Raw genomic sequence first — 57,671 nt, forward strand, 5'->3', positions numbered from 1 at the left:
CTTTCGGGTTAGAGATGCCCGCCGTTTTCTCGATTTTCTCTAGTTCAGCATTTAGAGAAGCACGGTCGAACAGTTGGCCTGTTTCTGGGTCGCGATATTCTTGGTCTTGGATCCAGAAGTCTGCATAGGTGACATAACGGTCGAAGATATTCTGGCCGTACTCAGAGTAAGACTCTAGGTACGCAGTTTGAACTTCTTTACCAATGAACTCGACATAACGAGGCACTAGATAGCCTTTCAAGAATTCAAGATACTTCTCTGCCATCTCGGAAGGAAACTGTTCGCGTTCTACTTGCTGTTCAATCACGTAGAACAAGTGCACTGGGTTTGCAGCCACTTCTGTTTGGTCGAAGTTGAATACGCGAGACAAGATCTTGAATGCGAAACGGGTTGATAGGCCATTCATGCCTTCATCAACGCCAGCGTAATCTCGGTACTCTTGGTAGCTCTTCGCTTTAGGATCGGTGTCTTTCAGTGTTTCACCGTCATACACGCGCATCTTCGAGAAAATAGACGAGTTTTCAGGCTCTTTAAGTCGCGAAAGAATACTGAATTGAGCCAGCGTTTCGAGTGTGCTTGGTGAGCAAGGTGCTTTAGATAGCTCACTGTTTTCAAGCAGTTTCTGGTAGATCTTCACTTCTTCCGACACTCGTAGACAGTAAGGTACTTTCACGATGTATACACGGTCCAAGAATGCCTCGTTGTTCTTGTTATTACGGAAGGTTTGCCACTCGGATTCGTTCGAGTGAGCCAGAATCATACCGTCGAATGGAATCGCAGATAGACCTTCAGTACCGTTAAAGTTACCTTCTTGAGTTGCCGTTAAGAGTGGGTGTAGCACCTTGATTGGCGCTTTAAACATCTCTACGAATTCCATCAGACCTTGGTTCGCTTTACACAATGCACCAGAGTAGCTGTAGGCATCTGGGTCGTCTTGTGAGAAATGTTCGAGTTGGCGGATATCGACTTTACCAACCAGCGATGAAATATCTTGGTTGTTTTCATCACCTGGTTCAGTTTTCGCGATACCGACTTGGTCGAGGATCGATGGGCGAACTTTCAGCACTTTAAATTTGGTAATATCACCACCAAACTCGTGCAGACGCTTCGCTGCCCAAGGTGACATGATTGAGCGTAGGTAACGATGCTCAATACCATACTCTTTCTTCAAGATCTCGCCATCTTCTGTCGGATTGAACAGACAGAATGGATGGTCATTTACTGGGCTTCGTTCGCCGTTTGCGCTCAATACATAAACGGGCATTTTTTCCATCAATGCTTTTAGCTTCTCGGCAAGCGATGATTTACCACCACCCACAGGACCGAGTAAGTACAGAATTTGTTTGCGCTCTTCCAAACCTTGCGCAGCATGCTTGAGATAAGAAACAATCTGTTCGATTGCATCTTCCATGCCATAGAAGTCTTTGAAGGTTTCATATCGTGAGATAACTCGGTTTGAGAAGATGCGGCTCAATCTTGGGTCTTGAGCAGTATCAATGACTTCCGGCTCTCCGATAGCCATCAGTAGTCGTTCTGCCGCGTTGGCATAAGCGCTTTTGTCATCCTTACACAGGGCCAAAAACTCCTGTAACGACATCTCTTCATCTTTTGCAGCTTCATATCTTGATTGATAGTGGTCGAAAATACTCATGTCGCTTTCCCCTTTAACTAGTCAGTCTACCGACGAACGTTGACGCAGGCTTATCCATCCTTGATATGCCCTTCGTTGTATGAACTTATACGTCCTGTTATCTCGTTTGGTTTGTACTGAATGCAAGCTAGACAACACCAAAGACTTTGCTTTATGGACACTTTTTCACTGCAACGGAGAACGATGGATAGGTACCTTTCAATCACTCCCTTTCTCATTCTAAGCCTAGTCGGGGATTTCCAATTTTGCTTAACAATTATGAATTTATTGCAAAAGTGACATTTGAATCACTGTTTGAAGAGAGAAAAATTTGTGCTGTGAATAGGAGGTTGAGAAATCAGATATTTGGCTTTGAATCACGGGAGTGATTGATTCGTACGTAAGCAAGGGGAAAGACAGGCAAAAGTGCGTTGGTAGGAATGAGGTAAATTGTGACAGGGCAAAAGAAAAAAGGAGAGCCTTTGCCCTCCTTTTCAAATACTTGCTGTGTTATGCACTAAAGATTTGCGCTAACTCGTTCGCACATAGATGGTACTGACGAGGGCAGTTGCGCCATGTTTTTAGCATGCGACGGTATTTCTCTAGTGTTGGCATTTGGCTGTTGAAGTGGTGGTCTGCTTTATCAAATTGAGGGTAAAGACCTTCTGAATCCACTAGGAAGCGCACGTAATGCACTTGCTGTGCTTCTGTTGCGATATCGAAGCCAAGGAACTGAAGACGACGCTGATCCACTTTGCTACGCTCTTCATCATCCAGCATTTTGTTGGATTCTTGCATAGCATGGTACATCTCCATGATGTCGATGATTTCACGACACTCTGTTTCAGTGATGCAGCCAAAATCTTTGTTCAACTCGCGCATTTGCAGCTCGTAACCACGTTCTACAATGGTTTGTAGACGCTTGTATTTTGCCGAGTTGCTAGGGTCAAGTTGAGACATTAGGTTGTACTGGTTTGATAGAATCAAACGTTGAGCGTTTGACATTTCCATGATGACCTCACTAAATAATCTAATACATTTTTAATGTGCTTAGGTTAACGTTTCGGACGAAGGTGAAACATGATCTCAACACATATTTAATATGAAAAATGGCAAGAATTGTCGAATTTAGCCAGTTTACAAACACCGTGTTAATGGGTGATGACGGCTTATTTATGGTAGTGATTGTATATATAGTCTCGGTCTGAAAATACACGCAGCCATTCTGGTTTGAATACGGTCAATACGGCCAGAGACATCCCATTGAGTAGGCCTTCAGGGAAGGCGAGTAGCGGAACGAAAACAAAGTAATTGTGTTGGATAGTTTGCCAGTCGTAATGACCCACAGAGAGATGATAAAACGAGTTGATGAGTAAATGCAGGCTACCGGTGAGTGCTCCATTGAAGAACCCAGCAACAAAAATGAAAACAAAAATGTTACGTGGAAGGTAACGGTAGCTGAGCAAAAAAATTAGATAGCTGATGAGTATTGGCACTAGTGCAGAAAGCACCCATGCAGAAGGCAACATAGACAGCGGAATACCATGCAGCAAATGGTTAACGAGCATGGCTGGGATACTAAGTAGAAACGCGATTCGCCAGCCATACATCATGGTCAATGTTGTTAGCGCAAGAAAGTGAATCTGAAGGCCATCTTTTACACCAGCCTGTGCAGACCATAAAATACAGAGCAGGAAGAGTGTGGCGAAGACCAAGTGTTGGAAAGGTTTCTCTTGTGTCATCTTAGGCCAAACGACTTTGCGCCAATCTGGCAAGCAATAAGCGATAAATACCCAACAAACAATGATGACCGAGACAAAATTAAACCAATCCATGTGTACTATCCCAACTCTGATTCCTGCGAGTTTACTTCTTGTTTACTACCTTGATATACGTTCGATGCGGCTTTTACAGGGCATCGAAAGCGATAGTTTGTTTGGTGTATTAGGCAACGTGTAGACAAAAAAATACCAGCGAGCTGCTGGTATCTTCAGAATATTCAATAGCCTAGCGAGGCTTAGTATTTCACATTTGAGTGGTATTGAGAAAGGATCGATTGGATTTCGTCCATGGTCTCTTTTGACGGAGGGTTAACGCCATCAAGCGGGTACTCAAGACCCAGAGCTTCCCACTTGTGTGCACCAAGTTTGTGGTAAGGAAGAAGCTCCACCTTCTCAATGTTGTCCATATCTTTGATGAACTCACCAAGCATGTGTGCAGCCTCTGGTTCATCAGTGTAACCAGGCACTACCACGTAACGAATCCAAGTCTTTTGACCGATCTTATGTAGGTAACGAGCAAAGTCTAAAACACGACGGTTAGACACACCAATGAAGTCTTGGTGAATTTCGTCTTTCATGTGTTTTAAGTCAAGCATGACTAGGTCAGTCGCATCCAACACTTCATCGATCACGTCAGTGTGTTTACGGATGTAGCCGTTGGTGTCTAGGCAAGTGTGAATGCCTTCCGCTTGAGCAGCGCGGAAGAAGTCACGAACGAACTCAGGTTGAAGCATTGCTTCGCCGCCAGAACACGTTACACCACCGCCAGATGCATTCATAAAGTGACGGTAAGTTTTTGCTTCTGCAATAATCTCTTCAACCGTAACTTCTTTGCCATCATGCGTGTCCCACGTATCACGGTTATGGCAATACTTACAACGCATTAGGCAACCTTGCAAGAAGACGATAAAACGGATACCAGGTCCGTCTACGGTACCACATGACTCAAATGAGTGAATACGACCAGTTGTTGACATCTTTTGCTCTCATTTTTTAATAAATTCTGACCGTTATTTTATTACAAATTGCAGGGTTAAAACAGTCTAAGAGGGCTTTCGTTGGTGAGATAGTGAGCAAAGAAAGCGGCGAATGAAAACTCACACGCCGCATAGGGGCATTTAATTAGAAGAAGGCGAAGAAAGAAAGAGAGCCAGTGCCGTAAACATCGGTTTGAGCCTCTTTATAGTCCGGTGTTTTTACCGTGAAGGTTAAGCTTGCGCCATAATTTTGGTTGTACCAAGTCGCACCAGCAACCGCACTTGCTTGCCAGTTTTGTAGCGTCACATCGTATTGGTCTGATGGCTCAGGAAGACCAGAACGATCGCCTTCGATCGTGATGTCGTTAAAGCGGTAACGGCCCTCGAATCCGGTAAACAAGAACCAACTCGAAGTGCTCTTAGCCAGCATACTCGCGTGGAATGGACTCTCGACGCTGATGTTTGCCGCGCCAATACTGTTTGCTAAGTTGGTACCCCAACGGAACATCACGCCTTGTGAAACGTCACTACGGAAGTTACCTGCGTTGATGTCGTTTACGTTGGTGATTTCCCACTGTGTACTTTCGCCTTCGCTGCGCATCAGTTTGTTGAATGCACGGTAGCCTACGCTGAATGCGATCTCATCATCAATTTGGTAGTCCCAGCCTTGAGGGTCGGTTGAACCCGTAATGCTATGAACCAATTCCTGTGCTTTTTCTGACAGCGAGCTCTCACCAGTCGCGCCGATGGTGAAGTTGTAGCGTACTGCTTGGTCAGGCGTCAGTGAGATGTAGTTGATTTCAGTATGAAGGTAGCCGGCATAAGGGCGGTCGTTAACAAGAGGGTAGTCGGCTTCAATGTCACTAGGTGTGTACATCTTATGGCCCAGTACCAACTCAATTTTATCTACGTTGCTTTGGCCGTTGCCGTTTAAGGTAAACCATTTCCACTCGGAGTCTTCGCGCAATTTGTCGGTTGCGTAAGAAAGGAAAATACCGTTGGTGTAATCTTGGTCTACGCCGAAGATGCCATCGTTATCTAAAGTGAAAGAGACTGTGGATTTTGTGGTTGCAAGTGCCGCTGGAGACACCAAGGCAAGGACGATTAATTTACTAAGTTTCATATATGATGTTTGCAAGCTTTTTGCGCATCATACGGAAGATCGAGAACAAAATCTTAGGCAATGTCACAACTTTAGTTCAAGACACAAAAAAAGGCCGACGCTTTACAGCATCGGCCTCTGTTCTATCACTCAAAGTGCTAATTCAATCAGTCTTATAGAGACTCAGTGAATGTACGTGCGATTACGTCAGCTTGTTGCTCTGCAGTTAGAGAGTTGAAGCGTACAGCGTAACCAGATACACGGATTGTTAGCTGAGGGTATTTCTCTGGGTGCTTAACAGCGTCTTCTAGAGTTTCGCGGTTAAGAACGTTCACGTTTAGGTGTTGACCACCCTCAACGCCAGCTTCGTGGTGGAAGTAACCATCCATTAGGCCAGCAAGGTTAGCACGTTGTGAACCTTCATCTTTACCTAGAGCGTTAGGTACGATAGAGAACGTGTAAGAGATACCATCTTTAGCGTGAGCAAACGGTAGTTTACCTACAGACGTTAGAGACGCTACAGCACCTTTTTCGTCACGGCCGTGCATTGGGTTAGCACCAGGTGCGAAAGGAGCACCTGCGCGACGACCGTCAGGCGTGTTACCAGTCTTCTTACCGTATACCACGTTTGAAGTGATAGTTAGGATAGACTGAGTAGGGATTGCGTCACGGTAAGTCTTAAGCTGACGAATCTTGTTCATGAATACTTCAACAAGTTCACAAGCGATGTCATCTACGCGAGCATCGTTGTTACCGAATTTAGGGTAGTCGCCTTCGATTTCGAAGTCGATTGCTACGCCATCTTCGTCACGAACTGGTTTAACTTTCGCGAATTTGATTGCAGATAGTGAGTCAGCTGCAACAGATAGACCAGCGATACCACAAGCCATAGTACGACGAACGTCACGGTCATGTAGAGCCATTAGTGCAGCTTCGTAGCTGTACTTGTCGTGCATGAAGTGGATGCTGTTTAGTGCAGTCACGTACTGCTTAGCTAGCCAATCCATGAAGTGGTCTAGTTTGCCCCATACATCGTCGAAGTCTAGAACTTCGTCAGTGATCTTAGGCATTTGAGGACCAACTTGGATCTTCAGTTTCTCATCCACACCGCCGTTGATAACGTATAGAAGAGTCTTAGCTAGGTTAGCGCGAGCGCCGAAGAACTGCATGTGTTTACCAATGATCATTGGAGATACACAACATGCGATTGCGTAGTCATCAGACTCGAAGTCTGGACGCATTAGGTCATCGTTCTCGTACTGGATTGATGAAGTATCGATAGATACTTTCGCACAGAACTTCTTGAAGCCTTCAGGTAGTTGCTCAGACCAAAGAACAGTGATGTTTGGCTCTGGAGAAGGACCCATTGTGTATAGAGAGTTTAGGAAACGGAAGTTTGAACGCGTAACTAGCGTACGACCGTCAAGACCCATACCACCCATAGATTCTGTTGCCCAGATTGGGTCGCCAGAGAATAGATCATCGTACTCAGGAGTACGTAGGAAACGAACCATACGTAGTTTCATTACGAAGTGGTCGATCATTTCCTGTGCGTCAACTTCAGTGATCTTACCTTCAGCGATATCACGCTCGATGTAGATATCTAGGAAAGTAGAAGTACGACCTAGAGACATAGCTGCGCCGTTTTGAGATTTAACAGCTGCTAGGTAACCGAAGTAAGTCCATTGGATTGCTTCTTGTGCAGTTTCAGCTGGACGAGAGATGTCACAGCCGTATTTCTCAGCCATAACTTTCATTTGGCCAAGTGCACGGTGCTGCTCAGCGATCTCTTCGCGAAGCTGCATAGTCATTTGTAGATCTTCACCGTTCTCAAAACGCTCTTGTAGAGACTTGAATTGAGCTAGCTTGTCTTTCATTAGACGGTCGATACCGTATAGAGCAACACGACGGTAGTCACCGATGATACGACCACGGCCGTAAGCATCTGGAAGACCAGTTAGAACGCCTGATTTACGACATGCTAGGATATCTGGAGTGTAGATATCGAATACGCCAGCGTTGTGCGTTTTACGGTATTCTGTGAAGATTTTCTTAACTTGTGGATCAAGCTCGCGATCGTAAGCTTTGCAAGAACCTTCAACCATACGGATACCACCGTTAGGGATGATTGCACGCTTAAGAGGAGCTTCAGTTTGTAGACCTACGATAGTTTCTAGGTCTTTTTCGATGTAGCCTGCATCGTGAGCAGTGATGGTAGAGATAACTGAAGTATCGAAATCAACAGGAGCGTGAGTCGCGTTCTCTTGTTTGATACCTTCCATTACCTTAGCCCAAAGCTTGTTAGTCGCTTCAGTACCTTCAGAAACTAGGAAAGATTCGTCGCCTTCGTACGGAGTGTAGTTCTTCTGAATGAAATCACGAACGTTTACTTCGTTTTGCCAGTCGCCTGCAGCAAAACCTTCCCAAGCTTTAGCAAATTGCTCTGCCATGACATACCTACCTTTGTAGTAGAAAAAAATACGTACTGATTCGCCGTTGAGCCAGCTATCTCCACTTTCAAATGGAGAACAGTACACTCTTAATGAATAACAATATTTATAGTCTTAAATAAGAAAGTTTGGTTCATAAAACTATAAATATTGTCACTGCTAACAATGTGGGTTCTTCCCAACCACAATTCAAGGCTACACTAAAAAAATTTTGCAAACCTTAAACTAAATCAATAAATACTAAAAAAACTCAATAAAAATTGGGTAGCGACAAGCGCTACCCACACAATTTTTGAACGAATGTCATTATAGCCAAGCTTTAATGCCATATTGTCCTTCTAGCATACCTACTGCAAGCATAGCGACTAAACAGATAACAAGTACACCTACAGGGATCACAATCTTGTCTACAAATGATAGGCGAGATGCACGCTCTTTATCACCAATTAGACCGTTGTTGTCTAGAAGCATCGTTAGTGCCCAAGCTAGAACTGGGTTAACAACTGCTGAACCAAAGATACAGATACCTGCTGCTTGAGAATCTTTCGAGTCTTTCACCATTTGCATACCCGCTTCAAGTAGAGGTAGAGATACACCTACAAGAAGAGCAACACGCATTACTGGTGGCCATACCGCGATATCCATTGGGAAACCAAGGATTGCGATGATCATTACTAGAAGACCTAGAAGGATAGCACCACCAGGGATAGGGCGTTTCGCGATCGCTGCTGGGATCATGTAAGTACCCCAAGATGAAGTGATGTTACCACCACCCACTGCCGTACCTACCATCTGACGGATAGAACACATAGTCATTGTGTCATCAACGTCCATTAGTACTTTTTCAGTCTTTCTAGGGTAGTTCAGTTCTTGGAAGATACGGTGGCCAAGGAAGTCAGGAGACCACATTGCTACTGCTAGGATTGCAAACGGTAGTGATGCGATGAAGTGTTCCATATTAGGAAGACCTAGCATCCAACCTTCTTCTGTGCTACCCCACCAGTAAACTGGGTTTAGGTTAGGAAGACCTGTTTCAGTTACGAATTTAATATCGAAACCTGCACCTAGTACAAGCGCGATTGCAAGGCCTGTGAAAGCACATACTGGAATTGCTAGCCAACGCTTGTTCACTTTTGCAAGGAACGCGTACAGCGCGATAGTCACCGCAAGTACGATAAGACCAACGTAACCCATGCTGCCCGCTTCAACAGTAGAAGATTGTAGACCAACCGCCCATTCTTGAATCGAAGTAATTTGGCTCATGGTACCTGTTAAGCCCAAGAAGATAAGCAAGCCGCCGGCTGTACCTTCTGAGGTGAGGTTCACCAGTTTGGAGCCGCCTTTCAAGGCACTTAGTAGAAGGCCGAATACACCGATTAGAATTGCCAATGCAAGAGGGTGGGCACCAGCTAGAGCGATGGTACCAATAAGAGGGATCATTGGACCGTGGTTACCTGCAAGGTTGGCTTTAGGGTTAACAAAACCAGAAGCAAGTACACAGAAAAGGAGTGCAGGGATAAGCATTTCTACACGAGCAACTTCGATAGCAAAATCTTTGCCTAAGTTAACGTGGTCCCATGCAGCAGTAAGACCTTCAGCCCAAGACATCATTACCGCAGAGTACATTGCGATAATACCGATAGTACCAGCAAGTGCTGGAACAAGGTCTTCAAGCTCAAATCGGAAGTCACGACCTGGTAAGTTCAAACCATAGCGACGTGGCTTCATGATCTGTAGTTCGTGGTCTAGGTAGTCTGAACGGCTTGCGAACTCAGATGATGGACGGTGAAGCTCGCGGTAGCTTTTAGTCTCGATATCCGAATCAGAGTGCGCTTTATTCACTGCGTCTGACATAGATTCCTCATATATTTAAAAGTTATGAATTCTAAATTGAATTGTGTTTTTCCGCTTCCTGCGGCACTTCCTATGCTAGCTATTATTAGATTTTGTTGCACGAACAACTCGTGCCTAAGCATAGCTAATAACTTGTTGTGTTGAGGCACAAAAAATTCCTCATCATTGGGGCGGAGTCTAGCAAGATAGCCCTTTGGGGTGATTGATTTAGATCACTTTAAGAATAGATGTGAAAGAAAACTACAGAAAGTGTCTGGCATGCGAACAACATGGTTATTTCGTGTGTAATTCGATTACACAAGTTGCATAAAATTAGACTTTGTTTTGCAGAAATAGTGCTCAATAATATTTATTGATGTCATTCATAGGTTGTATAAAAAGCTGGCTTCATTCTTGCTTAGTACCGAGCAGAGACGATTTTTTGGCTAATCATTGCCGCTCAGTTTAGGAAGAAGACATGAAACAGCTTAAAGTACTGCCGCTAGTGGCAATTATTTCGGGATTAATGGTCGGTTGTGGCGGCGGTGGCGGCGGCGGTGGCGGTGCATCGAAAACAACCTTCACTATTGATTTTGCGATTCCGGCGACCTTATCTGAGAGTGATGCTAAAGCGCAAAACTGTACAGTTTATGATCGAGATACAGATTCGAATGGTGACGCTACCGTTCTAACATACAGCCAAGCATCGAAAGCTCAGGTTACTAATAACGTTATTGGTTACTACTCTGATGCTGACGGCAAAATGGTTGGTGACATAATTAAACCAACCAGTGATAACTTTAAGTTTGTTTTAGAGGACATTCCTGAAGACGGTTACATCACCATCCAAGCACTGGAATTCAATGGTAGAGAAGTGCGTGTAAACTCATTCTCTCGTGAGTTTTTGGAAGATAAACAATTACGTAATGCGACCTTTGCTCTAAACCGTGAATCATTGAATAAGTGTTTTACTGGCGGCAACTTGTCGGATAAAACGTTCAAAAACCTTTCATATCGTAACGCAGTGTCAGGTGGCGGCGATTATCATTTCGTATCGCAAAAGGACGTTCTAGAGTCTCCTAACAGTGACATGACTTCAGATGAAGAGCTATTGGGTTTCAATGGCGAGCCAACCGTTTTATTCCAATATGAAATCGGCTTAGATAACAAATCACTGTACCAATATGGAATCGGTTCTTGGGGTACTGGCGATATTGATCTAGTCACGACTGATGTTGTCTCAAACATTTACTCATCATCAAACTACAAGTTTGACTCTCTAAATGTTGGTTTTGTAGCGAATGACTATTTATATGATGCCGTCGAGTTGAGTAATTCCGTTGATGAATATCGTCGACCAAGTGAAGCCAACAAAGAAGAGTGGGTTTACTTAGCGGTTGATGAGAATGCGACTAACGGATGGGATTCATTGCTAACTGGCACTATTGACTCTAGTTGGGATATTGATGTTGATCCAAGTGCTTACTTAAATATCAACAACTTGCAAAACTCAAAACCTAGCGTTATATCTCAGAGCGGGCGTGAGTCTGTGATTGATATTAATATGGGTTTCACTAGCACTACAGAAGGTTTTGTTCGCACTGCGTACTTTGCCGCTTCTGGTGATTACAAAGTAACGCACCGTATCTTCACTAAAAGCAATAGTGATTATGTAGTGGTACCTGAACTTGACTACTACAACTTCCCATCTTCAGCAGCAAATGGCTTGAAAGTATCTGAAACGGATAATTTTAACCGCTCTGCGATCATTCTTAATGACGAGAGCGACATTGACTCAGAAGTGTTTATGAGTTTCTTCTCTAACGGCGAAGCTTCTGAACCTGAATTGGAAGCCGATCTTGATGGTATTCTAACTTCTGAAAAAGATGGAATGGAAAGTGAAGTGACGCTACGCACTTCGAACTCTCTTGTTGTAACGCGTTTTAATTAACAGTCGACAAAGCAAGAGTTAATTAACAGTTTTGTATCTTATTTAGCCCCTCTCTTGAGGGGCTTTTTTATGTCAATTATTCAACAATAAAAGAATATAACGCTAAATATTGCATATTCATTTGATTGTTGTATCTATCTATTCGAATTATTTAGGTTAATAATTTGTTGCAACTTCTCTAGGGTGGTGATAGTTTGTTCCAATTCAAAGAGGGCGGAGTCCCTTATTGCAGTGATTAAAACACAGGGAGTAAGGCGCAATGAATGACGTACCAGCGCTAGATATCAAAGACCTGCACAAAACATTTGGACAGAATGAAGTTCTTAAAGGCATTTCACTTGCCGCTCATAAAGGAGATGTTATCTCCATCATTGGCTCTTCCGGTTCTGGTAAGAGTACCTTCCTAAGATGTATTAACCTTCTTGAAACCCCAACTGCCGGCGAAATTTGGGTAAACGGTGAGCTTATCCAAATGAAAAATAACCGAGCTGGGGAGTCCGTTCCTGCCAACGAAAAGCAAGTACAGCGTATTCGCTCTCGTTTAGCCATGGTATTTCAAGGCTTTAACCTTTGGTCACATCTAACCGTTCTAGAAAACGTGATTGAAGCACCGGTTCATGTTCTTGGCGTGCCGAAAGCACAAGCGATTGAAAACGCAGAGCTGCTTTTGAAAAAAGTTGGGCTATATGAACGCAAAGATTACTACCCAGGGCATCTTTCTGGTGGTCAGCAGCAACGTGCCGCTATCGCACGTGCACTTGCAGTAGATCCTGAAGTGATGTTGTTCGATGAGCCAACCTCCGCACTCGATCCTGAGCTAGTTGGTGAAGTTTTGGGAGTAATGCGAGACTTGGCAGATGAGGGCCGAACCATGTTGGTTGTGACTCATGAAATGGCTTTTGCGCGTGACGTATCTAACCATGTGATGTTTTTGCATCAAGGCTTAGTGGAAGAACAGGGAGATCCAGCTAAGCTATTTACAAACCCAGATTCGGAACGATTACAGCAATTTATCTCATCAATCTACTAATATTTCTTGGGTGGCAGTCTTTTGCCACCTATTAAGCACAACAATCAAAACCAAATAAAAGCAATCACAGGAGTATGGAAATGAAAAAGTGGTTATTAGCAGCAACGCTTGCTGCGACGGCAGTGTCTGGTATGGCTCAAGCGAAAGAATGGAAAACCGTTCGCTTTGGTATTGAGGGCGCTTACCCTCCGTTTAGCTGGACAGAAACCGATGGCTCAATCAAAGGCTTTGACGTAGACATGGCAAATGCACTTTGTGAAGAGATGCAAGTGAAGTGTCAGATCGTTGCTCAGGATTGGGATGGCATCATTCCTTCTCTACTTGCCCGTAAATACGATGCGATCATTGCGGCAATGTCGATCACCGAAGAACGTAAAAAGAAAGTCGACTTCACTGGTAAGTACGCTCAAATTCCAAACAAATTCATCGCTAAGAAAGGTGCAGGTTTAGATTTTGATAATCTTAAAGATGTGAAAGTTGGTGTTCAACGTGCGACGACACACGACAAGTACTTGACGGATAACTACGGTGACGATGTCGAAATCGTTCGCTACGGTTCATTCGACGAAGCGTACCTAGATCTTGCTAACGGTCGTATCGCTGCGGTATTGGGTGATGCGTCGGCACTAGAAGAAGGCGTACTCAACAAAGCCGGCGGTGAAGCGTATGAGTTTGTTGGTCCTTCTTTAACTGACCCTAAATGGTTTGGTGAAGGTATGGGGATTGCCGTTCGCAAACAAGATAAAGATTTGACGAAGAAACTAGATGCAGCGATTAACGCGCTACGTGAAAAAGGTGTTTACCAAGAAATCGCGGGTAAATACTTCAACTACGATGTTTACGGCGATTAAGCCGTAGCTAAGCGACCGTTAGCTTGTTCCTAGAAGTCGCTAACGGTCGATTTTTGAGTTTTAGGGATTAGGAACTCACCTATGCTGGATCTACAAGGATATGAAGCCTCGATTTTAAAAGGGGCGCTAGTAACCATCGAAGTCGCCGTACTATCTCTGATTTTAGCCGTTGTTCTTGGCATGCTTGGCGCCTTAGCAAAGCTTGCACCTTACAAGTGGGCGAGAGCAATCGCGACGTTATACACCACCATCATTCGCGGTATCCCAGATTTGGTTCTGATGATGTTGATCTTCTTTGGTGGTCAAATTCTATTAAACAACAGCCTTTACTCTATCAACGAGACGCTCAATGAATGGTTTACCTCTAGTAACCCTGATCACGAGTGGACGTCTTACTTGCCAGATTACATTGATGTCAGCCCGTTTATTGCCGGTGTATTGACCATTGGCTTTATCTTTGGCGCTTATATGGCGGAGACATTCCGTGGAGCGATCATGGCGGTAGACAAAGGCGAGTTGGAAGCGGCAAAAGCTTATGGCATGAGCCCCGTAATGTCTTTTCGAAGAATCCTCTTACCACAAATGATTCGTCATGCCTTACCCGGCTTTGGTAATAACTGGTTAGTGTTGCTCAAGACGACGGCTTTGGTTTCTATCATCGGTTTAGAAGACATGGTCCGTATGAGCTCATTGGCAGCAGGTACAACCAAAATGCCGTTCACCTTCTATATGGCAGTCGCGATCATCTTTTTGTTCTTTACCAGCGTTTCGACCGGTTTGCTTAAGCTGGTGGAACGTAAATTTAGTATTCACGCGAGGTAAGCCATGGATTTTTCATTGATAATTGAAAGTTTCCCGGTCTACCTAGATGGATTGTGGACGACAGTATGGTTAGTTGCGTTAGCGCTTGTGATTGGTCTATGTGTATCAATTCCCTTAGCTATCGCGCGTAATAGCACGAATTACGCATTAAGTTTGCCGTCATGGGCGTTTATTTACTTTTTCCGTGGGACGCCGCTGTTGGCGCAGCTTTATCTCATTTACTACGGGATGGACCAATTCTTCCCAGTGAAAGACACCCTTTGGGAGCATGCTTGGTTCTGTGCCTTGGTGGCTTTCGTTCTTAATACTTCGGCTTACACGGCGGAAATCATTCGTGGTGCGATCAATGGTTTGCCAAAGGGCGAAGTTGAAGCCGCAAAAGCATACGGCATGAGCAAGTTTATGACTTACCGTCGTATCATCTTGCCAAGTGCGCTTCGCAGAGCGTTACCAGCTTATTCGAACGAAGTCATCTTTATGCTTCACGGCAGTGCGGTTGCAGGTATCATCACCATCATGGACCTAACCGGTGCCGCGCGATTGGTGAACTCAAGATACTATGCTCCGTTTGAGTCCTTCTTGACGGCAGGCCTGTTCTATATGGCGTTGACGTTTATTATTCTTTGGTGCTTTAAAATTGCCGAGAAACGTTTCTTGGCGTATTTAAGACCATTGAGCTAGTACATGCCAATTGATCGAATACGTAAAAGAAAGAGCGCCAATTGGCGCTCTTTTTAGGTAGATGAAGGGCGAGTGAGTTTACCTATACAAATTGGAAATCACCGTCAAAGGCTGCGTCGGTATAAATGACGACTTCTTTACCACCTTTGGTAAAGGTGTAGGCTGTTAATACATCTGAGCCTGATAGGCCTAAGGAATCAATCATGCCTTGGTCTAGCTTGTAATCTGATGACGCCATAAGGTCCGCCACCGTCATAGTAACACCATCATCGGGATCGCCTTGAGTATCGCTTTCTAGGCTCCAACCATTGCTTTCATCGAGCTTGATATCTTCTACACCAAGTGCAAAGAATTCCGATTGGCCATCGTCTTTACTCTTGGTGTTATCGCTTGCTCCACCTTGGTGGTACGCCTTGCCAAGGGTCAAGGTAACAGAGTCTTGGTCACTACTTGTACCTATTACCGCTTCAATACCTTTGATGTTGTCTGCATCTTGACCTTTCGACATATCGATATCGATAGGGCCATCTTTATCGTTGGCGACAAGAACGTCGAATCCTTTACCACCTCGGATTAACGTATCGTCCGCGTCGTAAGCAATAGTATCGTTGCCTTTGCCACCACGAACTTCGTCAGCACCACTACCGCCAATGATCACGTCATCGCCTTTGCCGCCTTTAAGTACATCGACACCGGCACCGCCATCTAGCCAGTCGTCACCTCGGCCACCTTTCAGTAGTTCCGGTTCCGCAACTGTCGTGACATTATGCTCAACATCATTAAAGTCGTTATCATTACCTGATAAGTCAGTATTGTCGTTCCATCGGAACAAGGATGTTCCTTCACCGTTCGGAGATATTTGCGCATGAATCGGTAGACCCAATTCGAACGCTACTTCATTAAGAGTCTGTAGATTTAGATCGAAGTCAGTTAGTTCGACAACGCCATCAACAATACCCTTATCTGCACCGTCTGGAACAATGAAGAAGCCCAGCTTACAGGCTTCGCCGCCCATCATTTCTTTTGAAATAGAAGTCGATGAGCTTTCGACGTTCTTAACGTCAGACCACAAGATGCCTACATTTACTACATCCCCATTGGAATCTGCGGTATAGAACCCAAGAGAATTGTTGAATCCAGCATCTGAGCCTAAAAGTTCTACATCAAAAGTGCCATTAAACTCGCTGATGTCATACATGCCGTTTTCTGGCGTAGGCAAGGTTTCTTGGTTATCACCACCAAGTAGAACATCATCACCGCGTCCACCGTGTAGCTTATCTGTACCATCACCAGTGAGACCAACCGCTTCTACCGATGTGACGAAGAAATCACTCGCGTCCTGCCCATTACCTTTGTCAAATTCAGGCCCAACAGCAGAAAACTGAATTTCATCAAAAGCTTTGAAGCCCGTGTCTTCAGGTGTTATTTCTAAGTAGCCGCTGTGGTTGTTGCCATCTTTCAAATCAGCAGCCGTGAAGTCTCCTTCAGCGACAAGGATACCTTCTCGGTAAGCCGCCCAATGACCAGTTTCATCAACGCCATCATTACCTTCATCGAGGTAGAGATTTGAAATGCCCACTTTGGCTGCCATCGTATGTTCTTCTAGACATACAGACAGAATCTCTGACCCTATTGTGTCTGGTCCAGCACCGTCACTGTCGATGTACGAGTAGCCGATCTGTGAGTTAACACCGCTTTCCGAGTTGCCTTTTACACCGTATCCGGTTTCACCGTTCGCTGCTCCTTTGGTGACAAGCATGCCCTCTGACCCATCAGGATTGTAAGCTGTCGCGTTATCAAGACCTAAACCGTCACCCTCTGGTGCCTCAGCGGAGTCTAAATCTAACTCAAACTTACCAGACTGCTCATTGAAAGAAAGGGCATCAAAATTGTCACCAATGAGCACGTCTGCGCCTTTGTTACCTCGGATTAAGTCATCACCGGGTTTCGAGCTTTCATCGATATTGTCTCCGTCTCTAGGAGTGCCATCACCAATCAATACATCGTTAGCTTGGTATTGGTGAAGAGCGACATTATCGAGTAGGGAACCAAGAGAATCTTCGTTACCATCGGCCATAAATGAAATGGTATGTTCGCCAGCGCCTAGATCTAGATCTAGATTGACCGTTTCCCAGCCATAATTGTTGTATGTTCCGACAACTTCGCCATCAATGAGAACCTTCAGACCGTTTGTGTCTGCATTAGAGGTGCGGTTGGTGTGATCAAATGAGAGTTTGAATGTGCCTGCAGTATCAACCGTGAAGGTTTGACTGACCGTAGAATTGGTTACGGTATTATCGCCATCTTTATGAGAATCAAGCTCTAATACGTTTTCTCTTGCTGGATCTTTGTTAGACCCATAGCCGCCATTGTTTTGGATTTCGATTAAACCTTCGGTTGCTTCCCAACCACCATAGTTAGAGTAGGTTTGCCAGCCACCATGATCGACGACAAGGGTATCGGTTTCATCTACTTCATCATCAAAATCACCATTGGCTAGTAAGTTATTGTCATCCGTTTTAGCTCGACGATCACCATAAATAATGTCGTTGTTACCACCGCCTTCGACATAGTCGTTACCAGAGCCAGCAACAATGATGTCATCGACACACCCCACATGCTCTACATCCTTATCACGAGCTAAGTCGATGTTGGGATTTACACCAGCTTCGTCTTTTGCATCAATACTGTGGTTCCATGATTCGATAACATCGTTACCGTCTCCGGATTTAATCGCTTCAGATCCTCGGCCTCCGGCAATAAAATCATCACCGTCGCCTGTCTTGACGATATCGTCACCTTTACCAGCGCGAACTTCTAGATCCGCGCCTGAATTGTCTTCAAGGTGATTATCTACATCCCTTGACACTCCATCTTGAGTTGGCCCGTCTACTAGATTGCCAACTTTTGCATTGGTGTCTGTTACAGAAACTTCTTCCGCCATTGCTTTGTCCTCATATATCGCAAGATACATAGAGGCAGCTCAGCCATCTCAATGCCATTTGAGATCTGTAGCTTTCCGTCCCCACCTCGCAGTGGGTTTGGCTTTATCATCCTTTGTTTATCAGTTAATTAGCCAGTAACGTCGAGGGATTATGATTTTTTGAATAAGCCTTACATCTCTCGCATCGCTTTATATGAAGCGACGGCGAGAGGGTTGAGCAAATAGTCCAACGGGGTTTGATCTTCTATCAGGATCATGACCTCTGCGGGCATTCCGGGGTATAAAGAGACCGACTCTCCGAGTTGATTTAACATGTTGGCATCGAGTGACACTCGCGCTAGATAAGCGGAGGATCCTGTTGCTTGATCGCTAATGCGGTCGGCAGAAACGTGAATCAACTTCCCCTCAATTGGCGGTGTTTTCCTAAAACTAAAGGCCGTAAGGCGTACTTGTGTTGCCTGACCAATATGAAGGACTTCGATATCTTCTGGTTTTACGAGTGCTTCCACGATGAGCTCATCTTCTTGTGGCACGATTTCCATTAATGTGTCGCCAGGGGCGATAATCGCATCCTCACCCACAACATTCAGCCCAACAACGACACCACCTTGGGGCGCTCTGATCTCGACACGTTCTAAGACATCACTTGCATTCACCATCGCTTCTCGAGTCTCGTTTAGTTTACGTTCAAGTTCTTGAACCTCTTCACCGAGTGTTTTCGCGTAGTTAAAATCTGCGTTTGCGAGCTCCATTTTTGCCTCGGCAACAAAGCCTTTAGCTCGACCTATCTGAGCGCTAAGGTCAGCAATTTGTCCTTCCAATTGCGAATGCTCACGTTGCAAATCTAAGTACCGAGACTTAGATGTGTTGCCCGATGTCAGCAGCTTTTTGTGCATGGCAACTTGCTCAGAAAGATAACGAATACTCTCTTTTCCTGCTTGGTAGCGTTTTTGTAAACCCACCATATCGAGGCGAGCTTGCTCTATCTTCTCAATTAAAATATTGCTCTCACCAACGCGCAGTGAGCGTCGTTTTTCATATAAAGCTTGTTGTGTGCGAATGATAGATTGAATATCGGCAGAATCACTTCGAGAAAGCAAACGGCTATCGAATTGAATTTCAGGATGATCGGCAAGTTCCGATTGCAAGCGATTCAGACGTGCCAAATCGCTTTGCCATTGTGCTCTCAGTCGGTTGAGGTTCGCCTGAGCCTGAGTGGCACTTAACGTTATGAGCAAATCATCTTTGGTTACCCAATCCCCATCTTTGACGTGCACTTGCTCAATAATCCCGCCTTCTAAGTGTTGGACTGGTTTTCGCTTGGATTCCACAATCACCACACCGGGGGCAATAGCGGCCGAGCTAAGCGGCGAGAGACTGGCCCAGGTTATAAATCCACCCACCATGATAAAGAGAACCAACATCGAGAAGAGAACCACAGGTTTGGTAGTGAAAGAGAGCTTACGTCCATCTTCGAATTCAATGCCGGAGCGTTGTAATGTCGTTTTACTCATTCGAAGCCTCCGACTTTGGTTGTGTTCGAGAGCGTTCATCCATCATGGATCGTAAAACTTTGCTTGCTTCACCCGCTTTGGTGATTTGGCCTTGGTTGAGTTCTACTACCCAATCGACATGGCGTAGTAGGTGAGGTTGGTGTGTAATCATGACGACGGATGTGCCTTCTTCGCGGCAAGAAGCCAATAAGGAGGTGAGGTATTCTTCGCCCTCTTTGTCCATGTGCGAGTTGGGCTCGTCTAAGACCAGCAATTTGGGTTTGAAACAAATAGCTCTTGCCAGAGCGAGTTTTTGTGCTTGCCCGCCAGATAGCTGGTGGCCGCCATCTCCGATGATGGTCTCGTAACTATTTGGTAATTGAAGAATGGTTTCATGAACACCAGCGCGCATGGCTGCTCTGATGATTTGCGAGTCGGTTACTTCAATATCGAAGTGAGCGATATTCTCTTTAACGGAGCCTTGTAAGAACTGGATGTTTTGCGGCAGGTAACCGACCGTGTGTTTGAACTGGTCTCGATCCCAGTGGGTGACGTCTAAACCATCAATGCACACTTTGCCCGAGGTTGGTTTATGTATGCCAGTAACGAGTTTACATAAGCTGGTTTTTCCTGAACCACTGGCCCCAATGATTGCAACACGATTTCCTGCCTCTAACCTGAGTTTGAGCTGTTTAAGAACAGGTTCACCTTTATGGTGCTCTGGCGACCAAACCACTTGATCAAAACGAAGCTCTCCTGAAACTTCTGGCAAAATAATTCGTTCAGGCTCTGTTTGACTTTTGTTGACGACTTGCTTGATGCGATCGGCTGCAGCTAGTCCTGTTTTCCAGCCTTGAAATCCGGCGGTCAGTTGTTCAATCGGCTGGAGCGCGCGAGCCATCAGAATCGAGCCTGCGATCATGCCACCTGCACTCATTGCGTTCTCGATAACCAGAAAAGCCCCCGTGCCCATAATGCCAATTTGCAGGGTCATGCGAACGAGTTTCGCCAGCGAAGTTAGGTTGATAGATGCTAGGTCAATTTTGTTTCTGAACCAAAGTTTCTCAGCTAGTACCGATTGAAACTTATCAAACGTTCCTTTGTAAGATTGTTGAGAAAGCAGGGTTTCTTGTTTGTTGAACAACTCATCGACTTTTCTGTTTGTGGCTATTTGAGTCGCATAAGTCGCTTCAAAAGATTTCTTCTTGGCATAGAAGGAGACTAGCGCAACAAACAGCACGCAAATCACAGCAATCAAACCGACTAACCCAATGATAGGGTGGAGCATGAACATGACGAGTAAAAAGAGTGGAGTCCAAGGAAGGTCGAAGGCCACAAAAAAGCTCGGAGAGGTGAGGAGCGAGCGGATCTCGTTAATATCATTAAAAACATATCTCGCTTTTGCTTCTGACCTCGTCCCACAAATCTGATAGAGCCACTGTGAACTTTCCGACTCGAATTGAAGTGCTTTTCGTTGGGTGTACTTTTGTCTCAGAGTGTCGAGTAAGGCCTGTGAGATGAGTAAGAAAAGCGCGATTGCTGTGAGGAGGAACAGCGTGTCTGTACTTCTGCTCGATAACACGCGGTCGAAAAGTTGGAGGCTGTATATTGGAACCACTAACATTAGCGCATTAATCGCCGCGCTGACTAATGTCATGGGGCCTAATGCTTTAAATGTAAAAGGTGACAAGCTGTTCCAACTATTTTGAACCATACTTCCCTCTCTCCATGAACTAAAGAAGTAGTAATCAGTATAGAAAGTGAAAGCTTAAGAAGTGCCTCAAAAGTGAGACGTGGAGGGAAAGCGAGGTTTCGTTTTTGAGAGAGGAAAAGTAGAGCTAATCGCTGCGTAAATGTGTTGCGATTAGCTCTTGTCATTATCTATTTGAAAGTAGACCAAATAGGGGCGTGATCTGACGGTTTTTCGATCCCACGTAGTTCGTAATCAATATCTGATTCAATACATTTCTTTGCTAACGGTGGCGTTGCTAAAATCACATCAATACGAAGGCCACGGTTGTCGTCGAAGCCGCGAGAGCGGTAATCAAACCACGAGAAACGATCGTCGACTTCTGGGTGCAAGTTCCGGAAAGTATCTTCGAAGCCCCAATCTAGAAGGGTTTGCAACCATTCGCGCTCTTCTGGTTGGAATGAACATTTGCCTGTTTTCAACCAGCGTTTACGATTTGGTTCGCCAATGCCGATATCTGCATCAATTGGACTGATGTTAATGTCGCCCATGACAATCAATTGTTCATCGTTAGAGTGGTGATCGTTTAGATAAGTCATCAAATCTTTGTAGAACTGACGTTTGTATGGGTACTTGGTTTCGTGAGCAATGTTGTCGCCTTGAGGGAAGTAACCATTTAGAACCGTTACCTTCTCTCCGTTCTCACCTTCAAACGTCGCCATGATCATGCGTTTTTGATGTTCTTCATTGTCGGTTGGGAAACCTTTTTGAACGCTGATTGGCTCTTGTTTACATAGCATAGCCACGCCGTAGTGCGCTTTTTGGCCGTGAAAGTAAACTTTGTAACCCATCGCTTCGACATCTTCGATTGGAAAAGCTTCGTCGTGTACTTTGATTTCTTGAAGGCCAATAACGTCTGGCTGGTGCTTGTCGATAAGCGCTTGTAGTTGATGCAGACGCGCACGAAGTCCATTGATGTTAAAGCTAATTACTTTCATTTTTTATCCTTCTGAGAGGGCGTGTTTGAGCATGATGTTACCATCGCAAAGGCGAGCTGAAAACGGTTCTCATGTAATCAAATTAAGTTTAAAGAATTGTTAAATATGTAATTGCTATTGTGCCTGCGTATGGTTTAATGAGTCTCAAAAATGAGTTTGCTTGAATAAGGATGTTGTATGCGAACCCTATCTGTGCAGTGGAAAATCACGTTACTTTCCGGGCTTTGCCTGCTTGTTACTTCTTTATCTTTAATTGGCTTTTCAGTTTACAACGCGCTCAGCAACCAAAAATTGTTGCAACAAGAGAGCAGTGCGTCTGTTGTTGAAAAGTCGGAACAACTTTTACAAACCCGTGCGCTCTTAAATGCGACGGAAGTGTCTGAGTACCTCAATGAAGCGACATATAGAGCCGAAATGTTGGCTGCGAACGCGTTATTCTTCAAATCTAACTCAGAGGAGAATTTTGGTGCGAGTGAAGATCTTCGGTCTGCTTTGAATGAAATGATTCGACAAGCAGTTTTGCGTTTTGATGCGATACAAGCTGCGTACTTGGTGTTTAATCCGGACATGCTAGATAGTGAAGACTCAAACTACAAAAGTGCCGACTATGTGGGTTCTAATGAAGCGGGTCGATTCGCAACTTATTGGTCAAAGGCAAACAACGGCGAAAATGTACTCGCCAAAACTCTCAGTGAGAAAGTGCTGAATCAGAATGAGAACGCTGAACGTTTTTATTGTCCTATCTCTTCTGGTCAAACGTGTATTGCTTCACCTCGATTGAACAGCAATGACTCTGGCAGTTTCCTCACGACTTCCATTTCTATTCCTTTAATTGTGGAAGGCGTTCCTATCGGCTTCTTAGGGATCGAACTTCGTTTGGATCAGTTGGCGAAGATTGCGCTCAATTCTGACCAAAGTTTGTTTGCAGGAGCCGGAAGCGTATCAATGATCAGCCTTGATGGCACGTTACTCGCGTCGGATGATTCAGCGAATACCATTGGTCAACCTTTTGTCAGTTCAAACCTGTCCAACGATAAGCTAACCGATTTCTTGTTTGGAGGAGAGGCGGCAGTAGAGTGGAACGCTTCAGGTGAGTGGATGACGGTTTTCTCTCCTATTCAGGTTGCCAACCAGACTTGGGGGGTAATCTTTGAAATGCCGCGTTCGGCCGTATTGGCTGATGCAGACACGCTAGATGCCTTGATCACGACGAACATGGAAGAGGGCATCATCATCGAGGTTAGTGTCGGTGTTGTTCTAGTGCTAATTGGGTTAGCCACGACAGCGTTATTGGCAAAAACCATTGTAAGGCCAATTCGAGAGGTCGTACTTCGCTTGGAAGACATTGCAACGGGAGAAGGGGATCTAACCCAACGTTTGGATGTGAAATCACAGGATGAAATTGGCCAGTTATCAAACGCATTTAACCAATTTTTAGCGCGATTACAGAGCACCATAAAAGAAGTGGTGGACACGTCACGACAAATGGCGGACAAAACCGAACATGCGAAGCTGGTGGTTGCGGCGACAAGAAGCAGTAGTGATGCACAATTCAAAGAAGTTGATCTCGTTGCCACTGCCGCTGAAGAGATGACGCAAACCGCAGCGCTGGTGGTGCAAAATGCGGAGGTCGCGGTGAATGCAGCTTCAGCAGCGAGCAAATCAGCCGAGAAAGGCCAGCAAGTGATTCAAGCTTCTGAGCAACAAATGCAAGCGCTTCTTTCTACTATGATGAAAGCCGTTCCTGTGGTTGAAGAGTTGGCAAATAACAATGCAAGCATTACAGAAATTCTGACAGTCATTGAGGGCATCTCTGAGCAAACTAATTTATTAGCGCTTAATGCTGCTATCGAAGCCGCAAGAGCAGGTGAGCAAGGTCGTGGTTTTGCTGTGGTTGCGGATGAGGTTCGAAATTTAGCAAGTCGAACTCAAAGCTCTGTAGGGGAAATACGGGATGTGATCGCTAGTGTTCAAACTGGCACACAAGCGGTAGTGGGAGCTATTACAGAAGGTAACCAAAAAGCACAATCTTCAGCTGAACAAGTCAATATGGCCGTAGAAGAGTTGCAAAGTATTTTTGAGTCTATTGCTGCGATCAATGACATGAACAGTCAGATCGTCAGAGCGGCCGAAGAGCAGCAATCGGTATCAAATGAAGTGAATCAAAGTGTGGCGAATATCCGAGACCTTAGCAGCGAGATCCTCAATCAAGCTCAATCATCAGAGAGTGCTGGTTCAGAGATGGAATCGTTATCTGACCAACAACAGGCGCTGATGGCGCAGTTCAAAGTCTAATAGCTTTTGAGCCACTCTTGTCCACGCAATACAAAGGGGAGCATTGATGCTCCCCTTTATGGTGTTTTAGTTTTTGTTTCCAGATAACGCTTTATTCAGCTTTAAGCTTATTTTCCAGATCGCTTTGCACAATCTTAATCGCTTTCAACGCGGTTTCTGGATCGATCTCATTGGTTTCTAATAAGTAAATCAAATCCACAGCAAGTTTGATCTCTGCTGGCGCGTCATCTAGAGGAGAGTTTTGCTGTTCTGACATTACTGGTTCTTTTCCCTATGAGTAATTTGGTTTTCTAACTTCAGCAAAGCGGCTTCACAACGTTCTAGTCGTTGCTCTGTTGCCAACAGTACTTTTTGCGCTTCTGCGCGTGCAAAGCTCGGAGCCATTTCGACCGCTCTTTGCTTCTCTAACACCATTTCGCGTAGGCGGCGCGCCCATTCTTGGTGCTGCGCCAACTCTTGATACATTACGTTGATCGGCTTTCTAAAGTGGCTGCTGTGCTTGATTTCACCCTTGCGAATCTTCGTAGTGGATATCTCACGTTGAATTGCTGTGATTTGTGCCACTAGCCTTTCAGTTAAATACTCTGCACGTAAAGCGGTAAGTTTGCCTTCGTTTTGTTCACGTATGATTGCATCAAGTGTGGCTTTGGCTTCTTTTACACATGGCGTCAGTAAACGTGAGCGACAGTGAAATAAACGTTCATCAAATAGGTGGACATGGTGTTCACCACGTTGACGATCAAGCATCGCGGCTTGTTTCGACATCTGCTCTAAGTTTTCAGAAAGTTGCTTAATGTTCATGTTAATCCCACAAACCACGCATCATAAGCAAGCTTAATTGCTAGCACGCTCACGACCGTTACAAACACTGGGCGAATAAATTTAGAGCCAAATCGAATCGCAGAATGGGCACCGACAAAGGCTCCTGCCATTAAACAAACCCCCATGGTTAAGCCTAGCACCCAGTTGATATGACCTAAAACAGCAAAAGTGATAAGAGAAGTGAAGTTGCTGGTGAAGTTCATGGCTTTGGCTAAGCCCGACGCCAATAAGATGTTGAGTCGATAAAGAGCCATCGAGCTTACTGTCCAAAACGCCCCTGTCCCAGGGCCAGCCAGTCCATCATAGAAGCCGATGGTGAAACCTTGCATGTATTGCTTTTTGTTTAGCATTGGGCAGGGTTCAGGAGTAGGGCTCTGATGCGTTGACTGAGGCGTTTTGTGGAACACTGTGTACATTGCAGCAGCAAGAATAATCAGAGGTAATACTTTTTCTAACCACTGTGTGCTGATGGCATCGACAAACAATGTTCCTAGTGTTGCGCCAATAAGGGTTGCAACAAATGCTCTCCCCCAACATTGGGGCTTAAACAGGCGCTTTTTGTAGTAGGTAAATGCCGCAGTAGAAGACGCAAAAGAGGCTGCAAGTTTGTTTGTGCCCAATGCAATATGCGGTGGAAGCCCTAACGACAACAGTGCAGGCACGGTTAGCATACCGCCGCCGCCGGCTACGGCATCAATAAATCCAGCAACAAAAGCGACTAGCGCCAACACCAACAACATGGTTGGCTCAATCATTTCCATAAATAGTTATTCTTCTAATATTCGATCTTGCGTTTAAACGGAGGAAGCGAATCAATTAATGATTGCCCGTAGCGTTTTGTTACCAAACGTCTATCAAGGATGGTCACTCTACCAGAATCCCGCTCTTTGCGCAGTAAACGACCGACACTTTGGATGAGCTTTTTACTCGCATCTGGCACGGTAATCTGCATAAACGGATTGCCACCTTTTTTCTCAATGTATTCTGAATGCGCTTGCTCTACTGGAGAGGTTGGCACACCAAATGGAATCTTGGTGATGACAAGGTTTTCGAGCAGTTCTCCCGGCAAATCAAGGCCTTCAGAGAAACTTCCTGTACCAAAAAGAACGCTGGTTTTTTGTTGATCTACGAGCTTTTTATGTTTTTTTAGAATTTCTGCGCGTGAACTTTCGCCTTGTACCTGCAGTGCCCAGCCTCGTTTGATGAAATCTGAGCTTAATGCATCCGCCACTTGGTTCATTTGCCAATAAGAGGAGAATAATACCAAGTTCGCTTTGTTGTCTTCTAAATACTTAGGCAAAATTTCAATAAGATATTCAGTAAACTGCGGCGCTTGGGGTTCATACTTCATCGCAGGGATTAAAAGCTCTGCTTGATTCTGATAGTCAAACGGAGAAGCCAAAGCCAAAAATTGAGTGCCAGACTCCGGTTTTGCATCAACCCCAACTTGGTGGCAGAAGTAGGTGAACGAGTTTAGCGCGCGCATCGTCGCAGAAACTAACACCGCTCCAATGCATCGGCTCCAGATCTGTTGGTCGAGTTGCCATCCAATTTCTAGCGGTGAAACACTAACAATGTAATCGCCTTCTCGATCTGGGTGTTTCTCTAACCATCGAGCTAAAGGTGCACCTTTGTCACGAGTAGGCTCTGCCATTAGGTTCCATACTTGCGCTAGGTTTTCCAAGCGCTGAATGTAAAAGCCTAATTCAGCTAAAGCAGGCTCCGCTAATCTTGACGATAATTCACCATCTTTAACGCGTTCAGCAATCAAATCGGCGATCTTAGCCACACTTTGATTCGCTTTCTTACTCAGTTGTTTTAGATCTTTAGACTGGTTTTCTAACCAAGTTGGCAGCTCGCCATGTTCAAAACGATAAACGTTCTCTTCAAACTGCGCAGGGTCAAACTGTTTAGTTAATTGGTTTAACGCAGGTATCAGTTCCTGTACCGACTCTTGTAGATCATTACGGAATCGACCAACACGTTTTTCATCGGTTAATGAAGAAAACTTCGTGATGGATTGGTTGAGCTTTTCAAGCCATGCCGCAGCCCCTTTCAAGCTTGCTGAAGCAGAAGCATGGTCTCGCGCAACATGAGGCAGGTGATGAGCTTCATCAAATACGTAAATCGTGTTTTCAGGTTCTGGGAGAATGACTCCGCCACCTAAATCGGCATCCGCCATAACCAATGAGTGATTCGCAATGATGACATCATTTTTATCTAGCTCTGCACGGGCTTTTTGGAAAGGGCAGTTGCGGTGAGCGGGCAAGCTATTGTTACAGCTGTGCTTATCGCTGACTATCAATTGCCAAATGTGGTCATCGATCGGTTTTGGCCATGAATCTCTGTCTCCATCCCATTTACCTTGAGCAAGAGAGCGGTACATGGTTTCCAGAAGCTCGATGTCTTTCTTCTTTGGTTTAGTCTCGAACATGGCGAGTTGGCCACCATCAACGCCGCTCGCTGTTGCAAGTTTCTCTGCGCAGCAGTAGCGCTGACGACCTTTCGCCAGAATAAAAGAGAACTCTCGATCCGTAATTCGGCGGAAAAGAGGGAGGTCTTTATTCACTAACTGTTCTTGCAATGCCACGGTGGCTGTTGAAATCACCACTTTGCGATTGTTGTAAACCGCCACAGGAATCGCGGCCATCAGATAAGAAAGTGATTTACCGATGCCAGTACCTGCTTCGGCAACCAGCATACGATTTGATTTGTGGTATTGCCCGCATAGCGTTTTAGCGATCTCGGCGACGAGGTAGTTTTGTGCTCGTCTCGGAACAAAGTTATCCAGTTGAGCTTGCAAGTTTTGATAACTGGTTCGAATCGATTTTTGGATGTTACTGGTTAGCATACGGGCCTCAAATGCGTTGGTGGCGCATAGTAGCACACATCACTGGTTCTACAGTAGTTCACAAAACGGAATGCTTTTGTGCGGAATGTAGATCTTGTTCACAAAAAAATATTGAACCTAAACTAAATGAAAATAATTTCATTAGGTGAAAAATATAAAACTTCAAAAATACTACCTGAGTAGTTTTTTGTTCTAATTAACTTCTGTTTTAATCAATTGAATGGTGTTTTCTATTTGTTATTAATGAATTACTAAATTACGAAAAATCAAGTTGCTAGTTTAGAACTTCATCGAATAATTTAAATATAAAATCTCAAGTGCATGTATTTTAAGGTTATTTTTATTTTTTGATGTTGTGGTTTAGAAAATTTGACAGGCAGAATAATCTTTTGCACTCTAGTGCCCAGATTTTGCAGACCAATCATTGTTACGTTTCGATAACAAGCGGTTTCAAAAATATAAAAAAAGGGAATCGGACAAGGATATCCCGAACTAAGAAAAGGCAGTGGATTAATTATGAAAAAGACTCTATTAGCACTAGCAGTTGCTGCAACAGCAACTACTGTGAATGCAGCTGAAGTATTCAAATCTGACGAAGGTTCTGTAGATTTCTACGGTCAGCTACGTCCAACTCTTCTATTCCTAGACAGCACAGACCACACTGCAGAGCTAAACACTAGCTCTTCTCGTATGGGTGTAAACGGTGTTTACGTTGTAAACGATAGCCTAAAAGTTCTAGGCGAAGTTGAAATCGGTGTAGCTCTAGGTGATAACTACGGCGCTGGTGCTGATTCAAGTGAGCGTACTGACGATACTGTATTCGTTCGTCGCCACATCTTCGGTTTCGACATGGGCGAAATGGGTACTATCCGCTTCGGTAAAGAAGGTACTTTCGCTGATGACGTTTACGGTGCGGATTACTCTTACTTCTTCGGTGGTACTGCTCTTCTTTACGGACACGAGTGGAACAACGACTCTCAAATTAAATACGCATTCGAAAACGACGCATTCTGGCTAAAAGCGGGTTACGCTCTAGGTGAGAAAGACAAGAACGAAGAAGTTCGTGAAGTATTCGTAGGTAAGTCTTTCGGTGACCTATCTATGCACGCTGGTATCCTTTCTTCTGTAAACAAGATTGCAGTAAACAACGTTGCTCACGATACTGAAAACCTATCTTTTGAAGTAACTGGTGAATACGCACTAGGTGAACACACTCTAGGTGCAACTTACTACTACAACGAAGATGAAAACAAAGTTTCAAACGAAACTGTTGACTCTCACGGTATCTCTCTAGCAGGTATGTTTGCAGTAGCTCCTAAGACAACTCTTTACTCTGGTTACGAGCTAGTAATGTCTTCTTCTGACCAAGCTGGTACTGTAGACGGTGATGATTCACGTTTCTACGCTGGTGTTGAGTACAAGTTCTCTAAATGGGCTCGCGTATTCGTTGAAGGCGCATACGTATTTGAAGAAACTTCAACTGACAACGTGAAGACAGACAGCAAAACTGACTTCGGTGTTGGTGCACGTTTCTACTGGTAATCAAAACCCAGTTTGATATTGTAAGACCCAGCTATATGCTGGGTCTTTTACTATTGGAGATAAGGATTTAATTTCTATGCAGTTATCATTAAAAGTGGCAATCACACTTTCTGTTCTAGCCAGTACAAACTTATATGCTGCAACGACCTTGGTGGTTCCTGAAGACGTAAAACTACTTGCGGTAAATATGGAGAAGCCAAAGTTGGAGGGTGGTTTGTTTTCGGATGAGAAAACAATAGAGATTCCTGACGGTACAAACCAAATTGTCTTCAAATACCAACCAGAATTTGAAATTGGCGATGATATCAAAGGGGTTTATGGCGACGCTATTATTGCTAAGTTCGATGTGAAGAATGAAGAACTAAAATTCGAACTGCCAGAATTCAAAACTTACCGCCAAGCGCAAACAAACATTTCCCCTCTAGAGTGGCAATTGCTTGATTCTAAAGGTCAGCCTATCGATCTTGTTGAAGACGTTCTTGAGTCCGATGGCGTTCAAATTGGTCGTAACTATGCTCAGGAAGCTCGCAACTATAATATTGCTGGTGGTGTAGCTGGAGTTGCTGTGACAGTTGTGACAGTAAACCAACACAGCCAAGCGGTTACTGGCGTCGAGCCTAAAGTAGTTGCTACAACTGACGCACAGTCATCAACAGCACAAGACAGCCAAATGGTAGATCTACTTAAGACGATGTACCAAAAAGCGACACCACAAGAAAAAGAAGCCTTTAAGAAGTGGGTTGCTCAACAATAATCGTTATTAGTGACGACAAAAACTAAAAAAGCAGGCCTAGACCTGCTTTTTATATTTTTTGAGGTGAGCATCTTTTGATGTTTAAAACGCGAGTTTGATTTCTTGCCACTCTCCCGGCTTTAAATCGTCAAGCACAATACCGCCCATCGAGTAGCGAACCAAACGCAGTGTTGGGAAGCCAATGTGTGCGGTCATGCGTCTTACCTGACGGTTTCTTCCCTCTATAATAGTGATTGCCAACCAAGTTGTTGGAATGTTAGCTCGAAAGCGAACTGGTGGGGTTCTATCCCAGATCTCTGGCTCTGGCATTACTTCGACTTTTGCAGGTAATGTCATGCCATCTTTCAACTCAACGCCTTTACGTAGCTTCTCTAAGTCTTCTTCAGTCGGAGCACCGTCAACCTGTACCCAATAAGTCTTCGGTGACTTTGATTGGGGCTGCGTTAACTTTGCCTGCAAGATGCCATCATTTGTTAGCACCATTAGACCTTCGCTGTCTCTATCTAATCGACCTGCTGCGTATACGTCTTTTACTGGGATGTAGTCAGCAAGCGTTTTACGGCCTTCGCCATCGGTAAATTGGCTTAACGTGTCATAAGGCTTATTAAAAATGATCACTTTACGATCTTCTGGTGCAATGCGAGGCTTAGTTGGCTTTGAAGAGCGAGTAGGGCGACTAGGTCGATTTTTCGCCTGGCCATTTGAATGATTTGGCTTACCGGAGCGTTTAAAATGGCTTGGTTTTGATTGGTTACTACGGCGACCTTTTTCATGACCCGTGCGAGATGACATGTTAACTACCTTGCAAAAATGTAAATGAACTGTGTTTGAAAGTTTTATGTTTTCTTCTAATCGGCTATCATTTGCGCGCCTAAAACTAACAAAAGCGCACAGAATAATAGACTATTTCGTGTTATTTGTTTAATGATATAGCCAAGTTGCTTTTAGTGCGGTGTTTTTGCAAAAGAACCACATGAAAGCAAACTTGGCACAAAGTGCACTCATGGATAGAGAGCCTAAGAGCTCCAAACTATAAAAAAGAGTGCAAACCGCATGTCGCGTTGGTGAGGAGGAATGCACTACTAACGTTAAGCAATGCGTAAATTCAACGAACTCAGTTGCTGAGTTGTTCAGCTTAGTTGAGTAAAAAATAGGGAAATTTCATGCCTACAGAAAAACCTACAATTATCTACACCATCACTGATGAAGCCCCGGCGTTAGCAACCTATTCATTACTACCAATCATTCAATCGTTTACTGCATCGTCTGGCATTAATGTAGATACACGTGATATTTCGTTAGCGGGTCGAATCATCGCTAACTTCCCAGAGCATTTAAAAGAAGAGCAGCGTATCGGTGACGCGCTAACAGAGTTAGGTGAATTGGCTAAGACGCCTGAAGCAAACATCATCAAGCTTCCTAATATTTCAGCGTCAATCCCGCAGCTAAAAGCAGCGATCAAAGAGCTACAAGCAAAAGGTTACGAGCTACCAAACTACCCTGAAGAGCCAAGCACTTACGAAGAAGAAGCGATCAAAGCGACTTACGACAAAATCAAAGGTAGTGCGGTTAACCCAGTTCTGCGTGAAGGTAACTCAGACCGTCGTGCACCACTTTCAGTGAAGAACTACGCGAAGAAAAACCCACACTCAATGGGCGCGTGGTCGGCAGATTCTCAATCTCATGTTTCAAGCATGGCCGACAATGATTTCTTCGGTAGTGAAAAATCGACAACCTTATCTGGTGCAACCGACGTTAAAATCGAATTTGCTGCTGCAGATGGTTCAGTGAAAGAGCTTAAAGCGGCATTCCCTCTACAAGATAAAGAAGTGATCGATTGTTCAGTAATGAACAAGAAGGCGCTAGTTGAGTTCTTCGAGCAAGAAATTGCAGAAGCAAAACAACAAGACGTACTGCTTTCTCTACATATGAAAGCGACTATGATGAAGGTATCGGACCCAGTTATCTTCGGTCACGCCGTTAAGGTTTACTACAAAGACGTATTTGCGAAATACGGTAAGCTGTTTGAAGAGCTAGGCGTTGACGTAAACAACGGTATCGGTGATGTATATGCGAAGATTGAAGCGCTACCTGCAGAACAAAAAGCAGAAATCGAAGCAGCTATTCTTGCGGTATACGAAACACAGCCAGCACTAGCTATGGTTGATTCAGATCGCGGTATTACTAACCTACATGTACCAAGTGACATCATCGTTGATGCTTCGATGCCGGCAATGCTACGTGCTTCTGGCCAAATGTGGGGACCTGATGGCAAGCAGAAAGATACCAAAGCAATGATCCCAGATCGCAGCTATGCAGGTATTTACCAAGCGGTTATCGACTTCTGTAAAGTACACGGTGCATTTGATCCAACAACAATGGGTAGTGTGCCAAACGTGGGTCTAATGGCTCAAAAAGCGGAAGAGTACGGTTCACACGACAAGACGTTCATCCTAGATAAAGCGGGTACTGTACGTGTTGTAGATGCTTCTGGTGCGGTGCTTCTAGAGCAAGCAGTAGAAGAAGGCGATATCTTCCGTATGTGTCAGGTGAAAGACGCGCCAATCCAAGATTGGGTGAAACTTGCGGTTACTCGTGCTCGTGCGACAGGCGCTCCAGCGGTGTTCTGGCTAGACGAAGCGCGTGCTCATGACGCAGAACTGATCAAGAAAGTTAACGCATACTTACCAGAGCATGATACTTCAGGCTTAGAGATTAAGATTCTTGCACCAATCGATGCATGTAAGTTCTCTCTAGAGCGTATTAAAGAAGGTCTAGATACCATTTCAGTAACTGGTAACGTACTTCGTGACTACCTAACTGACTTGTTCCCAATCCTAGAACTTGGTACTTCTGCGAAGATGCTATCTATTGTTCCACTCATGAACGGTGGCGGTCTATTTGAGACAGGTGCAGGTGGTTCAGCACCTAAACACGTTCAACAGGTAGAAAAAGAAAACCACCTACGTTGGGATTCTTTGGGTGAGTTCCTAGCACTAGCGGCATCGCTTGAGCACCTAAGCACTGTTGCTGGCAATGCAAAAGCACAAGTGCTTGCTGATGCACTTGACAAAGCAACGGGTGAGTTCTTAGACAACAACAAGTCGCCATCACGTAAAGTTGGTGAATTGGATAACCGCGGCAGTCACTACTACCTCGCATCTTACTGGGCAAAAGCGCTAGCAGAGCAAACGGTAGATGCTGACCTAGCGGCTGAGTTTGCACCAGTGGCAAAAGCATTGGCAGAGCAAGAAGAGGCGATCGTTTCTGAACTGAACTCTGCGCAAGGTGTGAAAGGGGAGCTAGGTGGTTACTACTCACTGGATGATGCGCTAGCGTCTACATTGATGCGCCCAAGTGCGACGTTGAACACCATTATTAACAAGTAATATATAGATGGTTCTCGCGCTACTTTAGTGGCGCGAATATAAAACCGATAAAAACAATAAACCCGCTCTTTGGCGGGTTTATTTTTCTCTTTATAAAAGCAGAACTGTGTAGTGCTTCTACAAGAGCAAATGTTTTGTCTTTCCGACAGCGCTCTAGTTATTTGGCTTGGCCTTCTACTGGCACGACGCTACTTGCGTGTGAACCTTTTGGACCTTTTTCAACCTCGTATGAGACTTGTTGGCCTGCTTTCAGTGTACGATAACCGTCCATTTGGATAGTTGAGTAGTGGGCGAAAATATCTCCTTCTTCTTCATCTGAACAGATAAACCCAAATCCTTTGGCATTGTTAAACCACTTTACTGTACCTGTAGCCATGCTTTTACATCCCTCATGCATTTTTTACTGATGTTGTTACTTCACCCAAGCTATACCTTTAACTTGGTCTCATTGTTAGCCGTTACTATTTTCGCTATTGCTAACACACGTCGAGTGAGCATATCCATATTCACCAGAATGTTAGAAAACCAACAAACCCAGAATGAGGATTTATGCATCAACACTTTCCACTGTAGTCAATGAATCTCGACAGTCAATAGTGAAAGTCAACAATCAGAAACATATTTGAAAACAAATCACTTTTGAGATTAACATTTTTGCAAACTGTTTCTGGCGCATGCGATGGCTTTTAGTCAAAAGGACTGCAAGGGTTTGATATCAAGGGAAGGGATACTAACCAAATTGCCTACATTAGAAGATTCTACTAAATGAATAAAAAGTGATGTTTTCGTGATATTTAGCTCTTTTTCCTCTGTAAGTGTGATCTTGGTGGGTTTGATGATTGTAATAACAAGGGGGAAACAGAGCGCATTTAAATTGATAGTTCTAACAGCAAAAAATCGGTTCTAAGTGATAAAAATCTTTTATTTGCGCGCCTGACAGAGGTGCATTAGTCTCTATGTAAGGAAGCAAAATTTATCTATCAAATTCGAATTAGGTGCCACATCTCACTACACCGCATGGCATGCTTATGGTAGATTGTTTTTATAGGTCGAAAACATCAACCCTTTGATACGATATCTTTGAATTGCCATGAGTAAAAATTTTGAATGGGTGACTCCAGACTCTGATCTTCTGGAGCGCGAAAGTACAAAAGTTCAGCCACCAAAGCTATACAACGTTGTACTCAACAATGATGACTATACACCTATGGATTTCGTCATAGAGGTGCTTGAGCGATTTTTTTCACATGATATTGATAAAGCAACGCAAATCATGCTCAAGATCCACTATGAAGGAAAGGCAATTTGTGGCACTTACAGTGCAGAAATTGCTGAAACAAAAGTAGCGCAAGTGACGATGTACTCAAGGGAAAATGAGCATCCGCTACTATGTACTATGGAGCAAGCGTAATAAGAAGACTTGCTCGAGCAACCAAAGTTGTTCTTTCGGGAGGTACTTATGCTAAATAAAGAACTAGAGTCAAGCCTTAACGGTGCATTCGCTCGTGCACGTGACAAACGCCACGAGTTCATGACTGTCGAACACCTCCTACTTGCATTGTTGGAAAATGATGCAGCTAAGGAAGCCCTTCTAGCCTGCAAAGCGGACCTTGATGCTTTGCGTAACGAACTCGATATATTTATCGACCAAACAACGCCGCTCATTCCTGAAAGCGATGAGACGCGCGAAACCCAGCCGACATTGAGTTTCCAGCGTGTATTACAACGCGCCGTCTTCCATGTTCAGTCGTCTGGTCGCAGTGAAGTGACTGGGGCAAATGTCCTTGTTGCGATTTTCAGCGAACAAGAATCTCACGCTGCTTACCTACTCAAGAAGAACGATATCTCTCGTTTGGACATCGTTAACTTTATCTCTCACGGCATTACTAAAGCCTCTGGCTCGAATGAAGACTCTTCTTCATCAGACTCTTTCGGCTCAGAAGCGCCAGAAGAAACCAATCCAGAAGAACGTTTGGAAAGCTTTGCAACCAATCTAAACCAAGTTGCGAAAGCGGGTAACATCGACCCACTTATCGGCCGAGACAAAGAACTAGAGCGTACAATTCAAGTACTTTGCCGTCGCCGTAAAAACAACCCATTGCTTGTGGGTGAAGCGGGCGTTGGTAAAACCGCCATCGCTGAGGGTCTAGCGTGGAGAATCGTTGAAGGTCAAGTACCAGAAGTGATTCAAAACAGCGTGATTTACTCACTGGATATTGGCTCACTACTCGCCGGTACCAAATATCGTGGTGACTTCGAGAAGCGTTTCAAATCGGTTCTTAAGCAGCTAGAGAAAGAAGAAGACGCAATCCTATTTATCGATGAGATCCACACTATCATCGGTGCGGGTGCGGCTTCTGGTGGTCAAGTCGATGCGGCAAACCTGATCAAGCCTCTACTAAGTAGCGGTAAGTTGCGCTGTATTGGTTCGACAACGTACCAAGAGTACAGCAACATCTTTGAGAAAGAGCGCGCTCTATCTCGCCGTTTCCAAAAAATTGATGTAGTAGAACCGTCTCTCGACGATACGACTAAGATTTTGATTGGTCTGAAACCTAAGTACGAAGCTCACCACGAAGTGCGTTACACCAATAAAGCGTTGCGTGCGGCAGTAGAGCTATCGGCGAAATACATCAATGAGCGTCACTTGCCAGATAAAGCAATCGACGTTATTGATGAAGCGGGTGCGCGTAGCCGCTTAGCACCAGCAAGTCGCCGTAAGAAAACCGTCGGTGTTGCAGACATCGAAGCGATGGTCGCTAAGATGGCACGTATTCCAGAGAAATCAGTGTCGTCTTCAGACAAAGACATTCTGAAGAACCTTGATGACAAGATGAAGATGCTGGTCTTCGGTCAAGACAATGCGATTGACGCGCTGTCAGAGGCAATCAAACTGTCTCGTGCTGGTCTAGGTGTAGATAACAAGCCTGTCGGTTCATTCTTGTTTGCTGGCCCTACAGGGGTAGGTAAAACAGAGGTGACTGTTCAGCTTTCGAAACTACTTGGCATTGAGCTTCTTCGTTTCGATATGTCTGAGTATGGTGAGCGTCACTCGGTGAGCCGTTTGATTGGTGCGCCTCCAGGTTATGTTGGTTACGATCAAGGTGGCTTACTAACCGACGCCGTGCTGAAACACCCGCACTCAGTGGTTCTGCTTGATGAAATTGAGAAAGCACACCCAGATATCTTTAACTTGCTACTACAGGTGATGGATAACGGTACGCTGACGGACAACAATGGACGCAAAGCCGACTTCCGTAACGTGATCCTTGTGATGACAACCAACGCAGGTGTTGCAGAGACTGAGAAGAAATCGATCGGTCTTATCCAACAAGATAATAGTCATGATGCGATGGCGGAAATCAAGAAGGTGTTCACACCAGAATTCCGTAACCGTCTAGACAATATCATTTGGTTCAACAGCCTAGATGAAGCGGTGATCCACCAAGTGGTTGATAAGTTCATCGTGGAACTACAAGTTCAACTAGACGCTCGTGGCGTATCAATGGAAGTATCACAAGATGCGCGTCATTGGTTAGCTCACAAAGGCTACGACAAAGCGATGGGTGCACGTCCTATGGGACGAGTTATTCAAGAGCAGCTTAAGAAACCTTTGGCGAATGAACTTCTGTTCGGCTCATTGGTGGACGGTGGTACTGTGAAAGTTACGCTAGTGAAAGACGAACTTAAGTTCGAATACCTAAGCGAGAAAGAAGCAGCACTTCACTAATTCTTTGTTGAAATCTACTTTAAAAGCGTGCGCCTAGGCGTGCGCTTTTTTGTGTCTGCAAGAATGGAACAAGTCTGTGGAGTGTATTGAAACTCGCAAAAGCAAGCTTGGTATTGAGAGCAAAAGACAGGCAATAAAAAACGAAGCCATAAGCTTCGTTTTTTATTGTATTCGAAAATCAGAGATTAACGAGCACGGAAGACGATGCGGCCTTTAGATAGGTCGTATGGAGTCATCTCTACAGTTACTTTATCACCAGTAAGAATACGGATGTAGTTCTTACGCATCTTGCCAGAGATGTGTGCAGTCACAACGTGACCGTTTTCAAGTTCAACGCGGAACATAGTGTTTGGTAGAGTGTCAAGCACAGTGCCTTGCATCTCAATTACGTCTTCTTTAGCCATTTAATCCTCTTTAGAAATTAGGCGGTATTAGCGCGCTTATTTTGCCGCTAAACAGTAATTATGTAAAGTTGGGGCGTATTCTACCCTTGCCAACGCTGATTTACTAGCCTTTGGTGTCGTTGAAAGCGAGTTTTGTAGTTCATCGCTGGACATTCATCGATCTGATAGCCCAAATATAGCCAATGTTTGCCGTTCTGTTGGCAATATTCAAGTTGGAAAAGAACCCCTAAGGTCCCAAGAGACAAAGGATAATCGGGATCAAAGAAGGTATAAAAAGCACTCGCACTGTTATCCATGATATCCGTAACCGCAACTGCGAGAAGTCGATCATTTTCATCATAGACATGCAGAAATCCGGTTGTTAACCATGTTGTTTGAGCAAATCGAGCGAACTCATCCTCACGAGGAGGGTACATGGTGCCATCTTTGTGCCGCGCAGTTATGTACCTGCTGTAAAGCTGGAACCAGTCTTTGTCTAGCTCAGGCTTGATCGTCCAACTCAGAGAACTGGCTTTATTCAACAGACGCTTTTGACTCTTGGATGGACTAAAGTCTGGCACCGCAATGCGGATTGGCTGACATGCATTGCACTGTTCACAATGAGGTTTATAGATGGTGTCGCCGCTGCGACGAAAACCATTCGCCATCAATACTTGATAGTTTTGTTCTGTATGCAAGCTGGCATCGAGTGCTACAGCCACGCGTTCTTCGCGCTCCGGCAAGTAACTGCATGGATGGTTGTTGGTCAAGCCGATACGGATGTGTTGGAGATCTGTGCTCATGATACCGCGTCCTGCAAAATCTGTGGTTCAAACGTGCCCAAATCGGTGTTCTTACCTCTTAAAGATAGTAGTTTTTGTACGAAGTCGTCACGCTCAAGTTCAAATGCACCAAGTGAAGCTAGGTGTGGGTTCATTACCTGGCAATCGATTAATTGACCGTGGTTTGACGCCAAATGGTCGCAGAGATACCACAATGCAATCTTAGATGCGTTGTCTTTAAGACTAAACATCGACTCACCACAAAAAAGTTGGCCAACACTGATGCCGTATAAACCGCCAACGAGTTGATCCTCGTGCCATACTTCTACTGAGTGGCAATGACCGTGTTTGGCGAGTTCAATATAGGATGTTTGCATATCCTCATTGAGCCAAGTTTCTTCTGCAGGACGAGTCGAAGAACATAATTGAATTACGCGTTCGGTTGCATTGTTTAGCGTTACTTTATACTGTTGTTTACGCTGAAACTTTTTTAGGCTTTTTGAAGGCTTAAATGATAAAGGATCAAAAACGGCTCTTGGTGAAGGACTCCACCAAAGAATGGGCTCACCAGGGCCATACCACGGAAAAATACCTTGGTGATAGCCGTTAAGAATGCGTTCAGGGTTGAGATCCCCACCAAAGGCCAGCAAACCGTTTGGGTCGCTCAGTGCTTCGTACGGCGATGGAAACGAATGCGAGTCATCAAGTTCAGTTAAATAGATTGTCATAAAGAAAACTTTACCAACATCAGAGCCTATAGGAGCTTATTATGAGCGGAGTAAGACTTAATATAAAACGATGGGCATGGATCATACTGTTTTTGCCATTTTTCGCCAATGCAGCCTATGAAAGAAATGTAGCAAAACCTGTAAATCAAGTGGTGTATGGCAAAGTCGACTCTGTGCGATACATTACGCAACAAGAGGTGAAACAGTCACAAAGTAATGGCTGGGAAACGCTCCTAGGGGCGACCATCGGAGGTTTAGTGGGTAACCAATTTGGTGGTGGTACAGGTAAAGAAGTTGCGACCGCAGTTGGGGCGCTAGCTGGTGCAGCCGTTGTGAGAAACCGTAGCAACTACGAATACACGGTTGAATACAAGCTTGTCGAACTCTTGGTCAAAGTCGATGGCAACAAACTTATTAACGTAATTCAAGACGTTGACAATAACATGCTGTTTAAGCGTGGAGACGATGTTCGCATTCTCTATTTTGATGACGGCGTTCGAGTGGATATCGCTTACTAAGCCAACGTTTGCACAGTAAAATCTAAGCTGACTAATTATTCAAAAATTAGCATGGATTTACTCTGGTTTTGTGATGGTTTTTTCGTTAGTCTGAATCCACGAAGAATTGTTTAGCTCTCAAAAAAACGTGAAGTGAGAGCACAAAGGATTATCAACTTTTAATGGAAAGCCTAACGTTACAACCCATCAATAAAATTCACGGGGAAGTGAACCTTCCTGGATCAAAAAGCGTTTCCAACCGAGCTCTATTGCTTGCTGCTTTAGCAAAAGGCACTACTCGTTTGACAAACCTTCTCGACAGCGATGACATTCGTCATATGTTGAACGCACTGACAAAGCTTGGCGTTCAATATCAATTATCGGAAGATAAAACCGAGTGTGTCGTTGAAGGTCTCGGTCGTCCATTTTCGGTCTCTGAGCCTGTAGAGCTATTTTTAGGTAATGCCGGCACTGCGATGCGTCCACTCGCTGCTGCACTGTGCTTAGGTGAAGGTGAATACGTATTGACTGGCGAACCTCGTATGAAAGAGCGTCCGATCGGTCACTTAGTGACAGCCCTTCAAGCGGCTGGTGCAGACGTTACTTGCCTAGAAAACGAAAACTACCCACCACTGAAAATCGTCGGTACTGGCCTTAAATCTGGTTCTGTATCGATTGATGGTTCGATTTCTAGCCAATTCTTAACGGCATTTTTAATGTCAGCGCCTTTGGCAGAGGGCGAAATTCGCATCAATATTGAAGGCGAGCTAGTTTCAAAGCCTTACATCGATATCACTCTGCATATCATGAAGCAGTTTGGTGTAGAAGTGGTCAATAACGACTATCAAGAGTTTGTTATTCCTGCTGGCCAGCATTACATTGCTCCGGGTGATTTTTTAGTCGAAGGTGATGCGTCTTCAGCTTCTTATTTCTTGGCGGCGGCGGCCATCAAAGGTGGTGAAGTGAAAGTCACAGGTATTGGTAAAAATAGTATTCAGGGTGATATCCAATTCGCTGATGCACTTGAGAAAATGGGTGCAGAAATCGAATGGGGCGATGACTACGTGATTTCACGTGTTGGTCAGCTGAAAGGTATCGACATGGATTACAACCATATTCCAGATGCGGCAATGACCATCGCAACGACAGCTCTGTTTGCAGAAGGCACAACAGCGATTCGTAATGTGTACAACTGGCGCGTGAAAGAGACTGACCGTCTGTCTGCAATGGCGACTGAGCTTCGTAAAGTCGGCGCAGAAGTGGAAGAGGGTGAGGATTACATCATCGTTAAGCCTGTACCACAGCTTACGCACGCTGCGATTGATACTTATGATGATCACCGTATGGCGATGTGTTTCTCTCTGGTGGCGTTAAGCGATACACCTGTGACGATTAACGATCCTAAGTGTACGTCCAAGACCTTCCCAGATTACTTTGATAAACTGAAAGCATTGAGCTGTTAATTCAGTTTATTGAAGCGAAAAAGCCAGAGTTGAGACTCTGGCTTTTTTATTGAATTTTGAAGCGCTTATTTGTTCAGCGTGAACTCTTTTGACAGGTGGTGCGCAAGGTACTTAAACATATTGAATACGGCTGTAGTATTGGTGGTCGGCAGACCTTTTTCATCTAAGAAGTACTCGCCTTTAAATACCAATACATCGTCTTTTTCTACTACGCTCGTTGCACGCATACCTTCGATGTAGTCATCGTGTTCTTGGATGATTTGGTTAGCGATCAAAAGAAGGTCGAACTCTTCAATGTGTTTTCTATCAGACATAACGTTCTCGTCATTCAATAAATCTTAAGTGGCAGCAGTATACCCACAAACATCATGGGTTTGCATACCTAAATCTCTGATTACGTGTTTTACCAGTATTGTTCCAAGAGGTTTTACTTCTTTATATAGAAGCAACACGGTAAGTGATTCTTATATGCAAATCGTCGCTATCTCAGCGTCGTAATCTAAGGTTAGGCTCTGATCGTGAAAGAAAAAATATTTTGTGATGAGAGACAAAATTTATTGAATTCGACTAGCGGGAGGAATCTTTGCCTGCTTAGTATATGCCGCTCAAGACCTTTTGCAGAACCCTGCCTCGTCAAATTAGAAAGGCGATGAATTGTCAACCAATCGGATCTGAATTTCAAAAAAGCAGTTGATCTTCTTTTCATCTCGCACAATAGTAAAAAAAGAAGCAATGAAATAGAACATTATGCGGGTAGCTTCCTTAGGGGGCAGTTACCCGCATTATTATGAAGGACGTTAGAGTCAGTTATGGGTAAATCGCTCGTTATAGTGGAGTCACCAGCCAAGGCTAAGACGATAAATAAATACCTTGGTAAAGACTTTATTGTTAAGTCTAGTGTTGGTCACGTGCGTGATCTGCCTACGGCCGGTCAAAGCACTGGTGAGAAAAAAGCCGCTGCCATTTCTACTAAAGGAATGAGCCCGGAAGAGAAAGCGCGTGTCAAAAAAGAAAAAGACCGCAAAGCGCTAATCAAAAAAATGGGGATTAACCCATATCATGACTGGGATGCGAATTACCAAATCCTTCCAGGCAAAGAAAAAGTTGTTAGTGAACTGCAAAAATTAGCCAAAGACGCTGATTTCGTTTATCTCGCAACCGATTTGGACCGCGAGGGAGAGGCTATCGCATGGCACCTTCGTGAGATCATCGGTGGCGATGAAGAGCGATACAAACGTGTAGTTTTCAACGAGATTACTAAGAATGCAATCCAACAAGCTTTCCAGACGCCTGGTGAGCTGAATATGGATGGTGTTAACGCACAGCAAGCACGTCGATTCATGGACCGCGTAGTAGGTTTCATGGTTTCTCCATTGCTATGGAAGAAAGTTGCACGTGGCTTGTCTGCGGGTCGTGTACAGTCAGTAGCGGTAAAACTATTGGTTGAGCGTGAGCGTGAAATCAACGCTTTCATTCCAGAAGAATTCTGGGACATCAACGCGAATACACACACCAAAGATAAGACGGCATTCAAACTGCTTGTTGCGCAAAAAGATGGCGTTGCGTTTAAGCCTGTCAACGAGACAGAGACCAAAGCAGCGCTTTCGGTACTGGAAAAAGCAAGCTACGAAGTTTGTAAGCGCGAAGACCGCCCAACGAAGAGTAAGCCGTCTGCTCCATACATTACCTCAACACTTCAGCAAGCGGCGAGTACTCGCCTAGGCTACGGTGTTAAGAAGACCATGATGCTGGCTCAGCGTCTGTATGAAGCGGGTTACATCACGTATATGCGTACTGACTCAACCAATTTGAGTGCAGAAGCGGTAGATGCAGTTCGTGGCTTCATCGGTTCAGAGTATGGCGATAAATACCTTCCTGCTAATCCGTTAAGATACGGTAGCAAAGAAGGCGCACAAGAAGCGCACGAAGCGATTCGTCCTTCCGATGTAGCGGTGAAAGCAGAAGACCTACAAGGTGTTGATACTGACGCTCACAAGCTCTACTCATTGATTTGGAATCAATTCGTCGCGTGTCAAATGACACCAGCAGAATACGATTCAACCACTATCAGCGTTAAAGCTGCGGAATACACGCTGAAAGCGAAAGGCCGTATCCTTAAGTTTGATGGTTGGACTCGCGTACAACGCCCAATGGGTAAAAACGAAGACACGATTCTTCCAGCAGTTCAGTTGGGCGATAAGCTAGACTTAGAATCGCTTGAGCCTAAGCAGCACTTTACTAAACCACCTGCACGCTTTACAGAGGCGGCACTGGTTAAAGAACTTGAGAAGCGTGGCATTGGCCGTCCTTCTACATACGCATCGATCATCTCTACGATCCAAGATCGTGGCTACGTGAAAGTAGACCAGCGCCGTTTCTACGCAGAGAAGATGGGTGAGATTGTTACTGACCGTCTAGATGACAGCTTTAACGATCTTATGAACTACGACTTCACGGCTCGTATGGAGCAGAAGCTTGACCAAATCGCCGAGGGTGACGTGATGTGGAAAGATGTCCTAGACAACTTCTTCACAGACTTTACGGGCGATCTTGAGAAAGCGGAACAAGACGAAAACGAAGGCGGCATGAAACTGAATCACATTGTGATGACAGATATTGAGTGTCCAACTTGTGGTCGTCCAATGGGTATTCGTACCGCGTCTACCGGTGTGTTCCTTGGCTGTTCTGGTTACGCATTGCCACCTAAAGAGCGTTGCAAGACAACCATCAACCTAGGTGACGAAGAAGGCATCATCAACGTTCTAGAAGAAGACGTGGAAACCGCGGCACTGCGTGCTAAGAAGCGTTGTCCTATCTGTGAAACGGCGATGGATGCGTACCTGATCGACGATAAACGCAAGATGCACGTTTGTGGTAACAACCCGAACTGTGAAGGCTACATCGTCGAGTATGGCGAGTTCAAAGTGAAAGGCTACGATGGCCCAGTTGTTGAGTGTGACAAGTGTGGCTCTGACATGGTTCTTAAGAACGGTCGCTTCGGTAAATACATGGATTGTACGAGTGAAACGTGTAAGAACACTCGTAAGATTCTGAAGAATGGCGAAGTTGCGCCACCGAAGGAAGACCCAGTTCACTTCCCTGAACTACCATGTGAAAACTCAGACGCTTACTTTGTTCTTCGTGACGGTGCTTCTGGCCTATTCATGGCGGCAAGTAACTTCCCTAAATCACGTGAGACGCGTGCGCCATTGGTTTCTGAACTGGCTCGATTTGAAGAGCGTCTTCCAGAGAAGTTCAAATACCTAACGACAGCACCAGCGGCGGATCCAGATGGTCGCCCTGCAGTGGTTCGTTTTAGCCGTAAGAGCAAAGAGAACTACGTGCGTACTGAAGATGATGGCAAACCAAGTGGTTGGACTGCGCTATTCATTGACGGTAAGTGGGAAATCACAGACAAGCGCAAGAAACCGAAAGCTTAAGTAATAAATTAGAACGAATAAGGCAGCGAATACGCTGCCTTATTTTTTGCTTGTTATTCTATAAAACATTCACATCATCAATTGTTTCCATTCAAATTTTCTCCATTCTGTTTTCATAGAACGGTCATAGTTTCATCGTATCCTGTCGCAAAACTGCGCTTGTGTAGTTAATCGGTTTGTAAATTGTTTTCACAATGTAATCGTTTGCGTCTCATAGTGTGACCAAGATACCGTATTGAGTAAGCAACATCTGTATACAACACGGAATGGCATATTTTAAATTGTAATTTAGTTCCAGTTCGATAACTTATTACACAAATAATGCAACTGTATGCGGTTATTTAGCACCAAAAATAAAAAACAACGAAGGTGCGTGCGTACGAGGATGTGCAATAGCTTTTTTAGTTCGCGCTGTGAGGGTTCAAAGAAACTTATCAGTGCGGATGCAATAATGTATTCGCTTGACTCCCCGAGTTCTGCTCATTTCAAGTGAATACCAGTTCCAAGCTATAACTATATATGGAGAACAACGAATGGCTGGTGTTTTGGGAATGATTCTTGCTGGCGGTGAAGGCTCTCGCTTGAGACCTTTAACGGAATCCCGCAGTAAACCTTCGGTCCCTTTCGGCGGAAGTTACCGACTTATTGATTTCGCTCTGAATAACTTTGTAAATGCGGATTTAATGCGTATTTACGTCCTCACTCAATTCAAATCTCAATCTCTATTCCATCACTTGAAAAAGGGTTGGAACATTAATGGCATTACAGACCGTTTTATCGACCCAATTCCTGCGCAAATGCGTACTGGCAAGCGTTGGTATGAAGGTACTGCCGATGCCATCTACCAAAATTTACGTTTTATGGAGTTGGCGGAGCCGGATCAAGTATGTATCTTTGGTTCAGACCATATCTACAAAATGGACATTAAACAGATGCTTGCTTTCCACCAAGAAAAAGAAGCATCTTTGACTGTTTCGGCACTGCGCATGCCGCTATCGGAAGCCTCTCAATTTGGTGTTATCGAAGTGGACAGTGAAGGTCGAATGATTGGCTTTGAAGAAAAGCCTGCAAACCCAAAATCAATTCCTGGTGATCCAGAGCATGCGCTTGTCTCTATGGGCAACTACATCTTTGAAGCTCAAACGCTGTTCTCAGAATTGATTGAAGACGCTGATAATGAAGCCTCTACCCACGACTTTGGTAAAGACATCATTCCTAAGATGTTCCCTCGTGGTGATGTGTTTGTCTATGACTTCAGCATGAACCGCATTACAGGTGAGAAAGAAGAAGTTTACTGGCGTGATGTAGGTACAATCGATGCGTACTGGCAAGCACATATGGATCTGCTTGAGAAAGACGCACCATTCTCTCTCTACAACCGCAAATGGCCACTGCATACTTACTACCCACCATTGCCACCTGCAACCTTTACTGACTCTGTAAATGGTCGAGTTCAGATCATCGACAGTCTAGTATGTAACGGCAGCTACGTACGTGGTTCTCGTATTGAAAAATCAGTACTTGGTTTCCGCAGTAACATTGCTTCAGCGTGTGACATCAGCCAGTGTATTTTGCTCGGTGATGTGAAGGTCGGGGAAGGTTGTGTTCTTCGTCGCGTGATTGTAGATAAAGACGCAGATATTGCGCCGGGTACGCAAATTGGTGTAAATCTACAAGAAGATAAAAAACACTACCATGTGTCAGATGATGGCATTGTCGTAATTCCAAAAGGAGCACGTGTTGGCTACTAACAATTTGTCTGTTCTGTTTGTAGCGTCTGAAGTCGAAGGACTGATCAAAAGTGGTGGCTTGGCTGATGTAGCCAAGGCACTGCCGGAAGCCCTTCAAAACCTTCAGCAAGATGTACGAATTTCTATTCCTGCCTACACTGGTATTGAACAGTTGTCAGAAGCGGAAACGGTTCTGGAAACAGAGCTAACAAGTTGGCCTCATACTGCTTACCGTGTCCTTAAGTTAACGCTTGGGGATAATCCGGTTTATTTGATTGATTGTCCTCCTTATTTCAATCGTCCGTCTATGTACGCGGAAAACAACCAAGCCTACACGGATAACGGCGAGCGTTTCGCGTTTTTCAGTGCGGCTTGCCTAGACATGCTGCCAAAGCTTGGCTTTCAGCCCGATATTGTTCATGCCAATGACTGGCACACAGGCTTAGTTCCCTTTCTGCTAAAACATCGTTACGGCCATGACGCTTTCTTTGCTAATACTCGCAGTGTTATTTCAATCCATAATGCGGTGTTCAAAGGCGTGTTTAGCTATGACGATGTTCAATGTCTGCCAGAATTCCATAGCCGAAATGTGCCAGATGCTGCAGTAAGTGCAACGCACATTACTATGCTGAAAGCAGGGGTAATGAACGCAGATAAAATCAATGCTGTTAGCCCAACTTATGCCGAAGAGTTGAAAACTGAGCTTGGAAGCCACGGCATGGCGTGGGAGTTTCAGCAACGTGCTAGTGATTTGGTAGGCATCCTTAATGGATGTGATTACAGTGCGTGGAATCCAGAAACCGATTCAAACTTGCCGCTTAGCTATAAAGCCAATCGTCAAAGTATGGTTCGTGGTAAGAACGCATGTAAAAAAGCAATGCAAGAAAAGTTGGGACTTGAAGCATCAGATTGCGCTATGTTTGGCATGGTGTGTCGTCTAACACAGCAAAAAGGTGTGCACTATCTATTGCCTGCGTTGGCAGACTTTCTAAAACACGATGTTCAGCTTGTTGTAGTTGGTACGGGCGATCCAATTCTCGCGGCGCAGTTACGAGATGTAGCGGCGCAATTTGCGGATAAGTTTGTCTTTGTTGAAGCGTACGATAACGAATTAGCACACTTGGTTGAGGCGGGATCGGATTTCTTCCTGATGCCTTCTGAATTCGAACCTTGTGGTTTGAACCAAATCTACAGCATGGCTTACGGTACTTTGCCAATCGTTCGTGGAGTAGGTGGCTTGAAAGACAGCGTGAATGACTACGATGTGGATCCAGCCGAAGCAACGGGGTTCGTTTTCTATGAACCAACGCCGCAAGGTCTATTACTGACAATGTTGAGAGCACTTCTGCTTTACGCACAAAATGTGACAGAAGTGAGACGTGTACAACTTCATGCTATGCAAAAAGACTTTTGTTGGCGAAAAGCGGCAGAAGAGTATTTGCAACTGTATAGAGCTGCGTTAAATTGACGCAAAATCTTTAAAAAGTGTAACGAAAGGCACCGAATGAGGTGCCTTTATTATCTTACCCTTATGGAGTGTGGTAGCATTTATCCATTCCCTTTCACAAAAAGTGTTTTTCGTACTGATACATGACTCAGCCACTTCTTTTCCACAAAACCTATTTGCACCCTACCAGTAATGAGTGGGTTGTTTTCGTACATGGTGCTGGTGGCAGTTCTTCGATCTGGTTTAAGCAAATCAAAGCGTATAAGCAGCATTTCAATTTGTTGCTCATCGATCTTCGAGGTCACGGAAAGTCCAATCAACTGTTGAAAGAGCTGATTACCAGTCGCTATACCTTTACCGCTGTTACTCAGGATATTTTAAAAGTGTTGGATCACCTTAAGATCCAATCAGCACATTTTGTCGGTATGTCCTTGGGTACTATTATTGTGCGTAACTTGGCAGAACTGGCTTCAGACCGTGTTCGCTCAATGGTGCTGGGTGGCGCAGTCACTCGTTTAAATACTCGCTCACAGATACTGGTGAAACTGGGGAACCTTGGTAAACACATTCTTCCTTACATGTGGTTGTACAAGTTGTTTGCTTATATCGTGATGCCGCAGAAAAACCAGCGAGAATCAAGACACTTGTTTATTCGCGAAGCCAAGAAGCTATGCCAAAAAGAATTTAAGCGTTGGTTTACTTTGGCGGCAGATGTGAACCCATTGATGAGATATTTCAAAGATCGTGAATTACCGATTCCGACGCTGTATTTGATGGGTGACCGAGACTATATGTTCATCAAGCCAGTGAAAGAAATGGTCGCGGTGCATAAGTTGAGCGTACTGAGAGAAATCCCCGATTGTGGCCATGTGTGTAATGTAGAAAGACCCGATGACTTTAACCAACATTCCATCGAGTTCATTAAGCAGCAGAGTCTAGCGGCTTAACGCATTTATTGAAGAGTTCAAAAGAGTAGGGGAGCCGTTATGGCTCCCCTATTTGATATCCACATTGCCAACACGCACCGAATTGCCCTTCGTTTTGTTCTGAACACTGTGGGCACTGCCAGTCTTGATAAGTCAATTCCGCTTGTTGACGATAATCTTCAACAATGGCAGATGCTTTTAGTTTCTGCTCCGGATGTAAAAGCCAAACATACGGGTCTGTATCATCGCTAAACGGCAACTCCCCCTTTAAGCCGAACATTCCCTCACCTCTTACTTCACAAGCTATCTGTTCGGTTTTGAGAAGCTCACAGACGATATGAGCTTCTGCAGGATTTTTAGCGATGTATATCTTCATTAAGCATTTCCGTTTTGAACTTGGGCTGGGCGAACTTTATTCATAACCCATTTTGCGATGATTGGGAACAAGCCAAGCAGAGCAAACGACGCTAATACGGTTGGTGACACAATTCCCGAAAGACTGTCGATAGTGGCGAGCTGTGTACCTGCATTTAGGTAGACGGCAGTGCCTGGCAACATACCGATTTGGCTAGTTAGGTAGAATCGCGCGACTGACATTGGTGTCAGACCCATCAGCAAGTTGATCAAGAAAAACGGAAAAACCGGAATTAAACGTAGAGAGAAGAGGTAAAAAGCACCGTCTTTTTCTACACCTTGGTTAATGGCATTTAACTTGTTCCCAAACTTGCTTTGCACCCATTCACGCAACAAGTATCGGCTGCTTAAAAACGCAATGGTTGCGCCGATTGTACTGGCAAAAGACACCAACAATAAACTGGTCCAAAAACCAAATAAGGCTGCACCCAGAAGCGTTACAACCGCAGCGCCAGGAATAGAAAAAGCGGTGATGGCAATGTAAGCGAAGAAATAGGTAGCGGCGGCAAACACGAAGTTTTGGTCAATGAAACTGTTTAACGCTTGTTGCTGTGCTTTTGCGTTTTCTAGCGTTAAATATTGACCGAAGTTGACACCTAAAAAGATGATGGTCGCGAGTAGGATCAGTCCTAAAATCAGTTTCTTATTCATATCAATGGCTCCGTTTGGCTTCTTAAATAATAAGACAGAATGGAGTAAGAAAAAATTTCAAAAAAAAACCGCAGTGTGAAAACTGCGGTTTTTACTCAATGTCATGCTGAAATGATTGCTCTACGAGAGAGCACTCATCAACTCTTCCCGGCGAGACTGAGGTACGACGCTCCAATGTGTACCGTTGATAGCGCCTTCAAGCGCCCACAACAATTCAAGGCTTACCGTAGAGGCATGCGTATCTTGGATTGCTTTATAAGCGTTTAGGGCACCTTCTTCTTCTAGTTGCTCGACAGAGTCAATGCCTGCTTTCTTCAACATACGTTCAGTTGCAAGGCGTAGATTAGGAAGGTCTTTCAATCGGTTAGGTTTGGTGCTCGCTTGTTGTTTTTTCTCTTGCTTAGCTGTCTCTAGAGATTGCTTTGCAACTTCAATCAAGCGATCGGTCGAATCCCATAGATCATCAGAAATAGCATAGTATTTCGTAACAACTGGGAAACCACGTTTCTTGTAGACGTACGGTTTTAGTCCTTGAGTCTCGAAGTCAGATGAAGTTTGTTGGTCAGCTCGTATATGAAGTTGATTGTTCACAACTAGTGCAAACATCGTTTCATCGGCGAAGAGCCCAAAGCCGCCAAACATTGAGCGCGACTTGATATTACCAAGTGCCTCAAACAGCTTCATTGAGTCTTTGAGTATCGGTTTATCCATGATGTGTTATCTCGGTGCAATTAATATTACGCCACCAAAAATCAGGTCCGAGAGATTAGCAAATGCATGCAGACACAATGTCATTAAAGGGTAAACTCACTTAATGCATATTTGCCATCGGTAACCCCGCTACCTTCCATCTAATAAGATGGTTCAGGCCGGAGGCTTTGCGTCCCACCCTTTCGAATGGTTTGCCCTGTGCGTGACTCTTTGAGAATACTTCGTATATTGAATTAACATCACGTTTCAAATATAAAAGTGTGATCTTGGTTCAGTTAATAGCGTCAAGTTGATGTGTTTTGTTTCATATTGCTGAGCATCTACTTGTCATACAAAAGCTTGATGTAGGAAATGGACTACACCTTAATTAAAACAGCAACTTATCGAAGTTTAAGGTTGTATTGTTAAGGTGAAATATTAGGGGAAAGTTATTTTTAGATATTAAAAAAGCGCCCATGAGAGCGCTTTATAAAATGAGTTCGCAGGTGAGGTTAGTTTAGTTTCTTAACCGTGTTGCGAACAACGATCTCTGGTTGCATCTCGAACACTCGTTTTTCGTGTTCTTTGTCTTTGATGCGCTCCAAAAGGATCTCAAATGCGTTTTTACCCACACGACGTTTTGGTTGGTGGATAGTCGTTAGCGGTGGAGAAAAGTATTCTGCAAGCTCAATGTTGTCGTAACCGATCACGGATACATCATCCGGTACTTTGATACCGTTTTGCTGCAAGCGGCTCATTAAGCCTAGCGCCATTGTGTCGTTAAAACAGAAGACAGCCGTTGGGCGTTTTTCCATTGCAGTGATGTTATCTGCCGCCAGTACAGCAGTATCACACTCAAAGTTACCTTCAAGAACCCAATCTTCGTTAACCGTTAGGTTTGCTTCCGCCATTGCTCGGCGGTAACCAGCGATACGCTCTTGGCACGCTGCTTTTTCAAAATGACCGCTCAAACATGCGATGTCAGTGTGACCGTTATCGATCAGGTATTTCGTCGCGATGTAGCCGCCTTCTTCCGAGTTATCGATGATCTTATCTGCCTGTGAGCTCTCAGGGCCCCAGTCCATCACAACTTTTGGAATGTCAGAATGGCGGTCTAGCATCTCTTTTAGCTCTTCCGTCAAATCAGAACACATTACTAGGATGCCATCTACGCGTTTCTCAGCTAGCATGCGGATGTAGTCACGTTGCTTCTCGTAGATACCGCCCGTGTTACAAAGAATTAGAGTGTAACCTTGACGGTAACAGTAACTCTCAACACCATCGATGACTTCAGAGAAGAATAGGTTGGTTGATTGAGTAACTAACATACCGATAGTACGAGTAGAGTTGCACTTCAAGCTACGAGCAACGGCGCTTGGCGCGTAATTTAGTTCATCAACCGCTTTCATTACTTTTTCTTGGGTTGCTTCTGCAACAAAGCGAGTTTTGTTAATTACGTGCGAAACCGTTGTGGTAGAAACGCCGGCTAAGCGAGCAACGTCTTTAATAGTGGCCATAAATGATGTCCTGTATCGAGCTACTGAATACCGTGAGTGAAGACAACCATACGCTTAGGGTCTTGCACAAACCGAGCAACTGCAAGAAAGGGCATTGCTGAGATATTTGGCAGTGGTTGTTCCGAATCGGTATAAAAAGATTTGTAGCAACATTTGTTGCTGAGACTCATATTCCCTTCTTTTATAAGTGAGGAATTAGTCAGCAATCATGTTAAGAAAACACAAAAACCGCTATATTTCAGCGGTTTACATATAAATCATATTTAATCGTTTGCGCTCACATTTTAGACTGATGTGGGCAGGCTGGCAATATTTTCAGCGGTTGTTTTGTGCCCTTGAGGTCACATTTTCACGGCTAAATTGGTTGGGTTTCTCTAAGCCAGATTAAAACTAAACGAATAAAATAGGGAGCCTAAATAGCAGGCTCCCTAAAATAGGCGGCAATTATTCACCAAGAAGGTAGGTGCTGTCCAGTTTACAAAATGCAATTAATAGTTGCGCAACGCTAACATAGAAGCCAAATTCGTCGAACTGCTTACATTTAGCGGCAAACTGAGGTAGCCAAGTCAAAAGATGCTGTTGGATGAAATCGTTCTGCTTTTCGAACGCTTCTTCCATATGCTTTTCTTGCTCTAGTTCGTTAGAGCGAATAATCATATTACCCAAGAAATCCAACTCTACCGCTAGGTGGTCAGCTGGCTCTTTCAGGTTTTCATCAACTTGCACGCCAAACTCTGCCATCAGTTTTTCCATCTCTTCTGCTGGCTTGTCGTTTAGCAGACCAGATTGGCCGATGTACATAGAGGCATAAGGCAGCGCACCGTGCTTTTCTGTCTTAAGGAAAAGCTCACAAAAGTCTGCAGCCAACTCAAGTTGCGCGTCTTCACGATCTTGTAGGCGGTTAAGTGCATCAACAAGGGTATCCACAGCTGGTTTTAATGACTCATTTTCACCAAGGCCAGCCAAAAAGCTTCGAATTTCAACACTGTGGTAGCTTTCTAGTTCTTTCTCTGTCAGTTCTTTTGCGAACAGGCTAGAAAACCACCAATAGATTTCTGCGCGTTTCTCGTTAAAAGCTTTCACTTCTTGCATTTTTTTGCTCCTAAATGGTTATCCCCTAAGTGTAAACAATTAAGATGAATAGCAGTAACTATAATTGTTATCCATTATGGGAAAATATGCGCGTTTATGAATGGCTGTAAATAAGCTTGCTTTGAATCAATAAAAACGCAAAATCTTGCTTTTTAATGTATCTATGACTAGAAATGTTACTAGTTATGAATAGAATACGTCTTGGAAAATAAAAAAGACAGAAAGTGGTGTAAATGAGCTATCACGTATTAGTCGTAGAAGATGATGTAGTAACTCGTAGTAAGCTTGCGGGCTATTTCCAAAATGAAGGCTACAAAGTTAGTGAGGCAGAGAGCGGGGCAGAAATGCGCGAAGTGCTTCAAAGTGGCGATGTAGACCTGATCATGTTGGATATTAATTTGCCTGGCGAAGATGGCCTTATGCTTACGCGTGAATTACGCAGCCAATCAGATATCGGCATCATATTAGTGACAGGACGCACGGATAGCATTGACAAAATCGTTGGCCTAGAAATGGGCGCAGACGATTATGTGACAAAGCCTTTTGAACTAAGGGAATTATTGGTTCGCGTTAAGAACTTGCTGTGGCGCATTTCGGCGGCACGTAGCGGTTCGCAAAAAACAGCGAACGACACTAATGAAGAACACATTGTGCGCTTCGGTGAGTGGACGTTTGACATTCAACGTCGTGCTCTGAGCCGTAACGGTGAGCCAGTGAAACTAACCAAAGCGGAATATGAGCTATTGGTGGCACTGTCTTCGTACCCAAATCAGGTACTTAGCCGCGAGCGTATTTTGAATATGATCAGCCACCGAGTGGATGCGCCAAACGATCGTACAATCGACGTACTGATTCGACGCATGCGCGCTAAGATGGAGTTTGATCCAAAGAACCCACAAATCTTTGTGACCGTTCACGGTGAAGGCTACATGTTTGCAGGCGACTAAATCATCGCAATAAAGAAAAAGGAGAGCATAGGCTCTCCTTTTTTGTGTCTATGATTTCAGTTAAGACAATCTAACGATAAGCTTTATCAGCGACAACGTTCTTGCTAGGCAGCAATTAAGGTTGTGCGACTTCAGGCTCTTCTATCTCAACCATTGGCGTTTGTCCTACGTTGTCACGCAGTTTCTGCCATAACCCACCAAGATACTCATGCCAGTACAGTTCCGTTTGCTCTAAGTAACGAGCTTTCGGTGCGTACTTTTGCCATGGCTGCTCGATGTCATCAATCGCCATAAAGTTCGTTGGTGCAGGGATGGGTTTAATACCCGCTGCGTTGAACTCATACAAAGCACGCTTCATGTGGCTCGCCGAAGTCACGAGCACGATATCTTTTTGTTTAACAAACGCGGCTGCTTGGCGAGCTTCTTCCCACGTATCTTTAGCGTCTTCCAATAAAATAATATCGGATTTAGCAACGCCAAGAGAAAGCGCGACGTTTGCCATCATACGAGCATGGCTAATTTCAGAACCACCTGCATAACCAGACAGGATTAACTTCGCACCTGGGTACATGCGCAAAATACGAATGCCTTCGGTGAGTCGCATCAGTGCTGTGCGACTTAATTGAGAAGTCGGTGGGATCTCATCGTCCACCACATGGCCATTACCAAGAACCATGACATAGTCAACGGTACCAGAAACGGGTAAAAACGCTTTGTACTCGCGCTCTAGCGGCATCAGTAGCTTAGTTGAAACAGGTTGGAAGGCAACGAGAAAAATGCCGACAAAAGAGAATAGAACAACAAAGCAGCCAGTTTTACGTTTGGTGGTAAAACTAATGAGAGCAAGACCTAACAAGCCTATGATTAGCAATGCCGGAAGAGGCATTAACAAGGCTGACATAACTTTTTTCAGCTCAAACATACATAAATAGTCCGAAAAAACATCAATTGATAATAAAAATGAGGATAACCCTCTTTATTCCTGCTTTCCTTGTGACAGAATAGCGGCACAATCCGTTATGATAACTCAGCAGAAGTGACAGAAGACCGCAATTTCGACGATATCGCCCACAAATTTGCAAAAAATATTTACGGCTCCGATAAAGGGGAGATCCGACAAATCATTGTGTGGGAAGATTTTCTACAGATTCTAAGTGAATTAGACGCCGACCATCAAGCCCTGCAAGTCCTTGATGCGGGTGGTGGGTTAGCACAATTGTCGCAAAAGCTTGCTAAGCTCGGACATCATGTCGCTTTATGTGATCTATCTTCGGAAATGCTGCAACTAGCAAAGCAGGATATTGAAAAAAACGGTTTGCTTGAGCAGTATCGCCTGATTCATTCACCTGTCCAATCCATTGGTGACCATATGGAAACGCAGGTGGACCTTGTCATGTTTCATGCCGTCATGGAGTGGTTGGTCGACCCGAAAACCGCACTCGAGACCGTTTTGGAACAGGTCAAGCCGGGGGGCATTGCTTCGGTTATGTTCTATAACCACCACGGCTTAGTCTATAAAAATGTGGTTTGTGGCAACATTCCTCATATTTTAGACGGCATGCCTCACCGGAAAAGATTTAAACTACAGCCACAGAAAGGCCTAAAACCCGAAGAGGTCTATCAATGGATAGAAGATTCTGGTTTTAGTATTTGTGGCAAATCTGGTATTCGTTCCTTCAGTGATTACATAGGCAATATGCAATACATGGGCGATTACGAGTTTGAAGATGTGTTGGCGCTAGAAAAACAACTTTGTCGACAAGAGCCATACCTCTCATTAGGCCGCTACATACACGTGTGGGCTAAGAAGAACGATAAACAGGAATAACGATGAGTGAGATGACTCTCAATGCTGCAGAGCAACCAATCGATGAGTTGGTTGGCTGGGTTAAGCAGCACGATTTCTCGTTGAACCTGACCACTGAGCGATTGGCATTTTTGATTGCCATCGCTGTACTAAGTAATGAAAGGTTCGATGAAGAATTGGGTGAAGGTGAATTGCACGACGCATTTGCCATCGTCACTCGACTTTTTGATGAGACCGGCGAAGCTTCGGCTTTCCGTGCGAACAATGCCATCAACGAGATGGTTAAGCAGCGTCTTATGAGCCGTTTTGTCAGTGAGATTACTGACGGAGCGAGCATTTACCGCTTGTCGCCATTAGCGATAGGAATTACCGACTACTACGTGCGTCATCGCGAGTTCTCGAAACTGCGTCTTTCTATCCAGCTATCGATGGTGGCGGATGAAATGGCAAAAGCGATTGAAGCGGCACAAAAGGGTGGCACTCCGGGCCACTGGAAGAAAAACGTTTACGGAATTTTGAAATATTCTGTAGGCGAGATCTTCGATCAAATCGACCTTAATCAACGTGTGATGGATGAGCAGCAACAGTCTGTTAAACAACAGATTGCTGATCTGCTTAACAAAGACTGGCGTGAAGCGATCAACAACTGTGAAGCGCTCCTGTCAGAGACGTCGAGCACGTTGCGTGAACTTCAAGATACGCTGCAAGCTGCCAGTGATGAACTGCAAACTCAGATCCTAGATATTCAAGAAATTGTTTATGGCGATCCTGAGCTGGAGTTCATCGAAGAAGCCTTGTTTGGTCTGCAAATGAAGCTAGACCGAATCACAAGCTGGGGCCAGCAAGCGATCGACCTTTGGATTGGTTACGACCGACACGTACACAAGTTTATCCGTACTGCCATTGATATGGATAAGAACCGTGCGTTTAGCTCGCGTCTGCGTCAATCCGTCAAAGATTACTTCGATGCGCCTTGGTATCTGACTTATGCAGATGCGGAAAGGCTTTCTGACCTTCGTGATGAAGCCTTGGTACTGCGTGATGACGAGGTAACGGGTCAAGTTCCGATGGAAGTAGAATACGAAGAGTTTCAACAAGTCAATGATGAGTTGGCAGAGCGAATTGGTGACATGCTGAAAGCGCATAAAGATCAAGGCACACCAATCGACTTGAGCGTGGTTCTGCGAGATTACCTTGCACAACATCCATACACTCATCACTTTGATTTAGCTCGCATTGTCGTTGATCAGGCGGTACGTCTGGGTTACTCAGAATCCGACTACCAAGCTGTTCAGCCAGACTGGAAAGCAATCAACGAATTTGGGGCAAAGGTACAAGCGAATGTCATCGACCGATACTAATGAATACATGTCAGAGAATCTGGCAAAAGCAATTTCTAACCCTCTGTTCCCAGCGCTTGACAGCATGCTTCGAGCAGGGCGTCATATCTCAAGTGAAGATCTAGACAACCACGCATTGTTGTCGGATTTTGAACTTGAGCTTTCTTCTTTCTACCAACGCTACAACACCGAATTGGTGAA

General features: G+C 44.6%; 48 protein-coding genes and 2 riboswitches (2 of these 50 cut by a window edge). Of the genes, 21 read left to right on the forward strand and 27 right to left on the reverse strand.

The features are described 5' to 3' along the window. The 7 genes from ATB78_RS20100 to ATB78_RS20130 all read right to left on the reverse strand — a co-directional run. Positions 1–1,651, reverse strand: the 5' portion of a protein-coding gene (locus ATB78_RS20100) for a PrkA family serine protein kinase (protein WP_061010106.1). The gene continues 284 nt to the left of window position 1, outside the view; the window shows 1,651 of its 1,935 coding nt (coding positions 1–1,651); its start codon is at positions 1,649–1,651; its stop codon lies beyond the left edge, outside the window. 489 nt (positions 1,652–2,140) lie between these two features. Continuing rightward, positions 2,141–2,641 carry a YfbU family protein gene (locus ATB78_RS20105; RefSeq protein WP_033005555.1) on the reverse strand — a complete coding sequence of 167 codons (501 nt, stop codon included), beginning with the start codon at positions 2,639–2,641 and terminating at the stop codon, positions 2,141–2,143. 158 nt (positions 2,642–2,799) lie between these two features. Then, positions 2,800–3,465, reverse strand: a complete 666-nt coding sequence (locus ATB78_RS20110) for an energy-coupling factor ABC transporter permease (RefSeq protein ID WP_045412823.1) — start codon at positions 3,463–3,465, stop codon at positions 2,800–2,802. 182 nt (positions 3,466–3,647) lie between these two features. Then, positions 3,648–4,388, reverse strand: coding sequence for a pyruvate formate lyase 1-activating protein (pflA, locus tag ATB78_RS20115; protein WP_005437470.1), 741 nt, complete (start codon positions 4,386–4,388; stop codon positions 3,648–3,650). A 145-nt stretch (positions 4,389–4,533) separates the two neighbouring features. Continuing rightward, a complete protein-coding gene (locus ATB78_RS20120) occupies positions 4,534–5,511 on the reverse strand; it encodes a lipid A deacylase LpxR family protein (RefSeq protein ID WP_005437468.1) in 978 nt (325 codons plus the stop codon). 152 nt (positions 5,512–5,663) lie between these two features. Further along, a complete protein-coding gene (gene pflB / locus ATB78_RS20125; RefSeq protein ID WP_033005553.1) occupies positions 5,664–7,940 on the reverse strand; it encodes a formate C-acetyltransferase in 2,277 nt (758 codons plus the stop codon). 306 nt (positions 7,941–8,246) lie between these two features. Further along, positions 8,247–9,794: a DUF3360 family protein gene (locus tag ATB78_RS20130; RefSeq protein WP_005437465.1), complete on the reverse strand. Its 1,548-nt coding sequence runs from the start codon at positions 9,792–9,794 to the stop codon at positions 8,247–8,249. A 457-nt stretch (positions 9,795–10,251) separates the two neighbouring features. On the opposite strand from ATB78_RS20130, the gene ATB78_RS20135 reads away from it, so the two are divergent. The 5 genes from ATB78_RS20135 to ATB78_RS20155 all read left to right on the forward strand — a co-directional run bounded on the left by ATB78_RS20135 (position 10,252) and on the right by ATB78_RS20155 (position 15,108). Beyond that, positions 10,252–11,724, forward strand: coding sequence for a hypothetical protein (locus ATB78_RS20135; RefSeq protein WP_061010109.1), 1,473 nt, complete (start codon positions 10,252–10,254; stop codon positions 11,722–11,724). Positions 11,725–11,983: 259 nt separating this feature from the next. Beyond that, on the forward strand, positions 11,984–12,754 hold the full coding sequence (locus ATB78_RS20140; protein ID WP_005446708.1) for an ABC transporter ATP-binding protein: 771 nt from the start codon (positions 11,984–11,986) through the stop codon (positions 12,752–12,754). Between the two features lie 80 nt (positions 12,755–12,834). Beyond that, a complete protein-coding gene (locus tag ATB78_RS20145) occupies positions 12,835–13,605 on the forward strand; it encodes an ABC transporter substrate-binding protein (RefSeq protein ID WP_009707114.1) in 771 nt (256 codons plus the stop codon). Between the two features lie 81 nt (positions 13,606–13,686). Beyond that, positions 13,687–14,427: an ABC transporter permease gene (locus ATB78_RS20150; protein ID WP_005437461.1), complete on the forward strand. Its 741-nt coding sequence runs from the start codon at positions 13,687–13,689 to the stop codon at positions 14,425–14,427. A 3-nt stretch (positions 14,428–14,430) separates the two neighbouring features. Beyond that, positions 14,431–15,108 (forward strand): ABC transporter permease, encoded by a 678-nt coding sequence (locus tag ATB78_RS20155; protein ID WP_061010111.1) that lies wholly within the window; start codon positions 14,431–14,433, stop codon positions 15,106–15,108. 82 nt (positions 15,109–15,190) lie between these two features. Here ATB78_RS20155 and ATB78_RS20160 read toward each other — a convergent pair whose 3' ends face one another. The 4 genes from ATB78_RS20160 to xthA all read right to left on the reverse strand — a co-directional run bounded on the left by ATB78_RS20160 (position 15,191) and on the right by xthA (position 22,233). Beyond that, positions 15,191–18,052, reverse strand: a complete 2,862-nt coding sequence (locus ATB78_RS20160; protein WP_061010113.1) for a hypothetical protein — start codon at positions 18,050–18,052, stop codon at positions 15,191–15,193. Positions 18,053–18,082: 30 nt separating this feature from the next. Then, a riboswitch (cyclic di-GMP riboswitch) is annotated at positions 18,083–18,164 on the reverse strand. Positions 18,165–18,222: 58 nt separating this feature from the next. Further along, entirely contained in the window at positions 18,223–19,566 is a 1,344-nt protein-coding gene (locus tag ATB78_RS20165; protein WP_061010116.1) for an HlyD family type I secretion periplasmic adaptor subunit, read from the reverse strand. Beyond that, a complete protein-coding gene (locus ATB78_RS20170) occupies positions 19,559–21,259 on the reverse strand; it encodes a type I secretion system permease/ATPase (protein WP_061010118.1) in 1,701 nt (566 codons plus the stop codon). Before ATB78_RS20170 ends, ATB78_RS20165 begins: the two co-directional genes overlap by 8 nt. A 167-nt stretch (positions 21,260–21,426) precedes the next feature. Continuing rightward, positions 21,427–22,233, reverse strand: coding sequence for an exodeoxyribonuclease III (gene xthA, locus ATB78_RS20175; RefSeq protein WP_061010120.1), 807 nt, complete (start codon positions 22,231–22,233; stop codon positions 21,427–21,429). 177 nt (positions 22,234–22,410) lie between these two features. Here xthA and ATB78_RS20180 point away from each other — a divergent pair, with 177 nt between their 5' ends. After that, positions 22,411–24,528, forward strand: a complete 2,118-nt coding sequence (locus ATB78_RS20180) for a methyl-accepting chemotaxis protein (RefSeq protein ID WP_061010123.1) — start codon at positions 22,411–22,413, stop codon at positions 24,526–24,528. A gap of 91 nt (positions 24,529–24,619) precedes the next feature. On the opposite strand, the gene rsmS is transcribed toward ATB78_RS20180, so the two are convergent. From rsmS to dinG, 4 genes are read right to left on the reverse strand one after another with little or no spacing between them, the layout of a single operon-like run. Next, entirely contained in the window at positions 24,620–24,784 is a 165-nt protein-coding gene (gene rsmS, locus ATB78_RS20185) for a pleiotropic regulatory protein RsmS (protein ID WP_009707110.1), read from the reverse strand. Beyond that, the gene (locus tag ATB78_RS20190; protein WP_061010125.1) at positions 24,784–25,329 is read right to left on the reverse strand and encodes a primosomal replication protein; all 546 of its coding nucleotides are present in this window, start codon (positions 25,327–25,329) and stop codon (positions 24,784–24,786) included. The genes rsmS and ATB78_RS20190 overlap by 1 nt, the downstream gene beginning before the upstream one ends. Then, positions 25,326–26,111: a TSUP family transporter gene (locus ATB78_RS20195; protein WP_005437454.1), complete on the reverse strand. Its 786-nt coding sequence runs from the start codon at positions 26,109–26,111 to the stop codon at positions 25,326–25,328. The genes ATB78_RS20190 and ATB78_RS20195 overlap by 4 nt, the downstream gene beginning before the upstream one ends. A 14-nt stretch (positions 26,112–26,125) precedes the next feature. After that, positions 26,126–28,201: an ATP-dependent DNA helicase DinG gene (gene dinG, locus ATB78_RS20200; RefSeq protein WP_038896301.1), complete on the reverse strand. Its 2,076-nt coding sequence runs from the start codon at positions 28,199–28,201 to the stop codon at positions 26,126–26,128. 516 nt (positions 28,202–28,717) lie between these two features. On the opposite strand from dinG, the gene ATB78_RS20205 reads away from it, so the two are divergent. Next, entirely contained in the window at positions 28,718–29,743 is a 1,026-nt protein-coding gene (locus tag ATB78_RS20205; protein ID WP_038896302.1) for a porin, read from the forward strand. Positions 29,744–29,819: 76 nt separating this feature from the next. Next, on the forward strand, positions 29,820–30,497 hold the full coding sequence (locus ATB78_RS20210; protein ID WP_045478965.1) for a DUF2057 family protein: 678 nt from the start codon (positions 29,820–29,822) through the stop codon (positions 30,495–30,497). Positions 30,498–30,578: 81 nt separating this feature from the next. On the opposite strand, the gene ATB78_RS20215 is transcribed toward ATB78_RS20210, so the two are convergent. After that, a complete protein-coding gene (locus ATB78_RS20215) occupies positions 30,579–31,289 on the reverse strand; it encodes a pseudouridine synthase (RefSeq protein ID WP_061010127.1) in 711 nt (236 codons plus the stop codon). Between the two features lie 371 nt (positions 31,290–31,660). Between ATB78_RS20215 and ATB78_RS20220 the strand changes: the two genes are divergently transcribed. Then, positions 31,661–33,886 (forward strand): NADP-dependent isocitrate dehydrogenase, encoded by a 2,226-nt coding sequence (locus ATB78_RS20220; RefSeq protein ID WP_061010129.1) that lies wholly within the window; start codon positions 31,661–31,663, stop codon positions 33,884–33,886. A gap of 157 nt (positions 33,887–34,043) precedes the next feature. On the opposite strand, the gene cspD is transcribed toward ATB78_RS20220, so the two are convergent. Further along, positions 34,044–34,262: a cold shock domain-containing protein CspD gene (cspD, locus tag ATB78_RS20225; RefSeq protein WP_005437446.1), complete on the reverse strand. Its 219-nt coding sequence runs from the start codon at positions 34,260–34,262 to the stop codon at positions 34,044–34,046. Positions 34,263–34,976: 714 nt separating this feature from the next. On the opposite strand from cspD, the gene clpS reads away from it, so the two are divergent. Continuing rightward, on the forward strand, positions 34,977–35,297 hold the full coding sequence (clpS, locus tag ATB78_RS20230) for an ATP-dependent Clp protease adapter ClpS (protein WP_005427554.1): 321 nt from the start codon (positions 34,977–34,979) through the stop codon (positions 35,295–35,297). A gap of 48 nt (positions 35,298–35,345) precedes the next feature. After that, a complete protein-coding gene (clpA, locus tag ATB78_RS20235) occupies positions 35,346–37,616 on the forward strand; it encodes an ATP-dependent Clp protease ATP-binding subunit ClpA (protein ID WP_005437445.1) in 2,271 nt (756 codons plus the stop codon). 185 nt (positions 37,617–37,801) lie between these two features. Here the strand turns inward: clpA and infA are convergent, their stop codons facing one another. The 3 genes from infA to aat all read right to left on the reverse strand — a co-directional run bounded on the left by infA (position 37,802) and on the right by aat (position 39,509). Next, a complete protein-coding gene (infA, locus tag ATB78_RS20240; RefSeq protein WP_001040192.1) occupies positions 37,802–38,020 on the reverse strand; it encodes a translation initiation factor IF-1 in 219 nt (72 codons plus the stop codon). Between the two features lie 80 nt (positions 38,021–38,100). After that, on the reverse strand, positions 38,101–38,802 hold the full coding sequence (locus ATB78_RS20245) for an arginyltransferase (RefSeq protein WP_061010131.1): 702 nt from the start codon (positions 38,800–38,802) through the stop codon (positions 38,101–38,103). Further along, the gene (aat, locus tag ATB78_RS20250; protein ID WP_009707102.1) at positions 38,799–39,509 is read right to left on the reverse strand and encodes a leucyl/phenylalanyl-tRNA--protein transferase; all 711 of its coding nucleotides are present in this window, start codon (positions 39,507–39,509) and stop codon (positions 38,799–38,801) included. Before aat ends, ATB78_RS20245 begins: the two co-directional genes overlap by 4 nt. A 41-nt stretch (positions 39,510–39,550) precedes the next feature. Between aat and ATB78_RS20255 the strand changes: the two genes are divergently transcribed. Together ATB78_RS20255 and aroA are read left to right on the forward strand one after the other, a co-directional pair. Next, positions 39,551–40,027 (forward strand): glycine zipper 2TM domain-containing protein, encoded by a 477-nt coding sequence (locus ATB78_RS20255; RefSeq protein ID WP_061010133.1) that lies wholly within the window; start codon positions 39,551–39,553, stop codon positions 40,025–40,027. Positions 40,028–40,188: 161 nt separating this feature from the next. Then, on the forward strand, positions 40,189–41,469 hold the full coding sequence (gene aroA / locus ATB78_RS20260) for a 3-phosphoshikimate 1-carboxyvinyltransferase (RefSeq protein WP_061010134.1): 1,281 nt from the start codon (positions 40,189–40,191) through the stop codon (positions 41,467–41,469). Positions 41,470–41,534: 65 nt separating this feature from the next. Here aroA and ATB78_RS20265 read toward each other — a convergent pair whose 3' ends face one another. Next, a complete protein-coding gene (locus ATB78_RS20265; protein WP_005441647.1) occupies positions 41,535–41,783 on the reverse strand; it encodes a YciN family protein in 249 nt (82 codons plus the stop codon). Between the two features lie 495 nt (positions 41,784–42,278). On the opposite strand from ATB78_RS20265, the gene topA reads away from it, so the two are divergent. The 4 genes from topA to ATB78_RS20285 all read left to right on the forward strand — a co-directional run bounded on the left by topA (position 42,279) and on the right by ATB78_RS20285 (position 49,033). Then, positions 42,279–44,909, forward strand: coding sequence for a type I DNA topoisomerase (topA, locus tag ATB78_RS20270; RefSeq protein ID WP_061010136.1), 2,631 nt, complete (start codon positions 42,279–42,281; stop codon positions 44,907–44,909). 533 nt (positions 44,910–45,442) lie between these two features. Next, a complete protein-coding gene (gene glgC, locus ATB78_RS20275; RefSeq protein ID WP_005441655.1) occupies positions 45,443–46,660 on the forward strand; it encodes a glucose-1-phosphate adenylyltransferase in 1,218 nt (405 codons plus the stop codon). Next, positions 46,650–48,107 carry a glycogen synthase GlgA gene (gene glgA, locus ATB78_RS20280; RefSeq protein WP_061010138.1) on the forward strand — a complete coding sequence of 486 codons (1,458 nt, stop codon included), beginning with the start codon at positions 46,650–46,652 and terminating at the stop codon, positions 48,105–48,107. Before glgC ends, glgA begins: the two co-directional genes overlap by 11 nt. Before the next feature lie 122 nt (positions 48,108–48,229). Beyond that, the gene (locus ATB78_RS20285; protein ID WP_005441659.1) at positions 48,230–49,033 is read left to right on the forward strand and encodes an alpha/beta hydrolase; all 804 of its coding nucleotides are present in this window, start codon (positions 48,230–48,232) and stop codon (positions 49,031–49,033) included. 37 nt (positions 49,034–49,070) lie between these two features. Here ATB78_RS20285 and ATB78_RS20290 read toward each other — a convergent pair whose 3' ends face one another. The 5 genes from ATB78_RS20290 to torD all read right to left on the reverse strand — a co-directional run bounded on the left by ATB78_RS20290 (position 49,071) and on the right by torD (position 53,376). Next, positions 49,071–49,388, reverse strand: a complete 318-nt coding sequence (locus ATB78_RS20290; RefSeq protein WP_020195004.1) for a DUF2007 domain-containing protein — start codon at positions 49,386–49,388, stop codon at positions 49,071–49,073. Beyond that, the gene (locus tag ATB78_RS20295) at positions 49,388–50,077 is read right to left on the reverse strand and encodes a TVP38/TMEM64 family protein (protein ID WP_005441662.1); all 690 of its coding nucleotides are present in this window, start codon (positions 50,075–50,077) and stop codon (positions 49,388–49,390) included. The genes ATB78_RS20290 and ATB78_RS20295 overlap by 1 nt, the downstream gene beginning before the upstream one ends. Before the next feature lie 120 nt (positions 50,078–50,197). Then, entirely contained in the window at positions 50,198–50,788 is a 591-nt protein-coding gene (locus ATB78_RS20300; RefSeq protein ID WP_005441664.1) for a TfoX/Sxy family DNA transformation protein, read from the reverse strand. A gap of 116 nt (positions 50,789–50,904) precedes the next feature. Next, a riboswitch (cyclic di-GMP riboswitch) is annotated at positions 50,905–50,994 on the reverse strand. Between the two features lie 285 nt (positions 50,995–51,279). Next, entirely contained in the window at positions 51,280–52,284 is a 1,005-nt protein-coding gene (gene purR, locus ATB78_RS20305; protein ID WP_005441667.1) for an HTH-type transcriptional repressor PurR, read from the reverse strand. Positions 52,285–52,728: 444 nt separating this feature from the next. Further along, on the reverse strand, positions 52,729–53,376 hold the full coding sequence (gene torD / locus ATB78_RS20310; RefSeq protein ID WP_009707097.1) for a molecular chaperone TorD: 648 nt from the start codon (positions 53,374–53,376) through the stop codon (positions 52,729–52,731). 233 nt (positions 53,377–53,609) lie between these two features. Here torD and torR point away from each other — a divergent pair, with 233 nt between their 5' ends. Further along, positions 53,610–54,323 carry a two-component system response regulator TorR gene (gene torR, locus ATB78_RS20315; RefSeq protein WP_009707096.1) on the forward strand — a complete coding sequence of 238 codons (714 nt, stop codon included), beginning with the start codon at positions 53,610–53,612 and terminating at the stop codon, positions 54,321–54,323. Between the two features lie 115 nt (positions 54,324–54,438). Here the strand turns inward: torR and elyC are convergent, their stop codons facing one another. Then, positions 54,439–55,245, reverse strand: coding sequence for an envelope biogenesis factor ElyC (gene elyC / locus ATB78_RS20320; RefSeq protein ID WP_038896317.1), 807 nt, complete (start codon positions 55,243–55,245; stop codon positions 54,439–54,441). Positions 55,246–55,359: 114 nt separating this feature from the next. On the opposite strand from elyC, the gene cmoM reads away from it, so the two are divergent. The 3 genes in view from cmoM to mukE are tightly spaced (at most 2 nt apart) and all read left to right on the forward strand, a layout consistent with a single transcriptional unit that may run on beyond the window. Then, positions 55,360–56,151: a tRNA uridine 5-oxyacetic acid(34) methyltransferase CmoM gene (gene cmoM / locus ATB78_RS20325; RefSeq protein ID WP_005441671.1), complete on the forward strand. Its 792-nt coding sequence runs from the start codon at positions 55,360–55,362 to the stop codon at positions 56,149–56,151. Between the two features lie 2 nt (positions 56,152–56,153). Further along, on the forward strand, positions 56,154–57,491 hold the full coding sequence (mukF, locus tag ATB78_RS20330) for a chromosome partition protein MukF (protein ID WP_009707095.1): 1,338 nt from the start codon (positions 56,154–56,156) through the stop codon (positions 57,489–57,491). Beyond that, positions 57,472–57,671, forward strand: partial view of a chromosome partition protein MukE gene (mukE, locus tag ATB78_RS20335; protein WP_005378379.1) — the beginning only. Its footprint extends 526 nt past the window's final position; only the first 200 of its 726 coding nucleotides appear in the window; its start codon is at positions 57,472–57,474; the stop codon falls past the right edge of the window. The genes mukF and mukE overlap by 20 nt, the downstream gene beginning before the upstream one ends.

This window comes from Vibrio sp. CUB2 (assembly GCF_001557945.1).
In the GTDB taxonomy this organism is placed as follows: Bacteria; Pseudomonadota; Gammaproteobacteria; order Enterobacterales; family Vibrionaceae; genus Vibrio; species Vibrio owensii.

Coding starts and splice junctions, on each gene's coding strand:
- ATB78_RS20105 (WP_033005555.1), bottom strand. CDS start 2,641: ATGGAAATGTCAAACGCTCAACGTTTGATTCTATCAAACCAGTACAAC.
- ATB78_RS20110 (WP_045412823.1), bottom strand. CDS start 3,465: ATGGATTGGTTTAATTTTGTCTCGGTCATCATTGTTTGTTGGGTATTT.
- pflA (WP_005437470.1), bottom strand. CDS start 4,388: ATGTCAACAACTGGTCGTATTCACTCATTTGAGTCATGTGGTACCGTA.
- ATB78_RS20120 (WP_005437468.1), bottom strand. CDS start 5,511: ATGAAACTTAGTAAATTAATCGTCCTTGCCTTGGTGTCTCCAGCGGCA.
- pflB (WP_033005553.1), bottom strand. CDS start 7,940: ATGGCAGAGCAATTTGCTAAAGCTTGGGAAGGTTTTGCTGCAGGCGAC.
- ATB78_RS20130 (WP_005437465.1), bottom strand. CDS start 9,794: ATGTCAGACGCAGTGAATAAAGCGCACTCTGATTCGGATATCGAGACT.
- ATB78_RS20135 (WP_061010109.1), top strand. CDS start 10,252: ATGAAACAGCTTAAAGTACTGCCGCTAGTGGCAATTATTTCGGGATTA.
- ATB78_RS20140 (WP_005446708.1), top strand. CDS start 11,984: ATGAATGACGTACCAGCGCTAGATATCAAAGACCTGCACAAAACATTT.
- ATB78_RS20145 (WP_009707114.1), top strand. CDS start 12,835: ATGAAAAAGTGGTTATTAGCAGCAACGCTTGCTGCGACGGCAGTGTCT.
- ATB78_RS20150 (WP_005437461.1), top strand. CDS start 13,687: ATGCTGGATCTACAAGGATATGAAGCCTCGATTTTAAAAGGGGCGCTA.
- ATB78_RS20155 (WP_061010111.1), top strand. CDS start 14,431: ATGGATTTTTCATTGATAATTGAAAGTTTCCCGGTCTACCTAGATGGA.
- ATB78_RS20160 (WP_061010113.1), bottom strand. CDS start 18,052: ATGGCGGAAGAAGTTTCTGTAACAGACACCAATGCAAAAGTTGGCAAT.
- ATB78_RS20165 (WP_061010116.1), bottom strand. CDS start 19,566: ATGAGTAAAACGACATTACAACGCTCCGGCATTGAATTCGAAGATGGA.
- ATB78_RS20170 (WP_061010118.1), bottom strand. CDS start 21,259: ATGGTTCAAAATAGTTGGAACAGCTTGTCACCTTTTACATTTAAAGCA.
- xthA (WP_061010120.1), bottom strand. CDS start 22,233: ATGAAAGTAATTAGCTTTAACATCAATGGACTTCGTGCGCGTCTGCAT.
- ATB78_RS20180 (WP_061010123.1), top strand. CDS start 22,411: ATGCGAACCCTATCTGTGCAGTGGAAAATCACGTTACTTTCCGGGCTT.
- rsmS (WP_009707110.1), bottom strand. CDS start 24,784: ATGTCAGAACAGCAAAACTCTCCTCTAGATGACGCGCCAGCAGAGATC.
- ATB78_RS20190 (WP_061010125.1), bottom strand. CDS start 25,329: ATGAACATTAAGCAACTTTCTGAAAACTTAGAGCAGATGTCGAAACAA.
- ATB78_RS20195 (WP_005437454.1), bottom strand. CDS start 26,111: ATGGAAATGATTGAGCCAACCATGTTGTTGGTGTTGGCGCTAGTCGCT.
- dinG (WP_038896301.1), bottom strand. CDS start 28,201: ATGCTAACCAGTAACATCCAAAAATCGATTCGAACCAGTTATCAAAAC.
- ATB78_RS20205 (WP_038896302.1), top strand. CDS start 28,718: ATGAAAAAGACTCTATTAGCACTAGCAGTTGCTGCAACAGCAACTACT.
- ATB78_RS20210 (WP_045478965.1), top strand. CDS start 29,820: ATGCAGTTATCATTAAAAGTGGCAATCACACTTTCTGTTCTAGCCAGT.
- ATB78_RS20215 (WP_061010127.1), bottom strand. CDS start 31,289: ATGTCATCTCGCACGGGTCATGAAAAAGGTCGCCGTAGTAACCAATCA.
- ATB78_RS20220 (WP_061010129.1), top strand. CDS start 31,661: ATGCCTACAGAAAAACCTACAATTATCTACACCATCACTGATGAAGCC.
- cspD (WP_005437446.1), bottom strand. CDS start 34,262: ATGGCTACAGGTACAGTAAAGTGGTTTAACAATGCCAAAGGATTTGGG.
- clpS (WP_005427554.1), top strand. CDS start 34,977: ATGAGTAAAAATTTTGAATGGGTGACTCCAGACTCTGATCTTCTGGAG.
- clpA (WP_005437445.1), top strand. CDS start 35,346: ATGCTAAATAAAGAACTAGAGTCAAGCCTTAACGGTGCATTCGCTCGT.
- infA (WP_001040192.1), bottom strand. CDS start 38,020: ATGGCTAAAGAAGACGTAATTGAGATGCAAGGCACTGTGCTTGACACT.
- ATB78_RS20245 (WP_061010131.1), bottom strand. CDS start 38,802: ATGAGCACAGATCTCCAACACATCCGTATCGGCTTGACCAACAACCAT.
- aat (WP_009707102.1), bottom strand. CDS start 39,509: ATGACAATCTATTTAACTGAACTTGATGACTCGCATTCGTTTCCATCG.
- ATB78_RS20255 (WP_061010133.1), top strand. CDS start 39,551: ATGAGCGGAGTAAGACTTAATATAAAACGATGGGCATGGATCATACTG.
- aroA (WP_061010134.1), top strand. CDS start 40,189: ATGGAAAGCCTAACGTTACAACCCATCAATAAAATTCACGGGGAAGTG.
- ATB78_RS20265 (WP_005441647.1), bottom strand. CDS start 41,783: ATGTCTGATAGAAAACACATTGAAGAGTTCGACCTTCTTTTGATCGCT.
- topA (WP_061010136.1), top strand. CDS start 42,279: ATGGGTAAATCGCTCGTTATAGTGGAGTCACCAGCCAAGGCTAAGACG.
- glgC (WP_005441655.1), top strand. CDS start 45,443: ATGGCTGGTGTTTTGGGAATGATTCTTGCTGGCGGTGAAGGCTCTCGC.
- ATB78_RS20285 (WP_005441659.1), top strand. CDS start 48,230: ATGACTCAGCCACTTCTTTTCCACAAAACCTATTTGCACCCTACCAGT.
- ATB78_RS20290 (WP_020195004.1), bottom strand. CDS start 49,388: ATGAAGATATACATCGCTAAAAATCCTGCAGAAGCTCATATCGTCTGT.
- ATB78_RS20295 (WP_005441662.1), bottom strand. CDS start 50,077: ATGAATAAGAAACTGATTTTAGGACTGATCCTACTCGCGACCATCATC.
- ATB78_RS20300 (WP_005441664.1), bottom strand. CDS start 50,788: ATGGATAAACCGATACTCAAAGACTCAATGAAGCTGTTTGAGGCACTT.
- purR (WP_005441667.1), bottom strand. CDS start 52,284: ATGGCCACTATTAAAGACGTTGCTCGCTTAGCCGGCGTTTCTACCACA.
- torD (WP_009707097.1), bottom strand. CDS start 53,376: ATGCAAGAAGTGAAAGCTTTTAACGAGAAACGCGCAGAAATCTATTGG.
- torR (WP_009707096.1), top strand. CDS start 53,610: ATGAGCTATCACGTATTAGTCGTAGAAGATGATGTAGTAACTCGTAGT.
- elyC (WP_038896317.1), bottom strand. CDS start 55,245: ATGTTTGAGCTGAAAAAAGTTATGTCAGCCTTGTTAATGCCTCTTCCG.
- mukF (WP_009707095.1), top strand. CDS start 56,154: ATGAGTGAGATGACTCTCAATGCTGCAGAGCAACCAATCGATGAGTTG.